50 protein-coding genes and 1 pseudogene (2 of these 51 cut by a window edge) are annotated in these 57,671 nt (G+C 48.7%); 27 read left to right on the top strand and 24 right to left on the bottom strand.

The window, feature by feature from the left end; genetic code table 11:
• Positions 1-315: the 5' portion of a DUF2288 domain-containing protein gene (locus P6910_RS18850; RefSeq protein ID WP_317142792.1), read on the bottom strand. 48 nt of this gene lie to the left of the window's left edge; the window shows 315 of its 363 coding nt (coding positions 1-315); it begins with the start codon at positions 313-315; the stop codon falls past the left edge of the window.
• A 174-nt stretch (positions 316-489) separates the two neighbouring features.
• On the opposite strand from P6910_RS18850, the gene P6910_RS18855 reads away from it, so the two are divergent.
• The 3 genes from P6910_RS18855 to P6910_RS18865 all read left to right on the top strand — a co-directional run bounded on the left by P6910_RS18855 (position 490) and on the right by P6910_RS18865 (position 7,216).
• The gene (locus P6910_RS18855; protein ID WP_317142793.1) at positions 490-3,627 is read left to right on the top strand and encodes a hypothetical protein; all 3,138 of its coding nucleotides are present in this window, start codon (positions 490-492) and stop codon (positions 3,625-3,627) included.
• 60 nt (positions 3,628-3,687) lie between these two features.
• Entirely contained in the window at positions 3,688-3,930 is a 243-nt protein-coding gene (locus tag P6910_RS18860) for a hypothetical protein (RefSeq protein WP_317142794.1), read from the top strand.
• Between the two features lie 133 nt (positions 3,931-4,063).
• The gene (locus P6910_RS18865) at positions 4,064-7,216 is read left to right on the top strand and encodes a hypothetical protein (protein WP_317142795.1); all 3,153 of its coding nucleotides are present in this window, start codon (positions 4,064-4,066) and stop codon (positions 7,214-7,216) included.
• Between the two features lie 60 nt (positions 7,217-7,276).
• On the opposite strand, the gene P6910_RS18870 is transcribed toward P6910_RS18865, so the two are convergent.
• Positions 7,277-7,999: an SDR family oxidoreductase gene (locus P6910_RS18870; RefSeq protein ID WP_317142796.1), complete on the bottom strand. Its 723-nt coding sequence runs from the start codon at positions 7,997-7,999 to the stop codon at positions 7,277-7,279.
• Positions 8,000-8,329: 330 nt separating this feature from the next.
• Between P6910_RS18870 and P6910_RS18875 the strand changes: the two genes are divergently transcribed.
• Positions 8,330-8,959: a glutathione S-transferase gene (locus P6910_RS18875; RefSeq protein ID WP_317142797.1), complete on the top strand. Its 630-nt coding sequence runs from the start codon at positions 8,330-8,332 to the stop codon at positions 8,957-8,959.
• Between the two features lie 23 nt (positions 8,960-8,982).
• Here P6910_RS18875 and P6910_RS18880 read toward each other — a convergent pair whose 3' ends face one another.
• From P6910_RS18880 to P6910_RS18890, 3 genes are all read right to left on the bottom strand, one after another.
• On the bottom strand, positions 8,983-9,336 hold the full coding sequence (locus P6910_RS18880; RefSeq protein ID WP_317142798.1) for a hypothetical protein: 354 nt from the start codon (positions 9,334-9,336) through the stop codon (positions 8,983-8,985).
• 51 nt (positions 9,337-9,387) lie between these two features.
• Complete coding sequence (gene dnaK / locus P6910_RS18885) at positions 9,388-11,364, bottom strand: molecular chaperone DnaK (RefSeq protein ID WP_317142799.1); 1,977 nt, start codon at positions 11,362-11,364, stop codon at positions 9,388-9,390.
• Between the two features lie 450 nt (positions 11,365-11,814).
• Positions 11,815-12,006 carry a hypothetical protein gene (locus tag P6910_RS18890; protein WP_317142800.1) on the bottom strand — a complete coding sequence of 64 codons (192 nt, stop codon included), beginning with the start codon at positions 12,004-12,006 and terminating at the stop codon, positions 11,815-11,817.
• Between the two features lie 198 nt (positions 12,007-12,204).
• On the opposite strand from P6910_RS18890, the gene rsxA reads away from it, so the two are divergent.
• The 7 genes from rsxA to nth are packed head-to-tail and all read left to right on the top strand — an operon-like array spanning position 12,205 to position 19,204.
• On the top strand, positions 12,205-12,789 hold the full coding sequence (gene rsxA / locus P6910_RS18895) for an electron transport complex subunit RsxA (RefSeq protein WP_317146569.1): 585 nt from the start codon (positions 12,205-12,207) through the stop codon (positions 12,787-12,789).
• A gap of 19 nt (positions 12,790-12,808) precedes the next feature.
• The gene (gene rsxB / locus P6910_RS18900; protein ID WP_317142801.1) at positions 12,809-13,393 is read left to right on the top strand and encodes an electron transport complex subunit RsxB; all 585 of its coding nucleotides are present in this window, start codon (positions 12,809-12,811) and stop codon (positions 13,391-13,393) included.
• Positions 13,390-15,909, top strand: a complete 2,520-nt coding sequence (rsxC, locus tag P6910_RS18905) for an electron transport complex subunit RsxC (protein ID WP_317142802.1) — start codon at positions 13,390-13,392, stop codon at positions 15,907-15,909. The genes rsxB and rsxC overlap by 4 nt, the downstream gene beginning before the upstream one ends.
• A 30-nt stretch (positions 15,910-15,939) precedes the next feature.
• On the top strand, positions 15,940-17,013 hold the full coding sequence (rsxD, locus tag P6910_RS18910) for an electron transport complex subunit RsxD (RefSeq protein ID WP_317142803.1): 1,074 nt from the start codon (positions 15,940-15,942) through the stop codon (positions 17,011-17,013).
• A gap of 15 nt (positions 17,014-17,028) precedes the next feature.
• Entirely contained in the window at positions 17,029-17,817 is a 789-nt protein-coding gene (gene rsxG / locus P6910_RS18915; protein WP_317142804.1) for an electron transport complex subunit RsxG, read from the top strand.
• On the top strand, positions 17,814-18,572 hold the full coding sequence (locus tag P6910_RS18920; RefSeq protein WP_317142805.1) for an electron transport complex subunit E: 759 nt from the start codon (positions 17,814-17,816) through the stop codon (positions 18,570-18,572). Before rsxG ends, P6910_RS18920 begins: the two co-directional genes overlap by 4 nt.
• A complete protein-coding gene (nth, locus tag P6910_RS18925; protein WP_317142806.1) occupies positions 18,572-19,204 on the top strand; it encodes an endonuclease III in 633 nt (210 codons plus the stop codon). The genes P6910_RS18920 and nth overlap by 1 nt, the downstream gene beginning before the upstream one ends.
• A gap of 109 nt (positions 19,205-19,313) precedes the next feature.
• On the opposite strand, the gene P6910_RS18930 is transcribed toward nth, so the two are convergent.
• Positions 19,314-20,393, bottom strand: a complete 1,080-nt coding sequence (locus P6910_RS18930) for a substrate-binding domain-containing protein (RefSeq protein ID WP_317142807.1) — start codon at positions 20,391-20,393, stop codon at positions 19,314-19,316.
• Between the two features lie 80 nt (positions 20,394-20,473).
• Positions 20,474-21,859, bottom strand: coding sequence for a hypothetical protein (locus P6910_RS18935; protein WP_317142808.1), 1,386 nt, complete (start codon positions 21,857-21,859; stop codon positions 20,474-20,476).
• A 343-nt stretch (positions 21,860-22,202) separates the two neighbouring features.
• On the opposite strand from P6910_RS18935, the gene P6910_RS18940 reads away from it, so the two are divergent.
• The 4 genes from P6910_RS18940 to plsB all read left to right on the top strand — a co-directional run bounded on the left by P6910_RS18940 (position 22,203) and on the right by plsB (position 28,062).
• On the top strand, positions 22,203-23,660 hold the full coding sequence (locus tag P6910_RS18940; RefSeq protein WP_317142809.1) for a hypothetical protein: 1,458 nt from the start codon (positions 22,203-22,205) through the stop codon (positions 23,658-23,660).
• A gap of 170 nt (positions 23,661-23,830) precedes the next feature.
• Positions 23,831-24,961, top strand: a complete 1,131-nt coding sequence (dapE, locus tag P6910_RS18945; protein WP_317142810.1) for a succinyl-diaminopimelate desuccinylase — start codon at positions 23,831-23,833, stop codon at positions 24,959-24,961.
• 33 nt (positions 24,962-24,994) lie between these two features.
• Positions 24,995-25,381 carry a hypothetical protein gene (locus P6910_RS18950; protein ID WP_317142811.1) on the top strand — a complete coding sequence of 129 codons (387 nt, stop codon included), beginning with the start codon at positions 24,995-24,997 and terminating at the stop codon, positions 25,379-25,381.
• Between the two features lie 200 nt (positions 25,382-25,581).
• A complete protein-coding gene (plsB, locus tag P6910_RS18955; RefSeq protein ID WP_317142812.1) occupies positions 25,582-28,062 on the top strand; it encodes a glycerol-3-phosphate 1-O-acyltransferase PlsB in 2,481 nt (826 codons plus the stop codon).
• Between the two features lie 77 nt (positions 28,063-28,139).
• Here the strand turns inward: plsB and P6910_RS18960 are convergent, their stop codons facing one another.
• The 5 genes from P6910_RS18960 to adk all read right to left on the bottom strand — a co-directional run bounded on the left by P6910_RS18960 (position 28,140) and on the right by adk (position 32,400).
• A complete protein-coding gene (locus tag P6910_RS18960) occupies positions 28,140-28,928 on the bottom strand; it encodes a class I SAM-dependent methyltransferase (protein ID WP_317142813.1) in 789 nt (262 codons plus the stop codon).
• 142 nt (positions 28,929-29,070) lie between these two features.
• Positions 29,071-29,730 carry a peroxiredoxin gene (locus P6910_RS18965; protein ID WP_317142814.1) on the bottom strand — a complete coding sequence of 220 codons (660 nt, stop codon included), beginning with the start codon at positions 29,728-29,730 and terminating at the stop codon, positions 29,071-29,073.
• Between the two features lie 282 nt (positions 29,731-30,012).
• Positions 30,013-30,816 (bottom strand): undecaprenyl-diphosphate phosphatase, encoded by an 804-nt coding sequence (locus P6910_RS18970; protein ID WP_317142815.1) that lies wholly within the window; start codon positions 30,814-30,816, stop codon positions 30,013-30,015.
• A 110-nt stretch (positions 30,817-30,926) separates the two neighbouring features.
• Entirely contained in the window at positions 30,927-31,598 is a 672-nt protein-coding gene (tsaB, locus tag P6910_RS18975) for a tRNA (adenosine(37)-N6)-threonylcarbamoyltransferase complex dimerization subunit type 1 TsaB (RefSeq protein ID WP_317142816.1), read from the bottom strand.
• A 151-nt stretch (positions 31,599-31,749) separates the two neighbouring features.
• On the bottom strand, positions 31,750-32,400 hold the full coding sequence (gene adk, locus P6910_RS18980; RefSeq protein ID WP_317142817.1) for an adenylate kinase: 651 nt from the start codon (positions 32,398-32,400) through the stop codon (positions 31,750-31,752).
• A gap of 224 nt (positions 32,401-32,624) precedes the next feature.
• Here adk and P6910_RS18985 point away from each other — a divergent pair, with 224 nt between their 5' ends.
• A complete protein-coding gene (locus tag P6910_RS18985) occupies positions 32,625-33,125 on the top strand; it encodes a hypothetical protein (RefSeq protein WP_317142818.1) in 501 nt (166 codons plus the stop codon).
• A gap of 368 nt (positions 33,126-33,493) precedes the next feature.
• Here the strand turns inward: P6910_RS18985 and P6910_RS18990 are convergent, their stop codons facing one another.
• Positions 33,494-33,877 (bottom strand): DUF971 domain-containing protein, encoded by a 384-nt coding sequence (locus P6910_RS18990; protein ID WP_317142819.1) that lies wholly within the window; start codon positions 33,875-33,877, stop codon positions 33,494-33,496.
• Positions 33,878-34,087: 210 nt separating this feature from the next.
• On the opposite strand from P6910_RS18990, the gene P6910_RS18995 reads away from it, so the two are divergent.
• From P6910_RS18995 to P6910_RS19005, 3 genes are all read left to right on the top strand, one after another.
• Positions 34,088-34,417: a hypothetical protein gene (locus tag P6910_RS18995; RefSeq protein ID WP_317142820.1), complete on the top strand. Its 330-nt coding sequence runs from the start codon at positions 34,088-34,090 to the stop codon at positions 34,415-34,417.
• A gap of 505 nt (positions 34,418-34,922) precedes the next feature.
• Positions 34,923-36,458, top strand: a complete 1,536-nt coding sequence (locus tag P6910_RS19000) for a TatD family hydrolase (RefSeq protein ID WP_317142821.1) — start codon at positions 34,923-34,925, stop codon at positions 36,456-36,458.
• A 57-nt stretch (positions 36,459-36,515) separates the two neighbouring features.
• Positions 36,516-36,764: a hypothetical protein gene (locus P6910_RS19005; RefSeq protein WP_317142822.1), complete on the top strand. Its 249-nt coding sequence runs from the start codon at positions 36,516-36,518 to the stop codon at positions 36,762-36,764.
• Positions 36,765-36,843: 79 nt separating this feature from the next.
• Here the strand turns inward: P6910_RS19005 and P6910_RS19010 are convergent, their stop codons facing one another.
• Complete coding sequence (locus tag P6910_RS19010; RefSeq protein WP_317142823.1) at positions 36,844-37,068, bottom strand: hypothetical protein; 225 nt, start codon at positions 37,066-37,068, stop codon at positions 36,844-36,846.
• Between the two features lie 486 nt (positions 37,069-37,554).
• Here P6910_RS19010 and P6910_RS19015 point away from each other — a divergent pair, with 486 nt between their 5' ends.
• Positions 37,555-37,998 carry a hypothetical protein gene (locus P6910_RS19015; protein ID WP_317142824.1) on the top strand — a complete coding sequence of 148 codons (444 nt, stop codon included), beginning with the start codon at positions 37,555-37,557 and terminating at the stop codon, positions 37,996-37,998.
• A gap of 283 nt (positions 37,999-38,281) precedes the next feature.
• The gene (locus P6910_RS19020) at positions 38,282-39,454 is read left to right on the top strand and encodes an LPS O-antigen chain length determinant protein WzzB (protein ID WP_317142825.1); all 1,173 of its coding nucleotides are present in this window, start codon (positions 38,282-38,284) and stop codon (positions 39,452-39,454) included.
• A gap of 43 nt (positions 39,455-39,497) precedes the next feature.
• Here P6910_RS19020 and hslU read toward each other — a convergent pair whose 3' ends face one another.
• From hslU to P6910_RS19045, 5 genes are all read right to left on the bottom strand, one after another.
• On the bottom strand, positions 39,498-40,838 hold the full coding sequence (gene hslU, locus P6910_RS19025; RefSeq protein ID WP_317142826.1) for an HslU--HslV peptidase ATPase subunit: 1,341 nt from the start codon (positions 40,836-40,838) through the stop codon (positions 39,498-39,500).
• A gap of 93 nt (positions 40,839-40,931) precedes the next feature.
• On the bottom strand, positions 40,932-41,480 hold the full coding sequence (gene hslV, locus P6910_RS19030) for an ATP-dependent protease subunit HslV (protein ID WP_257255452.1): 549 nt from the start codon (positions 41,478-41,480) through the stop codon (positions 40,932-40,934).
• 204 nt (positions 41,481-41,684) lie between these two features.
• The gene (locus tag P6910_RS19035; RefSeq protein ID WP_317142827.1) at positions 41,685-43,787 is read right to left on the bottom strand and encodes a S9 family peptidase; all 2,103 of its coding nucleotides are present in this window, start codon (positions 43,785-43,787) and stop codon (positions 41,685-41,687) included.
• Between the two features lie 71 nt (positions 43,788-43,858).
• Positions 43,859-44,458, bottom strand: a complete 600-nt coding sequence (locus P6910_RS19040; protein WP_317142828.1) for an SPOR domain-containing protein — start codon at positions 44,456-44,458, stop codon at positions 43,859-43,861.
• Positions 44,459-44,941: 483 nt separating this feature from the next.
• Positions 44,942-45,082, bottom strand: coding sequence for a hypothetical protein (locus P6910_RS19045; RefSeq protein WP_317142829.1), 141 nt, complete (start codon positions 45,080-45,082; stop codon positions 44,942-44,944).
• On the opposite strand from P6910_RS19045, the pseudogene P6910_RS26905 reads away from it, so the two are divergent.
• A pseudogene (locus P6910_RS26905) lies at positions 45,039-45,455 on the top strand (trypsin-like serine protease); the annotation flags it as partial. The gene P6910_RS19045 and the pseudogene P6910_RS26905 overlap by 44 nt on opposite strands.
• A gap of 200 nt (positions 45,456-45,655) precedes the next feature.
• On the opposite strand, the gene P6910_RS19050 reads toward P6910_RS26905, so the two are convergent.
• Positions 45,656-45,943, bottom strand: coding sequence for a hypothetical protein (locus tag P6910_RS19050; protein ID WP_317142830.1), 288 nt, complete (start codon positions 45,941-45,943; stop codon positions 45,656-45,658).
• A 103-nt stretch (positions 45,944-46,046) separates the two neighbouring features.
• Between P6910_RS19050 and leuS the strand changes: the two genes are divergently transcribed.
• Positions 46,047-48,644, top strand: coding sequence for a leucine--tRNA ligase (gene leuS / locus P6910_RS19055; protein ID WP_317146570.1), 2,598 nt, complete (start codon positions 46,047-46,049; stop codon positions 48,642-48,644).
• A 68-nt stretch (positions 48,645-48,712) separates the two neighbouring features.
• On the opposite strand, the gene P6910_RS19060 is transcribed toward leuS, so the two are convergent.
• Positions 48,713-49,129: a response regulator gene (locus tag P6910_RS19060; protein ID WP_317142831.1), complete on the bottom strand. Its 417-nt coding sequence runs from the start codon at positions 49,127-49,129 to the stop codon at positions 48,713-48,715.
• A gap of 148 nt (positions 49,130-49,277) precedes the next feature.
• Here P6910_RS19060 and trxC point away from each other — a divergent pair, with 148 nt between their 5' ends.
• Positions 49,278-49,718 (top strand): thioredoxin TrxC, encoded by a 441-nt coding sequence (trxC, locus tag P6910_RS19065; RefSeq protein WP_317142832.1) that lies wholly within the window; start codon positions 49,278-49,280, stop codon positions 49,716-49,718.
• Between the two features lie 84 nt (positions 49,719-49,802).
• Entirely contained in the window at positions 49,803-51,644 is a 1,842-nt protein-coding gene (locus P6910_RS19070; RefSeq protein ID WP_317142833.1) for a hypothetical protein, read from the top strand.
• Between the two features lie 270 nt (positions 51,645-51,914).
• On the opposite strand, the gene P6910_RS19075 is transcribed toward P6910_RS19070, so the two are convergent.
• Both P6910_RS19075 and P6910_RS19080 read right to left on the bottom strand, forming a co-directional pair.
• Entirely contained in the window at positions 51,915-52,526 is a 612-nt protein-coding gene (locus tag P6910_RS19075; RefSeq protein ID WP_317142834.1) for a YceI family protein, read from the bottom strand.
• A 167-nt stretch (positions 52,527-52,693) separates the two neighbouring features.
• Complete coding sequence (locus P6910_RS19080) at positions 52,694-54,967, bottom strand: hypothetical protein (protein WP_317142835.1); 2,274 nt, start codon at positions 54,965-54,967, stop codon at positions 52,694-52,696.
• A gap of 208 nt (positions 54,968-55,175) precedes the next feature.
• On the opposite strand from P6910_RS19080, the gene P6910_RS19085 reads away from it, so the two are divergent.
• Positions 55,176-55,370 carry a hypothetical protein gene (locus tag P6910_RS19085; RefSeq protein WP_317142836.1) on the top strand — a complete coding sequence of 65 codons (195 nt, stop codon included), beginning with the start codon at positions 55,176-55,178 and terminating at the stop codon, positions 55,368-55,370.
• Here P6910_RS19085 and P6910_RS19090 read toward each other — a convergent pair.
• Positions 55,357-57,009 carry an ankyrin repeat domain-containing protein gene (locus P6910_RS19090; protein ID WP_317142837.1) on the bottom strand — a complete coding sequence of 551 codons (1,653 nt, stop codon included), beginning with the start codon at positions 57,007-57,009 and terminating at the stop codon, positions 55,357-55,359. The genes P6910_RS19085 and P6910_RS19090 overlap by 14 nt on opposite strands.
• Before the next feature lie 276 nt (positions 57,010-57,285).
• Here P6910_RS19090 and P6910_RS19095 point away from each other — a divergent pair, with 276 nt between their 5' ends.
• A protein-coding gene (locus tag P6910_RS19095; RefSeq protein WP_317142838.1) for a hypothetical protein crosses the window boundary here: on the top strand, positions 57,286-57,671 show its start. Its footprint extends 481 nt past the window's final position; the window shows 386 of its 867 coding nt (coding positions 1-386); the start codon lies at positions 57,286-57,288; its stop codon lies off the right edge, out of view.

The following is a 57,671-nucleotide window of genomic DNA, read 5'->3' on the forward strand; positions in this document are numbered from 1 at the left end:
TAAATCGGCTTTTTGCTCATGCCAGTTTCTGGCCTGATCATCACTGACCGGTCCCAGTTTCCTGTCATTCAACCAGGTTTCTACCGTCGCTTTATCATCAATGGAGATACTATGAGCGACGGCAACGATATCCAGATCGGGAGCCACCGCCAGAAGGTGGCCGGAAGCAAAGTAGCGCTGGAGATCTTCCCAGGCAATTCTTGCGGTTTCCAGGTTAAGTTTGGCTTTGTTCAGCTCATTGGGGTCTAGAGAATCACTCATTAACAACCTGTCTGTCTGATAAAGATTAATAAAGGCAAAGACTACCACATCCATGTTTTTTTCAGCCAGTCAGGTCTCAAGCGCTCTCAAGCTTCATCAGGCCAGAATGTCTAACCATGCAGAGTCTCCCGGACCGGGGATAATTTTCCATTTTTTGAACCAAATCAACCTTTGCAGGTCTAAAAATCAAGACGTTACAAAAAATTCAAGTTATCGATGGAGTAAATCATGTTGTCATGGATGAACAATACTACCGCCTCAAACTTGTCCGGTTGGACCGCTCCGGAAACAAATTTTTCCAGCCCTGTTTCCACTCCAGATTTGAGCAAAAGTACAGCAGGGTCTAACGGACCCTCAAGTCGCTCTTTGCACCTGCGACAGATCACTACTACTGCTGACCAGCATCGTGAATGGATATCCCATGTTCAAAGTGCAATAGGCAAAATAGATATTCCAATTGGTAATAAATTATTGCGAGAAAAGGTAGAAGATGCCCGGCATGATCTTGAAACGATGAGTCCGATTCATCCCGGGGAGGATGAAAAGCTCTATCCGCAGTCATTACAAAAACTGATCAACTGCCTTACCGGGGAACCTGAATTTCCTGAAAATATTTCCGTTCTGAAAACGCTGGCAGATTTGGGGCTGGGTCTTGAAGGCATCTCGATGTATTTTAAAATAAACATCCCCCCCCGATTATTAGAACAACTCCTGAATAACACAGACCATGATGCAGTACTGAAAATTCTTGACAAAGATGGCAAAAATATAATCTTTATGCCAGATCCGGGCTATATGGAAATATTGGAAAAATACCTGACCCGGACGCAGATAAAGAAGGCTGCCAGAGAGCTTATGCTTACGCCGAGAATGTTCTGCCCAGTAGTCACAAAAATTAATCCATCTCTACAGTTTTCCGATCTTTCAGCAAGCTATCTGATAACAGCTATTTTCGAATCGCTGGGCATCAGGCATGGCAACCCCGGAGCATCAGAGGATTTCTGCCAGAGTATCACCACTGCAATGAATTCAGAGTACTTTATATCTCAGCTTTCTATGCTGGAAGTGAATGTACAAAGGCATGAAAAACTGATCCTGGAAGAACTGAAAAAGCTGGATGATAAAGAACGGGAACAGCTTCTGGTATCAACCTTTATATTAGGCCAGTGGGAACTGTTCAGGCGATTGCTGGCAGTCTCCTCTCCGACAATTCTTAATCGGGAGTTTAATAATGGCGGGAATATTCTTCACCTTATGGTGACAGCACTGCAGAGCGTGGGCTCTTTCGATCAGGTATGCAGCTATTCCTGTCTGAGAGCTTATACCCCCCGCTATGACCAGTTGTTTCAATATCTGCCCGCTGAGACTCTGGCCAATCAACGGGACAACAGCGGCGCAACTCCGCTGTTGCTTTTATACCGACATCACCGCGAGCAGTTAGCATCAGTGTCCATTTCCAAAGCGGAAGACAGTCAACTGGCCAGAGCCCAGCGCAGCGCTCTGATCAAGATAACCGCCTCTGCTCACCTCATTGGTTGTATGCAGGATCATTTAGACGGAAAATTCCCGTTGAATGTCAACTGGTTTTTTGAGTTTCTGCAACTCTTTAAATCTCTGCCGTCATCTACTTTTAAGGCCGTCCGCTTACGTTCTGCTGAGTATTCACACAAAAAACAGTTGTTACATAAACCCTTGCCCGGTGCAACCAGGTTACTACAGCCTGTTATCAATTATTTTCAGCATCACCCAGACGTTTTAAGGGATGAGCAGCAGACACTGGAATTAATGAGGCTAATACATCAGAACGGGTTGCCGGTTGAATTTTCTGCGCAGGTGCTCCGGGCTGCCACTGTGGGCATGCAAAAAAAACTACTTGAGCACCTGTCAGCAACACCTGATGATCGCGATTCACTCTTTATTGAACGAAACTACGACTTCATCCATTTGAGGACACGTTTCTATCCATGGCATTTGATTGGCCTTGGGATTGGTGGCGGGTGTGCACCTGATCCTGACAGATATTATTGTCAGGCTTTTCGCCATGCGGTTGCTGAATTTGACAGCAAACACCCAAAAGAGACGGTTCCGCGAATTCCCGGGCTTTGGGAAGCAGAGTTTGTCAACTGCAGGTGTATTGAAACTTACGGTCGCAGCCTGGCTTTTCCATCCAAAGACGTACCTCAGGGGTATCGCCGTTTCAAGTTCCTGAAACAGCAACATTGCTCCACAGAAGACTGGCATGATTTTGTCCGCGAGCAGCCACAGCTGGATTTTTTTCGAACCCATAAAGATAAGCTGGGCCTTGAAAGCGCTCTGCTGAAACCAAGAGGCATCTATCGTCTGTCCGATGCCCTGAATAAGTTCAAAGCCTGTGGATTACGTGAAGAAACCCTGGCAACCATTGCCCTGGAGCCCGATGGTTCGGCACTGCTGCAAGTCTTTGATGATGAAAAAAATACCCACCTTTATCATCACTATCCTTATGAAACCGGAGGCGAGGCCGGTCTCTCGGTGCAGGCATCCTTTGATGGCCTCAGACTGTTTGCCAGAGACGCGGGTCGTCTCTGGCATCACAATTTTCAGGCACCGGATACACTAACTTCATTCCATAATTCTGCTGATGGCAGATGCTGGGTACCAACAGCCTTTTTTGGAGCTCAGGGTGTTCCCGGCACGATGGGAGAGTGGAATGCCCAGCATTACCCAAACGTAGCACCTGCTCCGGTAGGGATGAGAGACTGGGCTGATATCCGCTCATTTGCTGAACATACCTCCTACAGCTTTGGTTTGCCAAAGCTCTACTTTATAACTGATCGTGAGAGACAGGGCGAATTGCGGATCACTGAGCTTGGGAAAGCTTTTTACGGGCTGGTGATTAACTGGCTCAGGGTGCGCCATGACACCGACAGTCTGGATTGCAAAAACACCGTGCAAATGAACCAGTTGCAGGATGAGCTGGTGACAATTGCCGCTGACCTGTTTGCCAGTGCCTACAAAATGAACACGGAGGCCATGAAAGCAAGGATATGCCAGGCATTCCCGGCAGAGTCGCTGAGCCGGGCTGCACTTGAGTGTGGTTACTGGTGTGACCCGAAACTCCGCTATGTAGAGGATATCAAATCAGGCCGTTTTCCTGTTGAGGTTTATCCGGATCATCCGAATCAGAGCTTTAACCCTGACCAATTAGGTCCAAAAACAGAGAACCTGACCGATCTGGGAATCAGGCGCTCATCCAGAGCCAAAGGGCCAAATCTGGGTATTAACAGCGGCACCCTGCCAATGCCCCATCTCGACAGTTTGTTCTGGTTTGCACTTTATACGGGTTGGCAACAGCAGGAGCCATCCCGGCAGAGTGTTTCAAGATAGTCATCCTGTTAATGGCCTTTTTATTGTGGGCGCAGATCAATACTCCAATCCTCTGAGAGGGTGTCGCAAAACTCTCTCCAGTGTGGGAACGAGTTGACTCCCGTCATTCTCGTCATTCCCGCGAAGGCGGGAATCCACACTGACTCACCACCAGAACCCTACTGCCCGGTGCTCCCCTGGCCTTGTCATCCCCGAGAAGGCAGAGATCCACCGTTGGCGCTGGATTCCCGCCTTCGCGGGAATGACGACCTCAGAGCATGGGAACGAGCTGTTGGAGTTTTGCGACACCCTCCTGAGCCTTGAGGTTTCCAGTGTGTCTGACCATCCAGAAGTCTCCCGGACCGGAGATAACTTTCCATGTTTTGAACCAAATCAACCTTTGCTGGTCAGATAATTAAGACGTTACAAACAAATCAAGTTTTTGATGGAGTAAATCATGTTGCCATGGGCGACCAATACGACCAATACGACCAGCTCAAACTTGTCCAGCTGGACCGTTCCGGGAACAAATACTTCCCCCCCTGTTTTCACTACAGGTTTGAGCAAAAAAACAGCCGGGGCTGACGGGACCTCTTCTGGTCGCTCTATACACTTACGACAGATCACTTCTACTCCTGGCCAGCGTCATGAATGGGTAACCCATGTTCACAATGCATTAAGAAATATTGATATTCCACTTGGTAACCGGCTTTTACGAGAACTGGTGAAAAAGGCCCAACAGGATTTTGACAGGATGAGTCAGAACAACCGCACAGACGATGAAAGATTCTATTCGCCGCCCTTGCTAAAACTGATCAACTACCTTGTTTGCTGTCCAACCCTCCCTGAAAATATTTCCGTTCTGCAGACGCTGGCTGATTTGGGGCTGGGACTTCCGGAGGTGTCGGTGAATGATAAAATACCGATACCACCGCAATTGTTGAAGCAACTCTTGGATAACACAGATCATGAAGCAGTAGAGGGCATTCTTGGCGAGCATGCCAAAACAATGATGTTTAACGCTGATCCGGGCTTTATGGAAATATTGGAGCACTACCTGAGCCCGGGACAACTTCGGTGGGCTGCCCGGGAGTTTCTGAATTATCTGGCAAGAGACTGCCATTTTCTAGTGGAAATCAATCAACTTCTACGACTTTCCGATGGTTCGGCACCGTATCTGATAAAAGCTATTTTCAAATCGCCGGGCATCAGGCATGGCAACCCTCAAGCGTCACAGGATTTCTACCAGACAATCACCACTGTAATGGCTTCAGAGGCTTTTATTTTCCAGCTTTGTTTGCTGGAAGTTAATGCCCAGAGGCATGAAAAACTGATCCTGGAAGGACTGGAAGAGCTGGATGAGGGGGAGCGGGAGCGCATGCTGGCATGTGCTTTTATATTAGGCCAGTGGGAACTGTTTAAGCGGTTGCTGTCGGGCTCATTAGCCGCAATTCTTAACCAGACGTTTGCTAACGGCAGTAATATTCTACACCTTATGGCGACAGCAATTCCGAGCTTAAAATCTGGCCGCAGCATATGCGGCTATCGCTGTCTGAATGCTTATACCCCCCGCTATGACAAGTTGTTTCAATATCTGCCCGCAGAGACTCTGGCCAACCAACGGGACAACAAGGGCGCAACTCCGCTGTTGCTTTTGTACCATCATCAATGCGCGCAATTAGCGTCGGCGGCCATGTCCGGAGCGGAAGATCGTCAGCTGGCCAGAGCCCGCCGCAGCGCTCTGATCAAGCTAACCGCTTCCGGCCATCTCATTGATTGTATGCAGGATCATTTAGACGGAAAATTCCCTTTGAATATCAACTGGTTTTTCGAGTTCCTTCAACTATACAGATCCCCGCCACCATCCACTTATAGAGCAGTCAGCTTACGCTCTACTGAGTATTCATTGTACGAACAACTAATACACAAACCCCTGCCCCGTGCAAGAGAGTTACTTCAGCCAATTATCAACTATTTTGAGCTTCACCCTGACACTTTAAGGAATGAGCAGCAAACACTGGAACTGATAAAGTTAATGCGCCAGAACGGATTGCCGGTTGAATATTCTGCGCAGGTGCTCCGGTTTACCACTGCGGACATGCAAAAAAAACTCCTTGGGCACCTGTCGGCAACAGCTGATGATCGCAACTCACTGTTTATCGAACGGCGCTACGATGTATCTTATGACGGGAAACCTTATTACTATCCATGGCATCTGATTGGCCTTGGTGTGGGTGGTAGGTGTGCACCTGATCCAGACAGGTTTTATTGCCAGGGTTTCCGTCATGCGGTTGCTGAATTTGACAGGAAACACCCAAAAGAGACGGTTCCGCAAATTTCCAGGCTTTGGGAAGCAGAGTTGGTCAACTGCAGGCGCATTAAAACTTACGGTCGCAGTCTGGCTTTTCCTTCTTCGGAGGTACCTCAGGGGTATCGCCGTTTCAAGTTCCTGAAACAACAATCTGGCTCCACAGAAAACTGGCATGATTTTGTCCGCGAGCAGCCACAGCTGGATTTTTTCCGAACCCATAAGGAAAAGCTGGGCCTCGAAAGCGCACTGCTGAAACCACGGGGTATTTATCGTCTGACCGATGCCCTGGACAAGCTCAAAGCCTGTCGATTAACTGAAGAAACCCTGGCAGCCATTGCCCTGGAGCCTGATGGTTCGGCACTGCTACAGGTCTTTGATGATGAAAAAGATACCCACCTGTATCACCACTATCCTTATGAAGCTGGAAGAGTGGACGGCCTCTCAGTGCAGGCATCCTTTGATGGTCTCAGGCTGTTTGCCAGAGACGCGGGCCGTCTCTGGCAACACAATTTTCAGGCACCGGATACATTAAGCTCATTTCATAGTGCTGCTAATGAAAGAGGCTGGGTCCCCACCCCCTTTTTTGGAAGCCAGTGTGTTCCAGGCACTATGGGAGAATGGAATGTCCAGGATTACCCAAACATAGCACCGGCCCCGGTGGGGATGAGAGACTGGGCTGATATCCGTTCATTTTCGGAGCAAACCTTCTCCAGCTTTGGTATGAGAAAACTCTATTGTGTAACTGATTGTGAGAGACAGGGCGAATTGCGGATTACTGAGCTTGGGAAAGCGTTTTATGGGCTGGTAATCAACTGGCTGAGAGTTCGCCATGACACCGACAACCTGGATTACAAAAACAGCGTGCAGACGAACCAGTTGCAGGAAGAACTGGTGACAATTGCCGCCGATCTGTTTGGTAGTGCATACAAAATGAGCACCGGGACCATGAAAGCAAGGATATCTCAGGAATTCCCGGCAGAATCGCTGCGCCGGGCTGCACTTGAGTGTGGTTACTGGTGTGACTCGGAAATCCGCTATGTTCAGGATATCAAATCAGGTCGTTTTCCTGTTGAGCTATACCCGGATCATCCGAATCAGAGTTTTGACCGTGAACGTTTGAACCCGGACAATGAGAACTTTACCGACCGGGGATTTATTCGCTCATCCAGGGCCAAAGGACCAAACCTGGGTGTTAACAGCGGCACCCTGCCACTGCCCCATCTGGACAGTTTGTTCTGGTTTGCCCTATATACAGGGTGGCGACTGCAGGAGCCGTCCCGGCGGAGTGCTTCAAAATAGTCATCCTGATAATGGCCTTTTTTATTGCCGGCGCAGATCAATACTCCAACTCTATGAGGCTTAGGGCTGCTGACGTGTAGCAGAAACCACAATTTCACGCACACAAACATTTTGAGGCTGGCTGTAAACAAAGTTCACACAGCTGGCGATGTCCTCTGGATGAATAACCCCACCCATGCTGTCTTTCCAACTTTCATAACCTTCCCTGATATCGCTGGACGTGGTGTGACTCAGCAGCTCGGTCTCTACTGCACCGGGAGCAACGGTAATCACTCTGACATTGTCGTCCGCAACTTCTTCACGCAGAGTTTCTGACAAGCCATGAACCGCAAACTTGGTACCACAGTAAGCCATATGATTAGGGAAGCCTTTGATACCAGCAATGGAACTCAGGTTAATAATGGTGCCACCCTTGCGCTTTTTCATTTTGCCAATAACAGCACCAATACCATTAAGAACACCATTCACGTTAACGCGGATCATTCGATCCCACTCGGCTGGATCTTGTTCATTCGCATTACCCAGCAACATCAAACCCGCATTATTGACCAGACAGTCGGTCTCACCGTAAACGGACTCCGCTTCATCCACTGCGGCATAAAAAGCTTCGCGATCAGTCACATCGACTTTTCTGCACAGCGTGTTGGACAGACCCAGAGCTTCCAGCTTTTCAATTCTTCTTGCCAGCAGTAACAGTGCATGGCCCTGGGCACTGAATTGACGGGCGATGGCTTCACCAATACCGGAACTGGCACCTGTAATCACTACCAATGGTTTTGTCATGGGGAGAATTCCTGTAAACCTTTGAGTATTCATCCGCCAGAACTTAAATCGTGCCTGGCATGAGTTGGTAACCAATGAGAGTTGAGCGATACTCTACCTTCAGACTCACCTCTTGCAGAAATACCTTTTGGTTTGGACATCAATGAGTTTTTATTATCTACAGGGCTGCCCGGATGCTCTGCAGCAAATACCAATGCATGAAAAATGTTATGTGAGATCAAAACTTGTGCAAAGAGTTTCAATTACTGGCAAGAACTACTGTATTATTTTTGTGCCTTGTCCACTGTCTGAATATTAGTTTCAGATGACTTAACCTGCCCGGGAACCTCCGTGAACCATAGCAATACACCCATCCTTTATTCTTTTCGTCGATGCCCTTACGCTATGCGTGCCAGACTGGCCCTGACCTACTCAGGTATTAGCCTTGAGCACAGAGAGATATTACTGAAAAACAAACCTCAGGCGATGCTCTGTGTCTCACCTAAAGGCACTGTTCCTGTTTTGGTACTTCCTGAAGGCAGAGTCATTGATGAAAGTCTGGATATCATGCTCTGGGCACTGGCTATCAATGATCCTGAAAACTGGTTACCCGGGAATCCTGGTGACAGAGCTGAAATCATGGCACTGATCCGAAAAAGTGATGTCGAGTTTAAGCCCCGGCTGGATCGCTACAAGTATGCTGACCGACACCCTGAGCATCCCATGGAGTTTTACCGTACTCAGGGTGAAGAGTTTATAGCGCTACTGGACAGCAAACTCAGCAATCAGAACGGATTAATGGGAGATAGAGTCACTCTGGCGGACATGGCAATTGCTCCTTTTATACGACAGTTTGCCCATGTAGACAGAAACTGGTTCTATTCAACGCCTTACTGGAGAGTGCATCAATGGCTGAAGCGCTTTCTTGAATCCGGGCTGTTTTTGCAAATCATGGGCAAACACCCTTTATGGGAAGATTAACATTCAGGAATCTCCCTTCGAAATCAGAGGCCATCGCAAAACTCTGCTTCCCATACCTTTGGGCCCCGGCGTGGGGAACAGGGTTTACAACTCGTTCCCACGCTCTGAGGGTGTCGCAAAACTCCAACAACTCGTTCCCATGCTCTGAGGTCGTCATTCCCGCGAAGGCGGGAATCCAGCGCCAACGGTGGATCTCTGCCTTCTCGGGGATGACAAGGCCAGGGGGGCACCGGGCAGTATGGTTCTGGTGGTGAGTCAGTGTGGATTCCCGCCTTCGCGGGAATGACGAGAATGAAGCCGGGAATGACGGGAGTCAACTCGTTCCCACGCTGGGACCCAAAGGGCCTGAAAGCGTGGGAACCAGAGTTTTGCGACACCCTCGATTGGCGGTGGTTTACACTGGATTTGCCAATTATCTGGTTAGTGACTTACAACTCATCTTTATCCTCGGAAGTATCAGTTTTATCCTCGGAAGTATCAGTCGCCCGGGCAGCCATAGACTGAAAGTTGTCGCTGACCTCCTGATGTTTTTCCTCTAACTCTTCAGTACTGGCCTCAGGATTGTCATCAAGCCAGGAAATTGCCTCCTGAACGGTTTTATCAAAAAGCGTCTTGTCTTCCGTAGAGAGTTTGCTTACCCAGCCGCTACTATCATCCTGTAGTTGAGCGCGTTGCGAATAAACAAGTGATTCAAACTTGTTACGGGCCTCGACTCTTTTTTGTGTCTGTTGATCCTGCTCCGCGAATTTCTCGGCATCCTGAACCATTTTTTCAATTTCCTCTTCGCTCAGTCGGCCAGTATCTTTGTTAATAACGATATTGTTGCTGCCACTGGATTTTTCCTCGGCTTTCACCGTCAATATGCTGTTCTCGTCTACAGAGAAAGTCACATCTATCTGAGGAGTGCCCCTGGGAGCAGGTGGAATACCAGTAAGATCAAACTTACCCAACAGGTGATTGTCCACAGTCATGGGGCGCTCCCCCTCGTAGACCTTGATAGTGACTGTGGTCTGGCTATCACTGGCAGTGCTGAATATCTGGTGTTTTTTGGTGGGGATTACCGTGTTGCGGGCCAGAACTTTTGCGAAAACCCCGCCTACTGTCTCAATCCCCAGGGAAAGAGGGATGACGTCAAGCAGAAGTATGTCGCTGGTTGACTTATCGCCACTGAGCACCGCTCCCTGAACAGCAGCACCATAGGCGACGGCCTCATCCGGGTTGATACTGTGATTTAAAGCTTTGCCATCGAAGAAATTGCTTAGCAGCTCCCGAACTTTAGGGATTCGGGTGGAGCCTCCAACCAGAATAATCTCATGGATATCCCCACGCTCAAGTCCGGCATCTTCCAGAGCCTTCTTTACGGATTTCAGTGTTTTTCGGAACAGGTCAATATTGATCTCTTCGAATTTCGCTCTGGACAGTGACTCGCTGAAGTCCTTTTCATCAGCCAATGACTCAACTTCAATCCGGGCCTGATGGGTCGCTGACAAAGAGCGCTTGGCCTTCTCCACCTCCCGGCGTAATTTTTGCTGGGCGCGTTTGTTATGGGTCAGATCAAGACCGTATTTACGTTTGGCAATTTTACTGAAGTGGTTAACCAGTCGCTGGTCAAAGTCCTCCCCCCCAAGGTGAGTGTCGCCAGCAGTGGCCAGTACCTCAAACACACCGGCATCAATCGTCAGTATTGATACATCAAAAGTGCCACCACCAAGGTCAAATACCAGTATGTTTTCTTCACCCTTGAGCCTTGCATCCAAACCATAAGCCAGTGCCGCTGCCGTCGGTTCATTGATGATTCGCTCCACAGTCAAACCTGCTATTCTGCCAGCATCCTTGGTAGCTTGGCGCTGGGCGTCATTGAAGTACGCAGGCACAGTGACAACGGCATGGGTGACCTTCTGCCCAAGATATTCTTCCGCAGTTGTTTTCATTTTGCTCAGGACCATCGCACTTAACTCTTCCGGAGTAAATGAAAAATGTTCCTGCTCGGTTGTCATTTCCACCTTGGGCTGACCACTGACATTCACAACACTAAAAGGGAAGTGCTTAATATCTGCCTGCAATTGCGGGTCGTCATAACCACGACCAATAATGCGCTTGACATCAAACACCGTAAGCTCCGGATTTCTGGAAGCCTGATTCTTCGCTGCATCTCCCACAAGTCGCTCACCTTCGGGTGTCCATGCGATAAAGGATGGCGTTATTCTGTTTCCCTGATCATTGGCGATGATTTCCGTTCGCCCATTTCGGCGAATACCCACACAGGAGTAAGTGGTCCCCAGATCAATACCGATAATGACTCCTTTATCCTCGCTAGCCTCTGATTGGGCAGAGGCAAAGATTATCAGAACGCGAAATAACATAGCCTTAATTAATGACTTTTGAATTAAACCCCACTCCAGCATGATCAGCACCTTTATTAATGGATTTCAAGTTAACAGTTATCCCAGGCAATCAATGGCAGAGCGCTTGCTAATACAAACGCACATCTAAAAACGCTAACCTGAACTCTATGCCTCCCTCAGAAGAGCAAGGATTGGCAAGCGCAGGCCCCTTCAGCCTCTCATAGTTTCCAGGAGTCTGAACGGGAATTACGCTTGAGCATAAAATTCAGTTCAGACTTCACACTCAACATCTTTCAGTCAACTTGCGCTAACAAATGACCTGTTTTATCGAATTGACCGGAAAGCTAGGCCATTATTTCTGGATTTTCAACCAATCCATTTACTTTCCAAACAGTCTCTCGAACTGGATGACTTGAGAAATTTCCACGATGCATCAATGTTCCAATCCCGCTATAATCCCGCAGCTTTCAACATGAAATGTGGGTGTCGCATAACTTCAACAGCTCGTTCTCACGCTCTGAAGTCGTCATTCCCGCGAAGGCGGGAATCCAGCACCAACGGTGGATCTCTGACTTCTCGGGGATGACAAGGCCAGGGGGACACCGGGCAGTATGGTTCTGGTGGTGAGTCAGTGTGGATTCCCGCCTTCGCGGGAATGACGGGAATCAACTCGTTCCCACGCCGGAGAGAGTTTTGCGACACCCTCGAAATGTGGTCAGGCGGTGGTGTGAACCGTTTTATATTTATTTCTTTTAGATCTTTAAATGGCATTTAACTGCGTTTTTTGGACATATATAATGAGCGGCCACATTCGGGTATTGACGCTGCTGACATCTGGATAAGGCACCCCATAGGCAGCCTGCCCTCGAACACACTCTCGGTAGAGTCAAAATGGAACAGATGAGCGAACTGGTACTGATTATGATCAGTGCCATCCTGGTCAACAACTTCGTACTGGTTCAGTTTCTGGGCCTCTGTCCGTTTATGGGTGTCTCCAACAAACTGGAGTCAGCCATGGGCATGTCTCTGGCCACCACGTTTGTTCTCACTCTGGCCTCCATCTGCAGCTATCTCACTTATCAGTACCTACTGATTCCCCTGGGTCTGGAATTTCTCAAAACCATTGCCTTCATTCTTGTCATCGCAGTAGTGGTTCAGTTTACGGAGATGGTGGTCAGAAAAGTCAGCCCTCTGCTACACCGTGTGCTTGGCGTGTTCCTGCCTCTGATCACCAGTAACTGTGCTGTTTTGGGTGTGGCTCTGCTGAACAGCAATCGATTAAACAGCTCACTGGTTGATTCTGCGACCTATGGCTTCGGTGCTGCCGCCGGTTTCTCGCTGGTGCTGGTTTTGTTCTCTACCCTGCGGGAACGAATTGCTGCGGCCGATGTCCCAACTCCTTTCAGGGGAGCAGCCATCGGAATGATCAGTGCTGGCCTGATGTCACTGGCCTTTATGGGCTTCACCGGCCTGATCAAACTGTAAGGGAGCGCTGTCAAGGTTTATGGAAATCGTCATTTTCGCCATTATCGCCCTTCTTGCCCTGGCGCTTGTTTTTGGCGCCATACTGGGTTTTGCCAGCGTTCGCTTCAAGGTGGAAGGCAACCCTATTATCGACCAGGTGAATGAACTGCTGCCCCAGACCCAATGCGGTCAATGTGGTTTTCCGGGCTGTCGTCCCTACGCAGAAGCAATTGTCAGCGGTGAATCCATTAATCGTTGCCCTCCCGGTGGCCAGTCCACTATCAATGCACTGGCTGACCTTCTGGATTTAGAGCCAGAGCCACTGGACAAAGAGCACGGCGCCGAAAAGCCACCCATGGTCGCCTACATCCGGGAAGATGAATGTATTGGTTGCACCAAATGTCTACAGGCTTGCCCGGTTGACGCGATTCTCGGCGCTGCCAGGCAGATGCACACGGTTATGAAAGATGAGTGCACCGGCTGTGATCTCTGTGTTGAACCCTGTCCTGTTGATTGCATAGACATGGTAACCATCGAAACAACCACCCGTACCTGGAGCTGGCACCTGCCCTCCAGAGCAGAACCCGACCTGATAGCTACTGACATGAGAGGGCAAGCCCTATGAATCTGCCTCTCAGGGACATTACTGAATCCGGGCACTTGTCCAAAGCCAAAGTCAGAGTTTGGCCTCTGACGGGTGGTGTTCATCCTGAAGAAAACAAGTCCCCGTCCAACCGCACGCCAATCAGGCTGGCACCCGTGCCGGAGAAGTTGATTCTCCCGTTGTCACAGCATGCGGGATCTCCTGCACAACCCATTGTTTCTGTTGGCGACACCGTGTTGAAGGGACAGATGATTGCCAAAGCGACCGGCTTTGTCAGTGTGCCCGTTCACGCACCTACCTCAGGCACTGTAGCTGCCATAAGTTCTCAAGCCATTCCCCATCCCTCCGGTATGCACGACGAGTGCATTACATTGATCCCGGATGGAAAAGATCAATGGTGTGAGCTAAAGCCTGTCAGCGATTATACTTCTGTTGAGCCAGCCACCCTGGTTGAACTCATCCGCCAGTCAGGTATTGCTGGTATGGGCGGAGCCGGCTTCCCGACGGCGGTCAAGCTGTCGCCAAGAAGCCCGGTAAACACCCTGATCCTCAATGGCACGGAATGTGAGCCGTATATCACAGCTGATGACATGCTCATGAGGGAACGTGCCGACGGCATTGTCGCCGGTGCAAATATTTTGCAATACATTCTCAATGCAGAACGCTGCCTGATCGGCATTGAAGACAACAAGCCAGAAGCGATTGATGCCGTCAAAAAAGCCGTCGCTCAGTGCGACAACGGCCATAGGATGAAAGTGGTTGTCTTCCCAACCAAATACCCTTCCGGTGGTGAAAAGCAGCTGATTCAAATACTGACAGGTCTTGAGGTACCCTCAGGCAAACTGCCTTCTGATCTGGGTATTGCTGTTCAGAACGTCGGCACGGCAGTGGCCGTCTATGAGGCTGTCCATCATGGAAAGCCCCTGATTTCCAGAATCACCACCCTGACCGGCGAAGCTCTCTCAAGCCCGGGTAATCTCGAAGTGCTTCTGGGCACACCCGCCAGACACCTTCTCTCCTGTGCAGGTATCAATGATCAGGAGCTGGAAACATTGATTATGGGTGGCCCTATGATGGGTTTCACGCTCAATGAGCAGGATGTCCCTGTCACCAAAACCAGCAACTGCCTGATTGCCGGAACCCGGGAAGAATTCCCTCCGGCTATGCCTGCTCAGGCCTGTATTCGCTGTGGTATGTGCGCAGAAGCCTGTCCTTCCTCTTTGCTGCCTCAGCAGCTTTACTGGCATGCGAAATCAGAAAATCACGAGCAGTTGAAGCATCATAACCTCTTTGATTGCATCGAATGCGGCGCCTGTTCCTATGTTTGCCCGAGCAGTATTCCACTGGTTCAATACTACCGCGCCTCAAAAGGTGAAATTCGGACTCAGGAAGCCAGACATGCCAAAGCAGAGCGCTCCAAAGTTCGTTATGAAAATCGCCAGGCCCGTCTGGAAAGAGAGCAGGCTGAAAAAGAAGCCAGGCGCAAGGCTAATGCTGAACGCGCTGCCAGGTTGAAAGCGGAGAAGGCTGCGTCAGGCAATAAAGATTCATCAGCAGCCCCGGACCCTGTGCAGGCCGCCATCGAAAGGGCCAGGGCTAAAAAAGCAGCCACTGGCTCAGCTACCAGCAAAGCAGCAAAAGCGACACTGTCTGCCGATCAGAAAGAGCTCAGGATCCAATTGTCACTGGCCAACGCCCAGCTGAAGAAAACCCGCAGAGCCCTGATTCAGGCTCAAGAGAAAGGAGAAGGCGACGTTGACAAGCTAAGTGCTGACGTCAGCATGCTGGAGAACCAGGTGGCAAAACTGCAGAAAGATTTCGAAGCTGCAGCCGTTTCAGAGCCTTCAGCTATTATAAAGCAGCCCTCAGCTATAAAGCAGCCTTCAGCTATAAAACAGTCGGCGAAACCTGAAAAAGCCCTTGATGAAGAAGTCACCAAAAAGCTGAAAATAGAATCCGCTATGGCTAAAGCGGCCCTGAAAAAAGCGGAAAGGGCTTTGGCCACAGCACTCGGAGAAGGCAGCTCTGAGACGGAAGCACTCAGGGAAACTGTTGAAGAGTGCCGCCAGAAAGCAAACCGCCTGGCCAAAGAATTAACTAACGCCCACATAGAAAAGCCTGCAAAACCCGCAGTGGATGACAAAAAACTGAAAGTTGAGCGTGCAATGGCCAACGCGGCTTTGAAGAAGGCGGAGCGCGAAATGGCAAAAGCCCGGGAATCGGGGTCCAGTGACACAGTGCCCCTTCAGGAAAAAATAGACGAATGTCGTCAAAAGCTTGAACAGCTGGAATCTGGAAGACCATCCGTTGCTGATACCGAATCCGAAGCGGACAGACCGTCATCCCCGGCAAAAGTAGAAACCAGCGACAACCTTAAGAAATTGAAAATTGAGAACGCTATGGCCAAAGCCGCAGTCAAGAAAGCCCAGAGGGCACTGGATAACGCCGAGGGCGATACTCATGCCCTGGAAGCCGCACTGATGGAAGCACAAACCAAAGCAGCTGAAGCTGAAAATGCTCTGACCGCAGCAGGTTAAATCTCATTTAATAAACAGTCGGAATTTACGATGACCCTGGTAAGGCAGACATCCCCCCATGCTCGCAGCCCGAACAGCACGCAGCAGGTAATGAAATGGGTCCTACTGGCAGCAATGCCGGGTCTGGCCATGCAGACAGTCTTTTTTGGCTGGGGAACGCTGATCAATCTCGTCTGGTGCGTATTCATTGCGCTGGGTTCGGAAGCATTGGTGCTGAAAATACGACAACGCCCTATCGGCTTTTATCTTTCTGATGGTTCAGCCATTGTCACTGCCGTGTTGCTGGCTCTGGCACTGCCATCTCTCTCTCCATGGTGGCTAACCCTGATCGGGACCTCTTTCGCTATTATCATTGGCAAGCAGCTCTATGGGGGGTTGGGCAACAATCCATTTAACCCGGCCATGTTAGGCTATGTGCTGCTACTGATATCTTTCCCTCAGGAAATGACACAGTGGTTACCTCCACTGGGCTCTGAAACAGGTGCAGAGGGTCAGGCTGCAGTGAAAAGTTTCAGTGATGCGCTTTTCACCATTTTTCCATTGTTCGGCCAACCCGTTAATGTTGATGCCATCAGTATGGCAACGCCTCTGGATATTGTTCGGGAGAATACATCTCTGACCATGAATGAACTCTGGTCAGAGAATACAGCCTTACACTATTTTGCTGGCAGAGGTTGGCTCTGGATCAACCTTGCTTATCTTTCGGGTGGACTTTTCCTGCTCTACAAAAAGGTTTTCACCTGGCACGCACCAATAGGAATGCTGGCAGCCCTGCTGGTGATGTCTACCCTGTTCTGGGGCGGAACCGGATCTGGCAGCCACGGCTCACCGCTGTTCCATTTATTCAGTGGTGGCACCATGCTGGGCGCCTTTTTCATCATTACCGACCCCGTCAGCAGTGCTACCAGTAACAAAGGCAGGCTGATCTTTGGCGCTGGCATCGGGATTCTTGTTTACGTTATCCGGGTCTGGGGCGGTTATCCGGACGGTGTTGCCTTTGCCACACTGTTAATGAATATGACTGCACCCATGATTGATTACTACACCCAGCCCAGAACCTACGGTCATAAGAAGCCCAACAAGGGTTTGCCCAAGCAGCCCTGAGTGAATGAATGCGAAATGAGTGACTCACGAATACCTACAGATAAAGAAAGTCAAAATGAGCCAGAGGCGACCTCTCAGCAGAAGACACTTTCTGGCACTCTGACCGGTAGCATCGTCCGCAACAGTCTGACATTGGGTCTGTTTGCCATTCTGACCGTTGGCCTTATAGCTCTGACTTTTGTTTTGACAGAAAAGAAGATTCATGCTCAGGTTCGTGCCTTTGAAGCCAGGGCCCTGAAAGAAATTCTTCCGGATAAAACACACGACAACAACATTCTGGATGCCCGAATTACCATCCCGGCCAATGATTTACTGGCAACCTCTACCGAAAAGTATGGCTACGTAGCTTTCAAAAATGACAAGCCTGTGGCAGTTATTCTCCCCGCCATAGCCCCCGACGGCTATGCTGGAAAAATCGATCTACTGGTGGGTATTTATGCCGACGGAACCCTGGCTGGTGTTAGAGCTACCCAACATAAGGAAACACCCGGACTCGGTGATAAAATAGACACCAAAGTGTCTGACTGGATTTTGCAGTTCCAGGGTAAATCGCTGCTGGACCCCGCCCCTGAAGATTGGGGCGTCAAGAAAGATGGCGGCCAGTTTGATCAGTTCACCGGAGCTACTATAACCCCCAGGGCTGTTGTCGGTTCCGTTTATCGAACCCTGAACTATTTTGACGCTCACAGAGAAGCACTCTTTAAAGAGGGCGAGGCAGCCATGAACGGAGAAACTGCTCTAAGCCGAGAGACTGACTTGAAAGGAGAGACAGTCTTACGCAAAGAAAGAGGTGCAAAAAAATGACCAATGACGTTGCTACTGATTCTGAGCTGCAGAAAAAATCATTATTTGCCGATCAATCTGCCGTCAGGATTGCCTGGGACGGACTCTGGAAAAATAACCCGGCCCTGGTCCAACTGCTGGGTCTTTGCCCCTTGCTGGGTGTATCCAACAGTGTGGTTAACGCTCTGGGACTTGGAGTTGCGACCATGCTCGTTGTCATGGGCTCAAACATCGTTGTTTCCCTGATTCGACATCAGGTGACTGACGCGATTCGCCTCCCCGTTTTTGTTATGGTCATCGCCTCCTTTACCACCTGCATAGAGCTTTTGATGCAGGCCTACACCTATGAACTTTACAGGATTCTGGGTATCTTCATTCCGCTGATTGTCACCAACTGCATTATTTTGGGTCGTGCAGATGCCTACGCCTCCAGGCAACCCGTGATTCCCGCCGCTTTTGATGGGTTTATGATGGGAGCAGGCTTTGCTGCCATTCTGGTTCTGCTGGGAGCACTTCGGGAACTGATCGGTCAGGGAACACTGTTCTCGAGCATGGACCTGCTGCTGGGCCCTGTCGCACAAAACTGGACAATTGTCGTTTTTCAGGATTACAAACAGTTTCTGTTCGCCATTCTCCCTCCCGGGGCCTTCGTGTTCATGGGCTTTCTCATTGCCATCAAGAATGTCATCGACAAAAAACAGGAAGAAGCCAGAAAGGCTCAGGAACCGTTATCAGAGTTGGGCAGTAAACGTGTTCGAGTGACTGGAAATATCTAATGAATAAGGAAAAAAGAACCCAAATTTTTACCCGGTTACGGGACCAGAACCCTAACCCGACGACAGAGCTCAATTACTCCTCCTCCTTTGAGCTTTTGATCGCCGTGATTCTTTCAGCTCAGGCAACGGATGTTGGCGTTAACAAAGCAACGGATAAATTATTCCCGGTGGCCAATACACCCCGGGGCATTTTGGATCTGGGCCTTGAAGGTCTGAAGGAGTTCATCAAAACCATTGGCCTGTTCAATGCCAAAGCCGAGAATGTCATCAAGACCTGCAGAATGCTGCTCGAACACCATGGCGGCGAAGTCCCTGATACCCGCGAAGCCCTCGAAGCGCTACCCGGTGTGGGCAGAAAAACTGCAAACGTTGTGCTGAACACCGCTTTCAAGCAACCTGCTATGGCTGTAGACACTCATATATTCAGGGTTTCCAACCGGACCGGAATTGCTCCGGGCAAGAATGTTCTGGAAGTGGAAAAAAAACTGGTCAAACTGATTCCCAAAGAGTTTCTTCTGGACGCTCACCACTGGCTGATTCTTCATGGTCGCTACGTTTGCAAGGCCAGAAAACCTCAGTGTGGCAGCTGCATTATTGAAGATTTGTGTGAATTCAGGAAAAAGACTTCCTGACCTATTAGTACCTGACCAGGCACTCAGAATCCGTCCGTCCTGAGCTTGTCGAAGAATGATGGCAGCACATTTCGACAAGCTCCGGACGAACCGTATGGGGTATGGTGCTTCAGAAACGGCAGTATCCTCTGTTAATCCAGGCGGCAACAGCTGCGGAAGCAACAGCAGACAGAATACCAGCATAAGGAATCGCTGAAAAATAACTGACTGCGGACGAAGTGTTAGCCGGATCGCAAACCTCTGAGTAACTCGCAGGGTAGTAACCATGATCTCCAATATAGGCTTGAGTGGTAGGTGATAGCATAAACCTTGCAAAGGTTTCAGCAGCTTTGGTGCTGGCAGAACCTTCCAGTATTACCATCTCCTGCCTGAGACGGTGAAAATCATTGTCTTTTAACAGCGACACCTCGTCATCTTTGGGATAATTGTGCTTTACGTGATGCGAATCCCTGGAGTGATCATCGTCTTCATGAAACACTAATGAGGCCGGGAGCAGGGCAAATAACTCTGTTTTGTTCATATTGTTGTTCCAGACATCATGGGCACTGTCTTCGATCTTGATATTTCCCGCTGCATTCAGGGGATAGTACAGCCCTGCAGCCTCAAGCAGGTCCTCCGCCCTCTTGCCATAGGGAGAATCCTGAGGATCCGGAATATAGACTGTCTGATTGCGATGCTTGGCGATAAAGTCACCCAACTCCTTCACCGTTATGGTCTCTTTTCCATGGCCGTGACCATGATCTTCGGTCTGGTTACCCATCTTGTGCAAGAACGCAAGCCGACCAAACGCATAGGTTTTCCGTGACGTCGGCTTGGCTTTTTTCAGCTTCACCAGCGTAGCCGTGTGGGTTTCATCTGCACTGAGAAAGACGTCGAAGGACGCACCACCCACAATACTGTCAAACAAGTCGTCACTTGCGCCTTTTACAAGCGTAAGCTCAATGTCCGAATGGAGTTTGTTAAAGGCTTTTCGCAACTCAACAGCCGTCGGGTAAAAGTTGGATGCAACCGCTATTCTCAGCGTGTCTGATAAAACAACGGGACTGAGAAAGATCAGCGCCAGAGCAAAACATGTGGAGCGATAGATTTTTTTAAAGAAACCATGTCCTGCATTAGACCTGAGAGACTGCCAATACTCTTTGAAAATCCATTTCGGGCAGCTGAATAAAGTCGGCATTAACGTAGTCATAACAACTCTATGTTTACTGGTAGATAGGGCAAGAAAGTATAGACGGTATTTATGCGATGTATTTTTTTATCGGTTTATTCTCACTCGTCATTTGGGCATTGGTAAGGTCCGCACATGCTGATGAACATGAAATTAAAGGTATCAATCACCTGTTGTATAGTCATTTCAATGATGCCGGTCCTGGCAGGGCTTCTCTCTGCTGTAGGCTTCGATCTTGCAATATTTGAAGGAATGACGCCCTGCCCTGCAGCCAATGCCTTCGGAAAAGTTTGATTAAGAACAACGGTAATTAGAGACTCTGTCAGGCCTAAAGCGAAACCATAGTCAGGGGAACTGGGATTGCTCGCCATGTATTCATATATTACTTTATTTTCTGAAGAAGTAGGTTGAATATGTCTATTAATGGTAAGGAGATTTTCAACCGCACCAGAATGACCATGAGGGTCACGAATATAAACAATCTCTTTTTCTTTGTCATAACCGATCAGACTATAGGCGTGCAGGGGTTCGATTCCCTCGAATGGCCTTAGCTTCAAGGGGGCTGACAACGCTGAGGTAATAAAAAAAGTTGCTGCTTTTTCATCATCCACAAAAAAGTTGAGTAGTATCTTTAACCGAGCCCGAGTTTCAAACTGCGGGTTGATGTGCCCGGAAGGTGAATTCATGAGTACCTTATTGGCTATTGATGGGAGCACTTTGACCAGCTCGGAATATTGATGATACTCGAATCGCGCCCGATCATTTCGTCCCCGTACGTTATAATATTTTTTCGATAGATGAGCATAAGCGGCTTCCAGCATCGCCAGCCAGATACCGCCATCCCGTGTTTCGGCAAAGTGTGAGTAACGCTCAACTTCTCTGAATTGAATCACTTCGCCTTTAGCAATCCCGGGAAAAACAATTTCAAACGTCTGTTCATCGAAGGGATAAAAGTAATTGAATGCGAGCCTTTTTCCCGTTTCTGAGCTGACTATTGAGGCCAGCCAAGCGATCAGAACACAATCTGGAAAATATCCCTGCAGGAGATTATCCGGAGTAATACTCGTCAGACCCTGGGGAAAAAGTCGTCTATAGCCGTCGGCAAACGCTTGCCGCTCAGGTTTTGCAAGCCAGGCTTCCCAGAAGGTGTTGTCCTGCTCGTGGTGATACTTTGCGACTCGCCCCGACAGTTCAGCCAGCTCAATGCTTTCTCTGCTTAATGAGGCAGTGATAGGGTTTTGCCATGACTCGAAATTAACGAGATAGAGTCTGATGGTTTGGTAAAGGTCTTTGTTCAGATAAGGGGCATGGTAGCCCTCAATCAGCTCATCGTAGGAGAGCAGGCCATCAAAGTCTTTATCAAGGGCGCCTGCCAGCTCTGGGAAGTAGCGGTAGGCCGATGGATAGCCGGGTGAAAATACCCCGCCTAAAACCTGGACAGAAAAAAATAGCAAACTCGTCAGTAATAAAGGGTGTAAGCGGTCCATAGTACTTCGACTCCTCAAAAAAGCACCTTAATCAGCTCGTGGTATTGCGATACAACCCGCTATTAATTAGATGACAGATGGCTCCGAAGAGTTCCCGTACGGGTTAGTGAAATAGACACTTTTGTTAGCAGAATCGCCGTGGGTCTGCTCAGAATCAGCTTGTTTATTCTGCACTAAAGCGCAGCGGGTCTGAATTTAAGGCCATAAGGTCCCTGCAACAATTGAAAGAGAAAACAGTGCTGACTCTTCTTTTTTGACTCTTCTTTTTTGACTGTCTGGAACCAGTTGCACTTTCTGTTGTCCAAATAGATACCGACAATTAAATTCAGAGAGGTAACTAATTATGCAACCAGTACATCCCACATCATCACTGCCACTGGACAGCTCAATCAGGCAGGAGCAATCTGTCCAGTCAACAGAAACCTCAGGAAGGGCTGAAAACGGAAGGGCAGTAAACAGCTGGTTTGGCGCTATCTATAGCGGTTTCTTCCGCGCTATTGGCTACGGAGAAACCGGTACAGTCACTGCTTCAGCACTTTCCGACAGGACAATCGCTGCTTCTGTCTCCGGCAGTTCTGCACACTCAGGTTCCATTCAGGCAGCCGATCCACAACCAGCAAGTCCGATGGAACTCACAGAGGTTTTACCTGCTCTGGCAGAGGCCGTAGGTGCAAAAGATGCCGCCCGGGTAAAATCACTGCTGACATCACTGAAACTGACATCCCCGAATCAAGCTGCGCGAGTAGCCGAGGATAACCTTAAAACCATTTTGCAGGATAATTTTCCATCTACTCGTAAAATACCCGAAAATGAATACGTAAAGCTGAAAAAGCTTATCGACTGTTTGCTGGCCTACTGTGGCAATGGTGGTAATGCACTGGCGAATTCGGCTCTGAACCTTTTTGTCGTCCGGGGAGATTTTCCACATGCCCTGTCTGTTAAAGATAAACATCAGGCAATTCTGGAAGCAGATCATCTTCAGGTAGCCCTCGATAAGGTGGTCCAGAAATACGCGCCATACGTTAAACATGACGACGACTCTTACCCGCGCTTCCTTCATGGCCACAGCAAAGCGATACTGGCCCTGGCGAATCGGCAAGATCATCAAACCATGGAGATTGCCAGGAAAACGCTCGCTGACGGGCTGGAAAAATGTTTGAGAGACACCCAATGGGTGCGAGATTTGCCTCCAAAAGATTTTACTGAGATACAGAGGTGTTTTCAGGAATTTTTCAATTTCGGCATCAAGGATGCGGAGCTGGCCTACTCCTTCCTGAATCTCTTCGTTGCCAGGGGTGATTACACGCGGGCGGGGACAATTGCATCGGCCAGTATCCGCATTACCGACGAGGACCTTTGCAAAGCCCTCAGGGATCGATTTCACCGAGGTTCTGTCAAGGAACTGGTAGGGCTGGCAAATCCCGGGGCTGCTGCCCAAAAGATAACCAAAGACACTGTTCTGGATATTTTGCAACAAACTCTGGTCGATGTTGATCGCATGCAACCTCACGAAATTGGAAATTTCGAGAGTTTTATCCGGTCTTATATCTGCCAGCTTTCCGGACCGGTCGAAGACAAACTGTTCCTGCTCAACCCGCTCATTGATTTTTGTGTTCGTGGAGAAAAAATTGGACTGGCACAGAGGCTGAAAACAATTTTTAAGGGGTGTTACCTTGAGCCAAAGGCTTTCGAGAATGCCTGTGAAAAACTGAAGCAGTCTGCAACCGATGAATTACAGAAATCAATGACGCTAAAAGCGTTATCGGATCTGACCGAGCCTGCCAAGATCAAGACCGATTAAGCCTTTGGTCTTGATCCTGGGCTGAGTGAATTTATCATTGACAGTCAAGCCAACAAGACAGAAAACTCTCGTATTCTGAAGACTTTGTTGGCTCGGCTGGCAAGTACATCACGTGGTACAATCACTTTTCAAAGTGAAAAACTGTAAACCATAGAACAGATAAACTGCACATGACCCCTACGATTGAACTTGCCATAGATCTGATTCAGCGTCCCTCAGTCACTCCTGAAGATGAGGGCTGCCAGGATCTGATGATCAGCCGTCTGGAACCCCTGGGCTTCAAAGTAGAGAGACTGCGGTTTGGTGAAGTGGAAAACATCTGGCTTCGCAGGGGAGACTCTGCACCGGTTCTGGCATTTGCCGGTCATACCGACGTTGTACCCACAGGTCCCGTAGAAAAGTGGGATAACCCTCCTTTTTCTCCTTTTGTCGATGAGAATGGTATGTTACAGGGCCGCGGTGCGGCGGATATGAAAGGCAGTCTGGCTGCCATGGTGACGGCTTGCGAAACCTTTCTGGCCGCGAACCCTGACCATAAAGGCTCCATTGCTTTCCTGATCACCAGCGATGAAGAAGGTCCGGCCCAGCATGGAACCGTTAAAGTCATTGAGCACCTGGAAGCCCGTCACGAAAAGATAGACTGGTGCATCGTAGGGGAGCCATCCAGTACTCACCGAGTGGGCGATGTCATCAAGAATGGACGCCGGGGCTCTATGCACGGTCACTTGCTGATTCATGGGATTCAAGGGCACGTCGCCTATCCGCATCTGGCCAGAAATCCGGTTCATGAAGTGGCACTGGCCTTATCAGAGTTGACCGGCGAAGAATGGGATCAGGGCAATGACTTCTTCCCACCCACCAGCTTCCAGATCTGGCATATTCATGCCGGAGAAGGTGCCAGCAATGTCATTCCAGGAAAGTGCGAAGTCAACTTTAACTTCCGTTTCTCCCCTGAAGTCACTGACAAGGCACTGCAGGAGAGAGTGCTGGCCATTCTGGATCGACATAACCTCGAATACGATATTGAATGGCATGTCAGCGGCCAGCCATTCCTTACCCGCCCCGGTGCGCTGGTTAATGCTGCCAAGGCATCCATCAAGGCTGAAACCGGCATAGATTCAGAGCTGTCGACCTCTGGTGGCACCTCCGACGGCCGGTTTATAGCGCCAACCGGCGCCCAGGTGCTTGAGCTGGGCCCGGTCAATAAAACCATCCATAAAGTGAATGAATGCATCAAAGCCAGCGACCTGGATGATCTGGGCCGGATATATCAGGGCGTCCTGAAGCGACTGTTGACTTGAATTCATCCTTTATTTTCAGATGATACAGACCCTATGAATAAGGTTGAAGATCTAGAAATTTATGTCAAAGACCTGAGCCTGGAGATGATCCAGAAATGGCTCACGGCTCATTTTGACAGCGTTGAAGTTCTTAGTAGCGGCAAGAAAGTTCACGACTTTCTGCTGCACAGCGAGGAAGACTCAGCCCCGGTGATGATTGTTGAGGGTGCGGTTGGCAAAGCCTGGACCAGCATTTGGTTCAAAGCCAATAAAACCCCCTGGAGTGATGATATGGCCTGTGCCAAAAGCCTGAACCAGTTTGCCAGATGCCGGGTGAGAGCCAATGCAGCTCCCTGGTCAGACGGTGAAGATATGGATGAATGGTGGCAGATGACGGAAACAGGCGAAGAAAGCACGGTCTCCTGGCCTAATGCTCTTTGAAAACTTATTGCTGCCAGAGAAGCTATTGAGCGCTTCTGGCTTTTCCCCATTACTTTTGCTCGCCAGGAAAGAACAAAACCCTTACTGGCGTGCTTTCAATCCGGGAAATAGTCACTTTCCTCTTTGCGCCATGGCATCTATTCAAGCTAGAATCCACCGATAGCCATTCACCCTCTTGATTTCAGGCCGCGGCCAATTCCATGCACAGACCCAATACTCTCAGTCGCTTTTTGTTTCATAGCTTGAGAAAGCTTTTATTCACCTGGGTTAGAACAACGGTTCATAACAACACTGCACAAAGCCTTGGGATTCAGCCAGACAAGCCTGTCTGCTACGTACTTCGTAACCGTTCCCTGTCCGATCTGATGGTGGTTGAGCATGAGTGTCGAAAAGCGGGTCTGCCAAGACCCTATGCGTTTATTCACAGTGGTCGCAAGAATGGTGATCAGGCCTATTTTTATCTGACTCAGCAGCGAGGCGTTCTGCTTCAAAGAGAGCATCCGGAAACGGCAGATACACTGGCAAACCTTCTCAGGGAAACCGAGGAGCATCCTGACCGCGACGTTCAGCTGGTTCCTGTCAGTATTTTCTGGGGACGGGCCCCGGATAAAGAGCAGTCCGCCCTGAAGCTCCTTTTTGACTGGAACTTCAGCCTGGGAGGACGATTCAGGAAATTTATGGCCATTCTGCTTCATGGCAGACAGACAATGGTTCACTTTAATCCAGCCATGTCCCTGAGAGAAGTGGTGGATGAAGGCCAGGAACACTGCCGCACTCTCCGAAAGGTGGGTCGTATTCTCAGGGTGCACTTTCGTCAGCTCAGAGAGTCTGTCATTGGCCCGGATCTCTCTCACCGAAGAATACTGGTCAATGGCCTGATCCATACACCACAGATTCGCAAAGCCATAGAAGCTGAAGCCGCTGCCCGTGAAATCACCCTGATCGAGGCCGAGAACAAGGCTCGACAGTACGCCAATGAAATCGCCTCTGACTACTCTTATCCGGTCCTCAGGTTTCTGGACATTGTCTTGACCTGGTTCTGGAACAAGCTCTACGACGGCCTGTCGATCAATAACATAGAACCGATCAAAGCACTTTCCCAGAAGTACAGCGTTGTTTACGTGCCCTGTCACCGCAGCCATATTGACTATCTCTTGCTTTCCTATGCCCTGTACTATGAAGGGCTGACACCTCCCCATATTGCTGCCGGTATCAACCTGAATATGCCTGTCGTTGGCACCATTCTCCGTAAAGGCGGCGCTTTCTTTATGAGAAGAACCTTCAGAGGCAACCCTCTTTATAGTGCAGTCTTTCATGAATACATGCATACCCTGTCCAGTCGTGGATTCCCCATTGAATATTTTGTTGAGGGCGGCCGTTCCAGAACCGGTCGAACCCTGAACCCGAAAACCGGCATGCTCTCTATCAGCCTTAAAAGCTATCTGAGAGATAGCCGACGACCCATACTGTTTGTGCCGGTTTATATCGGTTATGAGAAGTTACTGGAAGTCAGCACTTACATGAGTGAGCTGCGAGGCAAGAGCAAGAAAAAAGAGTCCCCTCTTGACGTTGTGCGCACACTGGCAGCCCTGAGGGATCAGTTTGGCAAAGCCTGGATTAACTTTGGTAACCCGGTCCGCATGGGTGAATTCCTGGATAAGGAAGTACCTCAATGGCAGCAAGATCAGTCTGAAGGCTATAAACAAGAGTGGCTAAAGAAAGCAACCAATACACTTGCTTTCAAAATTGCCAGTGGGATTAACTCAGCGGCGGTCATCAACCCGATTAACCTGATTGCCATGGCCCTGCTTTCATCGCCACGTCATGCTTTGGGTGAACAGGAGCTGGTATTACTGATAGAGATTTATCAGCGACTGCTCAGAAAATCTCCCTACAGCAACAAAACAGTTATTACTGACATGGATGGCCACAGCATCATCCGCTATGCAAAGAAGCTGGATTTACTCAATAAATTCAGTGATTCTCTGGGTGAGGTCTACAGTCTGGACGAAAAGACAGCGGTAATGATGACCTATTACCGGAATAACGTACTGCATATGTTTGCCGTACCTTCCCTGCTCAGCTGTCTGTTTATTAACAACAATGCCATGACACAGAGAGAAATTTTCCGGGTCTGTTCCATTTTATACCCTTATCTTCAATCCGAGCTCTTTCTCAGATGGAGTAAAAGAGGATTTCTGAAAGTGGTCACCCAGTGGCTGGAAACATTGGCTAGTGAAGGGCTTATCATCAGTGACCATGATGGCTATTATCGCCGACCTGATTACAGCTCAGTACAGTTTGTCACTCTGACGGTGCTTTCCCGTGCCATTGCCCAGACCCTTGAGCGCTTCTTTATGGTCATCAGTCTGCTGATCAGTAATCACAGCGGTAACATTAAACAGGAAACTCTGGAAAACCAGAGTCGTGTACTGGCTCAAAGACTGTCCATTATCCACGGGTTGAATGCCCCCGAGTTCTTTGACAAGGCGCTGTTCAAAAACTTTATCGAGCAGTTAAGACTCAATAACGTCGTGGAGATTACCCAGACCAACAAGCTCAATTACGGCGATGAAGTCAAAATGGTCGCGGACGAAGCCTTTAAGGTCCTGACCAGCGAAGTCCGTCACAGCATACTGCAAACCACCAAAACTCAACCCGCTCCGATCGAAGAGCATTAATTCGCTTTCGGTTCGGGAACCCTCTTTCATCATCAGATTATTGGATGATGAAAGAGGGTCCGTTAGCCCTCAACCTTTCACTCAAACGCTTGAAGAGCGTGGATATCATACCTGCATGCCTTTCCTTTCAGTTTGTAGGTAGGTGAGGTATTGCCCAACTCCGGGGATAACCGGGGTCTTTTAATCACCACCCGGTATTGGGCCAGTTTCAGGGCAGGCTCAAGCAACTCATCGGCATCGGGATCACCTGATAATAGTGCCTGAAAGATTTTCATTTCCTTTTTGACCTCTGCAGACTTCTCTTTTTGGGGAAACATGGGATCGAGATAAACGACATCGAACTGTTTTCCAAGGGACAGACTCGACTCCATAGCACGACGACTGTCTTCTTTAATCAGCTGCATACGTCCGGCAATCTCTGAGACCTCCGGATCTGCTATCGCTCTTCTGATGCCGTCTTCCAGCAAAGCGGCGATGACGGGAGAGCGCTCAATGACTGTCACCTTGCAGCCAAGAGAGGCCAGCACGAAGGCATCTCGACCAAGTCCACCCGTGGCATCCAGAACATGAGGTTTGACACCTTTATTCAAACCCACGGCTTTGGCTATGTCCTGACCTTTGCCGCCACCGAACTTTCTTCTGTGGCCTGCCTTGCCTCCCACAAAATCAACACTGATGGGATTTTCTTTTCCACAAGCCCGTGTCAGGGAAAGACGATCATCTTCAAAACCCAGAATAAGTTGATTTTCCCGGCAGCCAGCCGGATTCTCAATGTAAGTGGCTCCATCCATGGAACTCAGCAGCGTATCAAGATAGGCTTGCTTATCAGGATCCGGATGAATTTGAATTACGACAGAACTGATCATTCAGCTATTGCTCACAACATATTTCGTTAGATCGGATTTTATCACTGGGGGGCTGTTTGGAACCTCAAACCATAAAAGAAACAGCAGACGTTTGGCCTGCTGTTTCTGTCAATGGGAGAAGTTTTAGCTATCAGTTCGAGCATTAATCAGGCTGAGCGACCATCCTAAGGTAAGGCTTCAGAGTCTTCCAACCCTGCGGGAATTTCTTTTTAGCTTCTTCTTCTGAAACCGCAGGTGGAATAATCACATCCTCACCAGGCTGCCAGTTCACCGGAGTTGCCACCGTGCATCGGCTGGTCAGCTGAATAGAGTCCAGAGAACGAAGGATCTCGTCAAAATTCCTGCCGGTGGTCATTGGATAGGTCATCATCAATTTGACCTGTTTGTCAGGGCCGATGATAAACACGGTTCTGACCGTAGCATTGGTGGCAGCGGTTCTCCCTTCTGAGCTATCACCCGCGTCGGCAGGCAGCATGTTATACAGCTTCGCTACGTTGAGGTCCGTATCACCAATCATGGGGTACAGGGGCAGGTGCCCCTGGGTCTCCTCAATGTCTCTGGCCCAGCGTTCATGATCATCTACAGGGTCCACACTCAAACCAATGAGCTTACAGTTGCGTTGTTCAAACTCTGGTTGCAGCCGGGCCATATAGCCAAGCTCTGTCGTACAGACGGGTGTAAAGTCTTTCGGGTGGGAGAATAAAATAGCCCAGGAATCACCTATCCAGTCATGAAACTGAATAGAACCTTGGGTGGTTTGAGCCGTGAAATCAGGGGCAACGTCATTAATTCTCAGAGTCATGTCAATTCCTCAGGGGTCAATCTCGGGTCAAAAGCCAATATCTCAGCACAGTCTATGAAAAAGTGTTCTCATTACGATCAGTCTGAAACAGATAAAGTCTTGCCCGATCAGTCCCGAATTACAACCTATGAGAAGTAAAGCCTGTTTATGCAAATGATCAACAGGAATTTACAGGCTGAGAATGAGGTCACATTTTTAATAATAAAAATGTGAGTATTTATAAGATAAAGTCACCCATCCAAGGATAGGTGGCGATGCTTTAAGCGCACAACATGCTGATGGTTAGAACACCATCACGGCAATCAATACTGCGCCGAGAATAAAGCGATAGATCACAAAGGGCATCAATCCGATTCGATTGATAAACGACAGGAAGAAGTATATACAAACCCAAGCACTGACGCCTGCCAACAGGGCACCAGAGAAGAGTACGCTCCAATCCACCGGCTCTGTTGCCTTAACAAGGTCCAGTGCCAGAAGCAGCCCTGCCCCCAATATGACCGGAATAGAAAGCAAAAACGAAAAGCGGGCTGCTGCCTCCCGGGTCAAACCGAGCATTAGGCCAGCGGTCATGGTTATGCCTGAGCGAGAGGTTCCCGGAATCAGGGCGATAGCCTGGGCAAAGCCAATCAACATGGCCTGACGGAAGTTTAACTTTTCGATAGGCTGTATTTTTTTCCCCTTGTAATCAGCCCAACCGAGAAGCGCACCAAATATCATGGTTGTCCCGGCAATGACGGCAATACTGCGCATAGCTTCATCCAGGCCCATGGACTTCAGAACAAAACCAAACACAACCGCTGGTAAGGTAGCAAAAATCAGGTACCAACCCAGACGACTGTTGACCGATGCGCCTTTCCCCATCAGGGAGCCCAGCCAGTCCTGAGTAATTCTGATCAAGTCCTTACGAAAATACCCCACAACCGCGATCAATGTGCCAATATGAACCGCCACATCAAATGCCAGCCCCTGATCCTTCCAGCCCAACAACTGCGCAGGCAATATCAAATGAGCAGAACTGGAAATCGGCAGAAACTCTGTCAAGCCCTGAAGCAGAGCGAGAATGATTACCTGAAGGCTATCCATGATAGCTTCCCTCCCCTGACGGGTATATCACCCATGCCGATTTCAATGACATCTCACAAAGTAAGAAATCACTTCACATCAGGCCATTATTGTTAAAGGAAAAACGAGTATTATCGTTCACTTTTCTTGAGAGCCACCTTATCCCTCAGATAGACAGGTCTGGCTTGTTCAGCAGGTACACTGAGTCCTTCGTTGAAATCAGCCGCAGCCAGAATAGCGATATCTGCCGCCCTGGGATAAGCTTCGGGGAAACATTTCACCACTTTTGCTGCCAGCTGTTCCCGGAACTGCCAACCCGTCCCGATTCCCAGCCAGTTCTCTTTGCCGTCGGGCAGGACAACTTTTTCGGGGGTGATAACACTTTCTTCAATCACCGGTTGCATCAGTCCATTCTCTTCCTTGAAAGCACCCCAATAAACCTCACCCATACGGGCATCAATAGCAGCCAGTACAGCGTTTGACTGATGCACTCTGAAGCCTTCCTGCGCCAGTGCTCTCAGAGTTGACACGGCAACAACCGGCTTATCGATGGCAAACGCCAGCCCCTGCACCATGGCAGCCGCTATTCTGAGACCTGTGAAAGCACCTGGCCCGCAACCAAAAGCCAAAGCGTCCAGATCAGACAGGCTGACTGCCTGTTTTTTCAGTAGCTTGTCGACCATTCCCAAAAGCTCACGGCTGTGCCTTCTGGGTAACAACTCAAAATGCTCAACAATCTCACCATCCAGATTCAATGCCACTGAACAGGCTTCTGTAGCGCTATCTAGAGCCAGAATTTTCATCGGCGTATCTCTAATAGGGATAACTCATGCACGTAACGGCGTATTATATCGTTGCCAGCTCATGAGAAAGTCTCCTGAAAACGTAAAAAAGGACGAACAGTCGTCCTTTTTTCTACGATCAGCATCATGAGATGCCAGACAGCAGAGCTTATCAGGCAGCCGCAGGCTTCAGGGCACAGATCACTTTGGCCTTGATATCATCAACACTGCCTACGCCCTCTACACGGCTGTAGCGGGTCTGACCTTCAATAGTCTTATAGAAGCTGACCAGAGGGGCCGTCTGGTCATGGTAAACGCCCAGACGCTTGCGTACGGTCTCTTCCGTATCGTCATCACGCTGAATCAGGTCTTCACCCGTAACATCATCTTTACCTTCAACCTTCGGTGGGTTATAGACAACGTGATAGGTTCGGCCGCTGTCAGGGTGAACACGTCTTCCTGCCATGCGTTGAACAATCTCTTCGTCTTCAACGGCAATTTCGATCACATGATCAATATCGACACCGGCATCACGAAGTGCTTCAGCCTGGGGAATGGTTCTGGGAAAGCCATCAAACAGGAATCCTCTGGCACAGTCATCCCTGGCAATACGCTCTTTAACCAGCTCAATGATGATTTCATCTGAAACCAGGGCGCCGGAATCCATAACCGCTTTTACTTTAAGGCCCAGCTCGGTACCGTCCTTGATCGCTGCGCGCAGCATATCGCCGGTAGAGATCTGGGGGATACCAAACTCTTCCATGATGAACTGGGCTTGCGTACCTTTACCGGCACCCGGGGCACCCAACAGAATCACTCTCATGAACAGGCTCCTGTCTGACAAGACCCAGTGTTTGAGCATTGCCACGACGATTTTAAAAGGCACAAAGGATATACACAGAGCCACCGGGTTACAAGTTGATACAGGAAAATTCTAACCCTCCCTGTGCCCATCACCCGGGTAATCAGAATTAACTCACACCTGTGAAATTTCTTAATCCCTTGGCCGATAAAGTCTCCAGAATGCCATTGTGAAGAGAAGCAGACATGAAAAGGTCATATAGAGCAAAGATACTGTCCATAATAACTATGACCCTAATGGCTATGGCCCTGCCAGTGACGACTCTGGCACTCCCTAATGCTAAAATCACGGGGCATCGCTGGCTACTCTCCGCCATAAAAAGTAACCGCCCCCCTTCTGGCTATCTCGATCTCAACAACTGCAGTATCAGCAAGAACATTGGCGACCTGCCTGCTGACAAGCGCACTTACAGAGTTTCATTTGCCGAAAATTTTTCCTACGATCCCGAAGATGGCAGCATCTCAACCATCATGAGCAGGCTTTACCAACAGACCCTTAACCTGGGTGAAACACCAGTTCTTATCAGTAGACCTGCCACCGTTATCCTGACCAGCAGGCCTCAGAGAGAATCGGTCACTTACCAGATCGTCGTCTCTCACAATGAGAGAACCCTGATGCAGCTCTACGAATGCCCCTGGAGTACAGCGGTCTATTTGTGGAAACCCAAGGGGACACTGTTCGACTAGGAGCCTGACCGAGAATAGCGCCCGTAGCGAGGACGGCAGAAAATTCGGTTTTGTAAGGAGAGTAGCGAGCTATTTGACGAACAAAAGCGGATTTTCAGACCAATTTGCTGCCGCCGCACGACTGCATGGATGCAGGAGCTAGAGCAACGCAGGAGCAGTTGCCGCGTAGGGCAGTCTATTCTCGGTCAGGATCCTAGCAGCCTGTCGGACTTAAGCGTCCGTAGCGAGGATTGCAAGAAATTGAGGATAAAAATCTCTGTTTCTGAGGAGAATAGCGAGCTATTTGACGAAGAAACAGGGATTTTTAGACCAATTTATTGCAACCGCAGTAGGACAGTCTTAAGTCCGACAGGCTGCTAGTTAAGGATTTAACTGATCATCAGTTTGACGACATCAGCATCAGGCTCCCGGCTTTCACCCGCCCGGTGCAGCTTCTCCAGATAGGCCTCCCAGTACGCTTCCTGGTTGACACAAAGATCGTAGAGATAGCCCCAGTCGTAGATGCCGCTGTCATGACCATCATTAAAGTGAATTTTAATCGCATAGTGGCCCACCTTTTCTATATTGGTGACCTGAACCTGCTTTTTTCCGGTTTGCAGCACTGGATTACCATGTCCCCTGACCTCGGCAGAAGGACTGTGGACACGAAGCATCTCACTGCTGAGCTGATAAGTCTCATCGGCGCTGTATTTCAACTCCAGTCGTTGGGATTGCCTGTGAAAGTTCAAAGCTTCGGGGATTTTTTGCTGCATGCTGAAAGGTCTCTACTGCATCGTTAAATGACTGGCTCAATGCAGTTTACATCAGAGTCCTGTTTTCTTGTTAGTTATGCTTACGTCAATGTTCTGAACTTTCGATCTGAGAACCATTCTAATTTATTGAAGGACATCGCTGTTGAATGCCCTTCAAACCGATCTCCTTGTAATCAAGGATAATACTCATTTAATAGAAAGGAGCTTAATATGATTAACCCGGATCACACTATCGGCGCCGTTGGAGGTTCAAACCCAACTACGTCACAACCTGTTCAACCTCAACCGCAAGAAGCACAAGAAGGTGCTTGTTATGGTAGGACTGTCACGACTGCTGATTGCAGAGTTCCACCTCTAACAGAAACACAATCCGTTATTTGTGAAGGACCTCTTGGATCAGTCGGCTTCAGCCCTGATGGCAAAACAGCGTTATATGGTAATTTCGGACACGTGTCATTTCTCAGTGACAATAAAGTGCGAACCTTCATTCAGAATACCGATGGACAATGGGTAGAACGAGACACTTCTGCGAAGAAGTGATCAACTCCGCTACTTTCAGCACCAGGTGACTACCATCTGTTGATTGCAAGTAGCGATAAAACGTTGAAAATCTCTGCACTACGAAGGGATTGTTCAATGGCCTCCGACAGAGTCGGAGGCATCTAAACTCCAACAACTCGTTCCCACGCTGGGACCCACAGGACCTAAAAGCATGGGAGCCAGAGTTTTAACACCCTCTTCTGGTTATTTCCTTACGATCCCGCAGATAGCTGCATCTCAACTGGCATGAACAGTGGTTGAGATTGCTTCAAAGCTTCGGGGATTTTTTGCTGCATGCTTAAAGTCACTACTGCATCGTTAAATGACTGGCTCAACGCAGTTTACGTCAGAGTCCTGTTTTCTTGTTAGTTATGCTTACGTCAATGTCATGAACTTTCAATCTGAGAACCACTCTGATTTTATTGGAGGACATCGCTGTTGAATGCCCTTCAGCCCGATATCCTTGTAATCAGGGAGAAGACTCATTTAATTGAAGGAGCTTAATATGATTAACTCAAATAACACTACCGGTACTGTTGGAGGTTCAAACCCAAACACGTCACAACCTGTTCAACCTCAACTGCAAGAGGCTGGAGAAGGTGCTCGTTTTGGTAGGACTGTCAGTACTGGTGATAGCAACAATATACTTTCAGTAAGAACACCCGACTTTTCTCATTCTCAAACGGGCAGATCAACCACCTCCAGCCCTGATGGCAGATTTGTGAAAGTTGATGATGAAAAAGCGATACTTCCCAATATCACGTCACCCAGTTCAGTGTCCCCTCATGGCGTTAGCAGCAAAGGTACGCAATGGGCCGCAGACGAAGCGGATCTGAAAGTCTGGCAAGAAGGCCGCTCAAAGCCACGGAAAATGAAAAAAAAGAAGAGATCCTCAGGTTCTACTGACAAGCCTTCTTCAGGCGTTTGTCCCATTGCATTCCGATACTCTGGCAACACGAACTACCATGCCGTTCAGGGTCGGCAGGTCATGGATCAGGGCCTGGAGTCCCGATATTGCCAGCGCTCAACCGGGGCCACTGCATTACCTGATGCGCCTGCCAGGGATGATGAATCTTCTGGTTTCCAGCTAGCTACCCGGCCAGAGTCGGGCAAGGTAAATCTGACTCCCCCGAGATACAGGCCTCAATACATGACGCCACTGGTTGATATTGGAGCCAATCTCGTTAAAGACCGCTTTGACTTGCCCCAGGTTCTTGCAGAAGCTTCCCGGGCAGGGGTTGGTAGCATCATGATAACGGGCACTTCCATTTCTGCGTCGAAAGATGCTCAGAAACTGGTGGCTCAATGGTCGGAGCCATCGGCGAAAGCCACCGAAGCTTGTGGGTTTTCAGATTCCCCCCCATGCTCTTTGTACTATACAGTGGGATGCCATCCACACAATGCCAAGAATTTCCGCCGAGATGGTGGCATACGGGAACTGAGAAAAATACTTAAACAGGGGGATCGTCACTGCATTGCGGTGGGTGAGTGTGGATTGGATTACGATCGCGAATGGTCGTTTCCTGATGTGCAACGAACCGTGTTCAGGAAACAATTGGCGCTGGCTGCAGAGCTGAAAAAACCACTGTTTTTGCATGAGCGACTTGCCCATGATGACTTCATCGGCATTCTGAAAGACCACATAAATCAGTTGCCTTCACCAGCCATGGCTTGCGTTCACTGCTTCACGGGTAACAGTGAGCAACTGCAGGCCTATCTTGATCTGGGCTGTTCCATCGGAATTACCGGTTATATCGGCGACAAACGTAACAAAGATCTGGTTAAGGCACTGCGCTCTGTCGGTTGGGAGACTCTGCGTGAGCGCCTCATGGTTGAGACCGATGCACCGTTTTTAAAGCCTTATCTGGTTATGCCAGAACGGTTAGAACATCGTCGGCGTGGTAAAAGAGAAAATGATAATGAACCGGCTAATCTGCCCTATGTGATCCATGCGCTGAGCCAGGTGCTGGGTGTGGATGGCGAAGAGATTGCCGCTGCAACCACCGACAATGCCAGACGTATATTCTCCCTCGGTGACTGACGCAGTATTGGTATCCCGGTGAATCGGATTATTGACACCCTCCCCGCCGTAAAGAGGGTGTCGCAAAACACCAACAGCTCGTTCCCATCCTCTGAGGTCGTCATTCCCGCGAAGGCGGGAATCCAGCGCCAACGTTGGATCTCTGCCTTCTCAGGGATGACAGGGCCAGGGGGGGGTCGCGGGCAGTATGGTTCTGGTGGTGAGTCAGTGTGGATTCCCGCCTTCGCGAGAATGACGAGAATGAAGCCGGGAATGACGGGAGTCAACTCGTTCCCACGCTGGAGAGAGTTTTGCGACAGCCTCTAAAGAAGGTGTCGCAAAACTCCCTGAGGTCGTCATTCCCGCGAAGGCGGGAATCCAGCGCCAACGTTGGATCTCTGCCTTCTCAGGGATGACAAGGCCTGGGGGGGGGTAGCGGGCAGTATGGTTCAGGTGGTGAGTCAGTGTGGATTCCCGCCTTCGCGGGAATGACGAGAATGAAGCTGGGAATGACGGGAGTCAACTCGTTCCCACGCTGGGAGCCACAGGGCTTAAAAGCATGGGAACCAGAGGTTTTGCGACCCCCTCTACTGGTTATTTTCCTTGGAGGCTGACAGAGAATAGCGCCCATCTAGGCGACCCCGTAGTGAGGACGGCAGAAAATTGAGGATGAAAATTCGGTTTTGTGAGGAGAATAGCGAGCTATTTGACGAACAAAAGCGGATTTTCAGACCAATTTGCTGCCGCCGCACGACTGCATGGATGCAGGAGCTAGAGCAACGCAGGAGCAGTTGCCGCAGAGGGCAGACTATTCTCGGTCAGCCTCCTACGATCCCGCAGATGGCAGCATCTCAACCGGCATGAACGGTCGTTGAGATTGCTTCAGGGCCTCGGGAATTTTTTGCTGCCTGCTGGAAGTCTCTACTTCATAGTTATATCACTGGCTCAAAAAAGCTGACATCAGAGTCCTGTTTTCTTGTTAGTTATTCTTGCAGCAATGTTATGAACTTCCAGGCAGAAACCCGTTCTAACTAGCGTAGGACATCAATGTTGAATGCCCTGCAAACCGAAATCCTTGCAATCAAGGAAAATACTTATTTAATTCGAGGAACATAATATGAACGTAAATAATAGTAACATTACTGGCGCTGCTGGGTTTCCACCCGCTCCAGAAGCTCCGGAAAACGCCCCAACAGGTAATTCTTTTGGGAGGAGTGTCATCGTCGTTGATGCTAAGAGTTTTAATTACAGTGCGTCAATCTATGATGCTAGAGGTGAAATAAAAGCCACCATTCACACACCTGATCAGATCACTTCAGCCGAGTTAAGTGCCGATGGCACCCGAGCGATGATTAACACTCGCGATGGAGTGTCGCGTGCCTACTCCCTCTCTCATAAAACTGAGGGGCTCTGGATCTTAGAGGATTCGATTACTCCAGCCGACTTAAGTGCCGATGGCACCCAGGCGGTGATTACCACCAGTGATGGAGTGGCGAAAACCTACGCTAAGGATGCTCAAGGGTTATGGTCCTTACAAGAAGACACTTCTATGGAGAAGTGATCAACTACGCTTCTTCAGTGCGGTGACTGCCATCACTGAACTAAGAAGGGATTGTTCAATGGCCTCCGACTGAGTCGGAGGCGTATTGACTGACGACCTCAAAAGACTTTTGTTGCACTCAAAGGCGCGAGTCAAAACCAGGTTTCAGCTGATCTCGTTTTACCAACAATAGCCTCTGGAAGACCGGCATAAAATCACAGGAGACATTAACTCTTTTATTCTGGATAATGTTGCAGCACTAAATTTACAACGAATAAGTACGCTTAAGGATTTTATCCCAGGTATGAATAATCTACAGACCCCAAATCAGTTGTACCATAATCCTTATCCTGACGATGAAATTGACCTTTTTGAACTTGCAGAGAAACTGTTTGACCAGAAATGGCTGATTATAGCGATTACCACTCTGGCAACAGCTATTGCTGTGATTGCTGCCTTCAAACTTCCTGTAAGCTATACAACCGAGGCAGTCTTAAATGATTCTTCCCCAGCAAATATTGCCGCCTGGAACAGCAACGTTTTCTTGATTGCCGCAAATGGTGAAAGCAAGGACTCCAAGCATCTGACCACTGAAGAAGCCTATCAGCTGTATCTGAAGTATTTAACCAGCCCTGCCGCAAGGCGTTATGCATTCCAGAAGTCGTCTTTTGCAAACACTGCTTCCGATCATAGCTCAACGCCTGATCAAAAAATGCTCGCAGCACAATACAAAGCATTTTCTGATAACTTAGCTATCACAACGGGCAAGAATGATAATCGGACGAACATTCGATACAGCTCTTCAAACCCTGAAGAATCAGCATCGATCATCAATGAAGTTCTTTTGCCCTACGCCCAGGAACGGTTCGTAAAGAATATGCATGAGAACTTTCATGCACAGGTTGAAATAACAAAAAAGCAGATAACAAGCCATATTGACCGTCTGGAATCAAACTTCATATCTTATAACAGACTGCGCCTGACAGAATTGAAGGAAGCCTTGGCCCAGGCTCAAGCCGCCGGAATTACGGAACTCCAGACCAGTCAAGTGAATGCAACCATTATTGATGGAGCTACTTACTTACTGGGTGAAAAGCTTCTGAAGTCAAGGGTTGATGCGGTCAGTAGCAGAATTGAGAAATATCGCTTTTACAGTAGGCCCAATGCAGAAGATAGCGCAGAAAAACCCTACATCAGAGGTGTATCCAGTCGTGTTTACCAACTCGAACAATTGGAAAAACTGGACCCGGACTTTTCTACCATGATTCCTGCCAACTTAGAACAACCTGCAGCCGTGCCAGTTTCGCCCTCCAAACCCAACAAAAAGCTTATCGTCGTTTTGGGAGCTATGTTAGGGCTGATGGCTGCCGTCTTTCTTGCCCTGATCAGGATAGCGCTGAAAAACAGAGAAGAGAAAAAGCGAGCTGCCGACCACAACTCTCTGAGTATGGTCAGCCAGGAGCCTGACCGAGAATAGACTGCCCCAGACGGGCGCTATTCTCGGTCAGGCTCCCAGAAGATCAGAGAATATAGCGACTCAGATCTTCGTCCTGAACCAACTCGCCCAGATGCTCGTTAACATAGGCAGCATCGATCAACAGCGGTGATTCGCTGTGCTTAAGGGAGAGGTCTGCTGCACTGAAGGAGATCTCTTCCAACAAACGCTCAATCACAGTGTGCAGACGACGGGCCCCGATATTTTCAGTGTTCTCGTTGACTGTCCAGGCCACTTCAGCGATACGGGCAATACCGTCTTCAGCAAAAGAAATATCGAGTTCTTCTGTCTTCATCAGAGCCTGATATTGCTTTGTCAGGGAAGCATTAGGCTCAGTCAGAATACGAACAAAGTCTTTTGTAGTAAGTGCCTTCAACTCAACACGAATAGGCAGACGACCCTGCAGCTCTGGAATGAGATCAGATGGCTTGGCGAGGTGAAATGCACCTGAAGCCATGAACAGAATGTGATCCGTTTTGATCATGCCGTACTTGGTGGAAACGGTGCAGCCTTCGATCAGTGGCAACAAGTCTCGTTGAACACCTTCGCGGGAAACATCCGCGTTAGAGCCGGAAGAACGCTTGGCCACCTTATCAATTTCATCGATGAAGACAATGCCATTCTGTTCAACAGACTCAATCGCTCTGGTTTTCAATTCGTCTTCATTGACCAGTTTCGCAGCTTCTTCGTCCTGAACCAGTTTCAAAGCGTCTTTGACTTTCAGCTTGCGCTTTTTCTGCTTACCGGAATTCAGATTCGAGAACATGTTCTGCAGTTGGCTGGTCATTTCCTCCATGCCGGGAGGAGCCATAATTTCCACCCCCATCGCCGCTTCGCGAACATCGATCTCGATCTCTTTCTCATCCAGCTGGCCTTCACGCAGCTTCTTGCGAAACACCTGACGGGTTGAATTATCCTGAGGCTTTTCGGACTCTTCCGAGAAGGAACGGGGAGGCGGCAACAAGGCATCCAGTATCCGCTCTTCTGTGGCATCAAGAGCACGATCTTTTACTCTCTCAACTTCCTGCTCACGCAGCATTTTTGTAGCTGCATCCACCAGATCTCTGATAATGGATTCTACATCACGGCCAACATAACCCACTTCTGTAAATTTGGTTGCCTCAACCTTGATAAAAGGTGCATTAGCCAGTTTGGCCAGACGACGAGCCACTTCAGTCTTACCGACACCGGTAGGACCAATCATAAGAATATTCTTGGGGGTGATTTCATTTCGCAGCTCTTCATCCAACTGCATGCGGCGCCAGCGATTGCGAAGAGCAATGGCTACGGCACGCTTGGCATCATCCTGGCCAATAATATGTTTATTCAGTTCGTGAACGATTTCACGAGGGGTCATATTTGACATGTCACAGACTCTGTTAACGAAAGATCAGTCTACTCACAAACGCTGTCAGCGAGAAGCCGGATTGTGACCGGCTTCTGTTTTTCGGCCTCTTGGTCAGGACTGCTCAATCTTGATTTCTTCGATAACCCGGTTCTGGTTGGTATAGACACAGACATCTGCAGCTATTTCCAGACTTTTCTCAACGATATCTTTCGCACCCAGGTCAGTATTCTGATAGAGCGCTTTGGCAGCAGACTGAGCAAAGAATCCACCCGAGCCAATGGCCAGAATGCCATCATCAGTGACCATTACGTCACCATTGCCGGTAATGACCAGAGATGCTTTGGCATCTGCTACAATCAACATGGCCTCCAGACGCTGTAAGGTTCTGTCGGTACGCCATTCTTTCGCCAGTTCAACGGCTGCTTTTTCCAGACGCCCATGATGCTTTTCCAACTGGGCTTCAAAACGTTCGAAAAGAGTAAATGCGTCTGCTGTACCACCAGCAAAGCCTGCTATAACTTTGCCTTTGAACAGGCGACGCACCTTATGGGCATTGCCCTTGATGACGGCATTACCCAGTGAAACCTGACCATCACCCCCTACGACCACACTGTCGTTTCGACGAACGGACAGAATGGTGGTGCCACGATACTGTTCCAAGGTGGGCTCCTTTTGGCATTTTGCTTGATTCGTCACTTAATATTGGGGATGGGAGAGAATTATCAAGGGGGCGGCGGGGAAAAACTTTCCATACCGCATTACGAGTTCCTAACCAGCTGGTTATCCGCCTGATTTTTTGCATTAGAAAATTTCGAAGTTAGCACTAATGTAACACTTAACAGCGTTTTCACACCTGACAGTCCGTTACACCCTATCGAAGCATTTCAGGATAAAGGAGTAATCAAATGCAATTTCCTCTATCCATTCGTAACGCTTGCTGGCACCGGCATGACCTGCATGCATTTTCATATTGAGGATCAGGGGGTTGTCATCGGTTTTCAACGCTCTGAGTTTGGCCACCATTTTGGTCGGTTCCCAATAAGTGACCTGCTCATCGGATATCCCCGAGTTGTAGAGCGTAGGAGGATAGTCCTTTGCTTCTATGTTGTCATAGGGCGAATAAGCTGAGATGTAATCAAAGTCTTCTTTACTGGTGATCGGGTTGCCCCACTCTTCCCATTCTGGCGCAGTCAGGGGCAAAGACGCATCGCTGATGGTATTGATCACATCGACAAAAGCCACATCGGCAACAACACAACCAAACAGGTCGGGTCTCATATTGGTCACGGCACCCATCAGCAGACCGCCCGCACTGCCACCATTAATAGCGATTTGACCCTGGGCCGTATAGCCACGACGAACCAGGTACTCACAGCAATCAATGAAATCGTTAAAGGTATTCATTTTGTGCTGCATTTTGCCATTGAGATACCAGCTATACCCCTTGTCATCCCCGCCCCTGACATGTGCAATGGCATAGACAAAACCGCGATCAATCAGACTGAATTTAGGCGAAGAAAAACCTGCCGACATGCCATAGCCGTACGAACCATAGGCATACACCATGGCCTTGTTGCTTCCATCCAGCCTCGTTCCTTTCTTATGGATAATGGTCAGTGGCACCTGCTCACCATCTCGAGCCATGGCGAACTCTCTCTTCACTTCATAAAGCGAGGCATTAAAGTTGGGAACATCTTTGCGATAAACCTCTGTCAAAGCACCCTTTTCCAGATCCAGCTCAAACACCGTGTTTGGCGATACGGGTGAATCGTAGTCTAGCCTGACAACGGTTGCCTGATGATTCCAGTCACCATAAAAATCCAGACAATAAGCCTCATCCGGCATTGAGATAGTTGAGAAGGTTCCGGAATCCATATCCATCACAGCCACTTCATCCAGTACTTTCTGGTTATTCTTGCGCTCAACAATCAGAAAGCGGCTGTAGAAATGGATGCTACTCAGGCACAGGTCCTTCTGCTCAGGGATAAACTCCTGCCAGTTTTCCTGGGGCCACTTTTCCTGGGCAATCGTCATTTCAGAAGCGGCCGGACACATCATAACTTTGAAGTCGTTGGCTCCATCCTGATTGGTCAGAATGTAGAAGTCGCCCCTGTAATGTTCCAGAGAGAACGAGACATCGTTCTCGCCCACAGCAAACTTTTCAAACTGATCTGAATCCCGTCCGGCCAAATACACGACATGAGTCGAACCACTATCCAGATGAATCATGAAATACTCACGATCATTGGTTCGTGATAATGACAAAAACATGCTGTCGTATTCCTCAGGCTTGGAAAAGATTAACTCTTTTTCAGCAACACCTTTATGGATATGGACCTTGTAGACATCACGACCACGACCTGACTCATCCCGCTCAACAATGTAGAGGTGCTCATTGCCGTGCCAGAGAAAAGACCCGGTACTGTTTGCAAACTCCCAATCCAGATCCTGCCCAGTCGCCAGATCTCGAACCCGGATAGTCCTCTCCATTGAACCGGTCAGATTAAAGCTGTAGGCAAAATGAGTCTGCCTAAGGTTGGTGCCTGAAGCACCGAAAATATAAAGCTCTTTACCTTCTGCTTCACTGTTTATGTCAAAGTAGACTTCTTCAGGCGCTTCTCTTGAGCCTTGCTTGCGACAGAGAATCGAATAATCTTTGCCTTTTTCTTCTCTTGAGTAATAGAAAAAACCACCTTCTTTGACCGGCCAGGATTCATCGTCTTCCCTGATACGGGAAAGAACTTCACCGTAGAGAGTTTCTTGAACACCCTTGTAGCCTTTCATAAACTCATCTCTGTAGGCATTTTCAGACTGAATGTATTCAAGAACTGCCGGATTATCAAAATCCAGATCACCGGCAATAAACTTCTGCCAATTTTTATCTCTCAGCCAGTGATAGTCATCAACCCTGCTAGTACCATGTTGAACGATCTTGTGGGCTATTTTTTGGGCTATCGGTGCTTTCATATCTATCACCTGATTCATTTTTCTTCGCTTATGGCACTTTATTATTCGAGAATATAACTAGAAGAATCCAATTATTTCATTCTCAACAACAAACCATCAATCTTGAAATCAGCCAGCACCTGCTTAGCCTGATCAATACTTTCCGATGTATCAAAAGGCCCCAGCTGAACCCTGTGCCACGATTCCCCTGCACCCACGGTTACCTTGACGACCCTGGGTTCCTGACCTGCCAGGAGCAACTGCGCCTTCAGACGCTCGGCATCTTTGGCACTTCGAAATGAACCAGCCTGTAACAAATATTTCACACCGGGCTTAGTGGCTGTTTTCGCTTCAGGCACGGATTTCGGGCCCGTTTTTTCACTGACTGTTACTGTAGGTGGCGACTGACGTTCAACAGGTTCAGGCAGAATCACTTCCTGCTCAGGCAGCACGGTATAAAAATCGAAGACCGGCTCCGGGCTTTTCTTACTAGACTGAGCCGTTTCAGCTGTCTCCTTAGAAGCATTAACGGAAACAGGAGCCGGTGTCAGCTTGATCAGGAAAGCCACAAAAAAGCCAGCCGCAAAACCTGTCACCAGCCACATCCAGCCTGGCAGTTTCGACTGTTGATTGGATTTCTTTTTCGAAGCGGCCTTGCTGGCGCCTCTTCTTGTTGGAGTACGGGTGCTCATATGCCTGATGCAAAATCTGTTTCAAGAGAAAAAACAAGAGACTCATCGTCACTCATGAACCGGATTTTTGCACAATATCCTTTTTAACAAGACGACTTTAACGAACAGGATCATATTACCACGGATACCCTTAGTTACCACGGAGTACACGACACCTTGTGACTTTACATCTGGTCATGGTGGCCAATCCCGAGCTGAAAAAGGATCATCTCAAACCGGTGGTTAGAAGGTCATTTCAAGGGGGGTCAACACAACAGAATTCAAGCCCGTAAGTTCATACCCACGCCGGGTGAACCAGATGCTTTCAGTTCTTTCCCGGGCTTCGCCTTCCAGCCAACGCTGCCATCGCTGGTGAGGCTGAAGCAGGCCTTATTTGGTAAGTGCAGAACAACCAAAATATGCTAATTTCGTAAGCAACTTTCATAGACTCAGGAGAGCTGAATCCGTGCATGCAAACAAAAAAGCAATCTTAACTCTGTTTTTTTATACCTTTATGTCCAGAGGTGTTTTTGCCGCATCATTGGATAGAGTTGAACGGTATGTGCCATCATCAGTAGTACCCATTGGCACATATCCATGGATTGCCTTTTCCTCCTCCTCCTCATTATGTACAGCAGTACTCATATCTGACATTCATCTGTTGACTGCAGCCCATTGTGTAAGTTCGTTAAGCGAAAATGATCGTCTACGACTTTTTTTCTTTAATGAAGCTCATGCTCCAGTCAGAGAGGCTGTTAGATATATCAAGCACCCTGATTACAGACATCCAAACACAATACACGACATTGCAATCATTGAACTGGAGGATTCAGTGAACATAGAACCTCCAAAAATGCAATTAAATGCAACATGCCCTGATCTCCGGGAAGTTGCGCCCCATCCAATGGCTGCTGGTTATGCAGCTGGAAAAATATTACGATCAGCTTCTTTAAATTGGCTCTCTACATGTCGAACTGACGTGTATAAACTTTGGTATGCAGGTATATCGCAAGGAGGCGACTCAGGAGGACCTTTGTTTTATTTTCAGAATAACGAAACTTATATATTAGGAATACATAAATCTTTCTACATCTCGTTTTCAGCGAGTGCACTCATTCAGAATAAAGTATCTTTATCTTTCAATCGCGAATTCATCGGTGACTCAATTGCTTTAGAAGAAGTGTATCAGGAACATTCTGGCACTTGGTTTATTTCTGGTCATTCACTTAATAAAAAAAACTGGAATAAGTTAGCTACATCCGGTACACCCACTTCATCCAATACATCAACTTTACTCAATACGTCTACTTCACCCAATACATCCAGTTCATCCAATACATCGACCAGGTCCACCTCAAATACTTCATCCAGTACATCATCAAACTCACATTTTGTTGCCCTGCCTGCTCTGTTGTACATTGTTCTACAAGCCCCATAACAAAAAATTCCAGAAGCGCTACCCCCACTGCCCTCACTCATGTATGCTTCGCAGGTTATAGTGAACACCCGTGTTCTCCTCCGCTCTGCAATTAAAAATTTGTACATCTGTGCAAATTTTTAATTGCAGAGTTCGAAACCCTTTAAATCCAGATTCTCGCAAAGAGCCATGATGGAAGAGCATTACCAGCCGCACAAGATTGAGACAGAAGCCCAGAAATACTGGGAAGAGAACGACAGTTTTGCTGTCAGTGAAGAGGCCGGCAAGGAAAAGTACTACTGCCTGTCCATGTTCCCTTACCCCAGCGGCCGACTGCATATGGGCCACGTTCGCAACTACACCATTGGCGACGTGGTATCCCGTTATCAACGTATGCTGGGTAAAAACGTCCTGCAACCCATGGGTTGGGATGCCTTCGGTCTACCGGCAGAAAACGCCGCTATCAAAAACAAAACCGCTCCAGCCCCATGGACTTACGAAAACATTGACTACATGAAAGGTCAGCTCAAGCGTCTTGGCTTCGGTTATGACTGGAACCGTGAGCTGGCCACCTGCAAACCGGACTACTACAAGTGGGAACAGTGGTTCTTCACCAAACTTTACGACAAGGGTCTGGTCTACAAGAAGATGTCTTCTGTGAACTGGTGCCCCAACGACGCCACTGTGCTGGCCAACGAGCAGGTAGAAGATGGCCGTTGCTGGCGTTGCGACACTCTGGTGGAGCGTAAAGAGCTGCCCCAGTGGTTTGTGAAAATCACGGCTTACGCAGACGAATTGCTGGCTGACCTGGATCAGCTGGAAGACTGGCCTGAGCAGGTCAAAGCCATGCAGCGCAACTGGATTGGCCGCTCCGAAGGTGTTCAGATGACCTTCAAAGTGGCTAACCCGGTTGCAGGCTCACCAGAAGCATTCCAGATCTACACTACACGCCCGGACACGCTGATGGGTGTGACTTACGTGGCCGTTGCTGCAGAGCACCCTATCGCCAAAGCAGCGGCTGCCAATAATCCGAAACTGGCCGCTTTCATTGAAGAATGCAAGTCCAACGGTGTCACTGAGGCAGAAATGGCCACCATGGAAAAAGTGGGTGTTGATACCGGTATTCGAGCCATTCACCCAATGACGGGCAAAGAAGTACCTGTCTGGGCTGCCAACTTCGTATTGATGGATTACGGCACCGGCGCTGTTATGGCGGTACCCGGTCATGATCAGCGTGACTACGAATTTGCTACCCGCTTTGAACTGGCTATCGAACAAGTCATCGAGCCTGCAAACGGCGAAGCGTGTGACCTGTCCAAAGAAGCGTTCACTGAAAAAGGCAAGCTGATCAACTCCGGGGAATTTGACGGCCTGAGTTCTCAGGAAGCATTCAATGCAATTGCCGACAAGCTGATTTCTCTGGGCAAAGGTGAAAAGCAGGTTAACTACCGTCTGCGTGACTGGGGAGTCAGTCGTCAGCGTTACTGGGGAGCTCCGATTCCCATGCGTTATCTGGAAGACGGTACTGAAGTCACAGTCCCTCTGGAAGATCTTCCGGTGCTGCTGCCTGAAAATGTTGAGATGGATGGTGTTCACTCACCCATCAAGGCCGATCCTGAGTGGGCTAAAACCACCCATAACGGCCAGACAGCAACCCGTGAAACCGATACCTTCGATACGTTCATGGAATCCAGCTGGTACTACGCTCGCTATTGCTCTCCTCAGACTGACGAGCAAATGCTGGACCCGGCGGCTGCCAACTACTGGCTGCCCGTCGATCAATACATTGGTGGTATTGAACATGCCGTTATGCACCTGCTTTACTCCCGCTTTTTCCACAAACTGCTTCGTGATGCCGACCTGGTTGACAGCGACGAACCCTTCAAAAAACTGCTCTGTCAGGGCATGGTTCTGGCTGATACCTTCTACAAGCTGGACGATAAAGGCTTGAAGCACTGGATTGCACCAAACGATGTAGACTTTGAACTGGACGACAAAGGTCGATTGATCAAAGCCACCCTGAAGGAAACCGGTGAATCCGTTGAGCATGCGGGCATGAGCAAAATGTCCAAATCCAAAAACAACGGTATTGATCCACAGGAACTGATCGATAAGTATGGTGCCGACACCATTCGTCTGTACACCATGTTTGCTGCACCTCCCGAGCAGACCCTGGAGTGGTCCGAAAGCGCTGTTGAAGGCGCTCACCGCTTCCTGCGTCGTTTCTGGAAACAGGTTTCTGAACATCTGGCTTCCGGAGATGTACCGGCTCTGGACAGCAAGGCTTTGAGCAAGGAACAGAAAGACCTGCGTCGTAAAACTCACGAAACCATCAAAAAGGTTTCCGATGATTGCGAACGTCGTCTGACTTTTAACACCGCTATTGCTGCCATCATGGAATTGAACAACGCGATTGCCCGGTTCAGGGACAACAGTGATCAGGCTCGTGCCGTGCTTCGTGAAGCTCTGGAAGCCTCCACTCTGATGCTGGCACCTATTGCTCCTCACGCTATGCACAGCGTCTGGAATGCCCTGGGTCATGCAGAGCCCGTGGTTCAGGCTGGCTGGCCTGCGGTGGATGAGTCCGCCCTGGAGAAAGACGCCATCACCATGGTGGTTCAGGTCAATGGCAAAGTTCGTGCAAAGTTGGAAGTTCCAGCCGACATGGATAGAAGTGCGATTGAAAAGCTGGCGCTTGAGCAGGAAAATGTAACCAGGTTCACTGAAGGAAAGACCGTTCGCAAGGTGATCGTAGTGCCCGGAAAACTGGTCAATATCGTTGCCAACTGATGGGTTAACGTCGGCCCCTTGTCAAAAAGGCCAGCATTTTTGCTGGCCTTTTTCCTGGGAGACATCATTCAGCCGAGATAATCGACCAGGGTTTGAAATAAATAATCACGTTCAATAGGCTTGGTTAAGTAGTCGTCCATGCCTCTGGATAAGGCTTTGTTTTTCAACTCGTCAATAGCATGAGCACTGAGACCGATAATGGTATGCTCTTCTATTCCGGCCTCCTGTTCAAACTGCCGGATTGCTTCGGTGGCAGTGTAACCATCCATGACGGGCATTTCACAGTCCATCAGAATCAGGTCCCAGCTCTCCGGATCACTCTTGCAGTACTCCAGGGCTTCCTGACCGTTTTCTGCAAAAACCGGCTCAATATTGACTTTCTTGAGTAACTTCTTCAGCACCAGTTGATTGGCAGGATTATCTTCAGCCACCAGCACTTTCTTGTTATCCAGCACACCGGACTCAACGATTTGGTAAACGTCCATGATTTAACCTTCTTGTAATATTTGCCCTACTTTCAGATTAGCGGTTAACCCAGAGATTGCATTAATGCATCTGGTCTTTTGTTCTATAAACAAGTCATAATCGCCCACATATATCAAGTACAGTTACTCATTTTCCTCAGGTAATGACATGTCTCAGCCCTTGCAAATCGTCTGCCCCAAATGCAGTACTCCCAACCGGGTCCCTAAAGAGCGCCTGGAAGACGGGGGCTCTTGCGGCAAATGCAGGAGCAAACTCTTTGACGGCAAACCCGCAGAACTCAATTCCGGTAATTTCAAACGTTTTCTGGCCCAGACCGATATACCGGTTGTGGTGGATTTCTGGGCTCCCTGGTGCGGTCCCTGTAATGCCATGGCTCCAGCCTTTTCCAAAGCAGCAGGTGAGCTCGAACCCAACATAAGACTGGCAAAACTGGATACCCAAAAGCACCAGCAGATTGCTGCCCAATTGAATATTCGCTCTATCCCAACCCTGATTGTGTTCAAAGGCGGGAAAGAAATCGACCGTATATCCGGTGCCCTGCCCGCCAATCAGCTGAAGAAGTGGATTAAAAATGCGGCCAAAAGCTAATAAAAACCAGAGGCAATAATAAATAGAACGACTAATGCTCTACTATTCTTAAGAAACGGATAGAAAACGGCATACAGGGACAGTATGAGCTTGATCGACAAAACCTCAGGTCAGGGTCCAAAATGGATACAGCCTGAGCAGGACAATCGGGTTTCCAAGGATGGCAAAGTTAAGGTGTTGCGTGATGTCATCAGTAAGATGCTCCCTCCTGGAGATCAGGTGACTCCTGAAAAAAAGTCCATCTATAAACGGGGCGTCCGGGTTATACCTCCAACGCCTAAAGAAATGTACAAGACATCGTCCCAGCCGCGCAGACAGGCACCGTCGGCGACCGATCTTAAGCCGCAGAAACAACCCTCTGTTGAGCAGAAGACCCCACTCAGACCCAGAAGCCAGGTGCTGACTGAAAGACCCCAGGAAGCTAAATCAGTTGCCAGTCGATCCATTAGCAAGCCTGCGACACCTCCAACGAACACATTGCTTCAGACGGCCGCTATGCAAAAAGCGACCAGCAATCTACTGGACCATCACCTGGCCAAAATATCATGGGCATCGGACAAGCAGGCAGAGTACCGGGAACTGATTGCAACCTTCAAACCCGGCTCCTGTGCTGAGGGAGATGATGCGTTCTCTGACGTACAGGAAGCCCTGAGGGGTGCAGCCCAAAAACTGGGAATCCCGGAACTCGCAGACGATCCCGCTGCGATAAAAGACTTGCAAAAGCATTTTTATCGGCGTCTGGAAACAAAGGGTAAAGAACTTCTGAAGCAAGCTCCCCCGGAAAGAACCGTTAAAAAAGTGCCTCCAAAACCACCAGTCCGCACCAGCTCACTGCCCGATAATGCAGCTGCGACTGCAAAAAGCAAAGAGCCTGCGAGTGTGCAGAAAACGCCTGTCACACCATCAGAGAAGGTTGAGGCAGAGTCGGCCACTCCTATCACTGAAATTTCTCTTCCGACCAGAAACCGTAGAAAAAGACAAGCGGCACTGGATGCACCGGCAAAATATATGTCCAAAAGTCTCGCTCAGCGCAAGGACACCCCCTGGAAAGAGCAGATGCCCAAATTTTTCACCCGATATCTGAGAGCCATGGCTCTGACGGGGGCTTCCGAAAAAGGGGGTATCGATAAAAAATGGTTCAAGCATGAAGTACCAGGCGCCTCAATCCTCAGTAACAAAAGCAGTGCTTCGGATACCCAGAAAGGACTCAGGAACAGACTGGAAGATATTGCTTTCCAGAAAGGTGAAAGTCTTACCGGCTTCTATCGTTTCTTTGATCAACATCAGCTCGGCAGAAACGTGAGAATGGCGGCAGTCAGTCAGATGATGTTACCCCTGTCCGAGCACGGCCATCTTGACCCCATGAGTCTGCAGGACCTTGAACCCAACTCAGGTAAAGAAGTATCCCAATGGCTGAATCAACAACTGGATGCGATATCCCAGCAGGAATATCAGAATTACACGACGCTGCTGGATGACCTCAAGAACAGAACAGAAGGTAAATACAAAGTACGCTTGGATGACACGCCTTTCGGTAAAGTGCCTCTGGAAAGCATTACCGAGAAAACCCATGGTACAGGTGTCTTCAAGGTAGCACGGGTAAACAGTTTTCAATACACCCTCGATCATTGCACACCCTGGCTAAAATCCGCTCACCCCGTCACCGAAAAATTTGCCGAATTGCGCCTGAAGGACACCAAAGGAGATAATGATCAAAATTTAACAGCCGGAGGAAATAAAGGTCAAAATTTAACAGCCGGTCAGCTCGAAGAGTTGAACAACCAGGCAAAAGGACTGTTAAGCGAAATGAGCCAGATAAACATGAACAAGGTCCCAAAGAGTGTTCAGGCCATCATGGATACAGAAAAGAAAAGTCTGGAAAGAATTGTCACCAAATATCAAGAGCTGGCCAAGCAAAATACCTAGGAGCCTGACCGAGAATAGCGCCCGTAGCGAGGACGGCAGAAAATTGAGGATGAAAATTCGGTTTTGTAAGGAGAATAGCGAGCTATTTGACGAACAAAAGCGGATTTTCAGACCAATTTGCTGCCGCCGCAGTAGGGCAGTCTATTCTCGGTCAGGCTCCTAGCAGCCAGGAGGTATATTCCATACCACTTGGCTGCACTGAATGGTTGGCCGCCATCAAGCAAGAACAGAGAACTGACCCCGCCATCCTGCTTTCCAGATGCATCTATTTTATTTGCTGAATACTAATGAAAAATTGACAGGAACGGTCTCAGAAATCGGGATCTGTCCCACAGTTTTTGCCAGTTCTGTCAGATTTTTAGCCGGAACACCAAATTGAGAAGCTCGAATGATAACCGGCTCTGTGCTGGCCACCGACAATAGATCTCCGCACTTTACCACATTGACTGGAAATTCCAGCTCTTGTGTTTGGCCATAGAGGGTTACTTTTGCCGGAACAGTTAGCTGTTTAACCACTGTACCAAGGGCTAATAATGATTTGGAAATTTGTGCAGAAACCTTTGCACTGGGAAATAAATCCGATTGAAAAAATAGCTTATTCAAGCGTTCATTTCTGATTCCGATTCCGGTGTCAATGCCAGAGATTGGAATATCCAGAGTTAACAGACCGGTTTCATTAATACTGCCCGTTAGAGAGGATATTGAAGCTGGCTCAATAACGTACTCTAACTTCACCGTAGCGAATGACACTCTTGATATATCCCGGTTTAGTTCGTATTGCGCCGCATTACTGAGTCCGCAAGCAGTTAACACTAGTAGAAATAAAAGAATTTTTTTCATCTTTTTTCCCTTGGAGTTAATCGGAGCAGGTTGAAACCTCATGGTTCCACTCCTCCAATGTACAGGTATTTACTGGGCGTTTCTGCCAGTTAAGCACTCAATCCAATTAAAAATCAAACCAGACGCCAATGGCACACCGTCTGAAAATGGCGAAAAAATGGCAATAATTTTTGACCATAGGTGGCTATTCCAAGATAGTCACTAACCATTCACTTGCGAGCCTTTTTACGTGGAGGCGGCGACAATAACGATGACGCTGCAGCACGTTTACCTTTTGAGTGGGATGTTGGCGCTGCCTCCACCCCACAGAGGCGCCAGACTTTAATCCGCTTCCCCCTGCTGCTAATGGTCACGAGATGGCTGCCGTTGGCGCTGAATTCTGTTGATTTTAGTGAGTATGGATGACGGATGAGAGCTTTACGTGACCATTTGCCATCTTTGCCACAGCCAAGGATCTGGGCATCACCTGAAAAGTCGTTGATGACAAGATGGGTGCCATCGTGGTTGAACTGACCTGAACAGACCCCGCCCTCTGGCTCAATATTGGTGCCAGGCAGCCACTTCCCATCGGCGCAGAGAGAATGAATTAAGGCTTTACAATTGCTGTTGGGCTCTGATGTGTTGTTACTCGACAGTGTCAAAATATGGCGGCTATCAGCACTGAAGAGGGCAGAATTAATTTTATCTCCATGCTTAATGGCCATTTGCTCTGTCCAGCGCCTTTGATCTGTATCAAACCCGTAAATTTTCGCCGAGTGATCATCACTGCTGGTTATTATCAGCAGACTATTGGGGCTAAAGCTGGCAGAGCTGACCCTCCCTGTATGGTTAATGACCGCATTTTTCTGCCAGTTGTTGTCGGTATCAAAACTGAAGATGGTACCAGTGTGATCGCAACTGGCCGTCAGTGCATGGCAGCTGTCGGGGCTGAAGCTGGCTGAGCAGATCCTGTCGGAGTGGATAATGTCGGCTTTTTCTGTCCAGTAACCATCAGGGTTAAGGCTGTAAATCGTTGCTGTTTGTCCAAACTCATCAGTCTGACTAGCCCTGACAGTGATGATATGCTTGCTATCCGGGCTAAACTTGGCCGAGATGACTTTGTTGTTGTGTTGCAGAGTGGCTATTGGCAACCATTTGCCGTTAGCTGCGAGCCCATGAATTTTGGCGGTGTGGTCTTCACTGGCGGTCACTAGCAAGCAGCTATCAGGGCTGAAGTTTGCTGAACGAACATCCCCCTCATGGGCAATCCTCGCTGTTAATGCCCAGCGGCCATCCTGGCCTACTGAACTGATGTAGGCATTTTTATCGCCGCTGACCGTCACCGCATGCCGACTGTCGGGGCTGAAGCTGGCTGATCTGATCTTTTTTTTATGGACAATGCAAAGTTGCTCTGCCCAGCGGTTATCGTCAGAACGGCTGGTGATTTTTACCGTACATTGGGTACAGAAGCTCAGTATATGGCGGTTATCTGCGCTACAGATGACCTGCCTGACCCTGCCAACATGAGGAATGTGGATCTGCTGACAGTCACTGTTCTTCGCTGCCAGAGCATGAATTTTTGCTCTGCCATCGGCGCCATAACAATCGGTCACCAGGTAGCTGGCATCATGGCTGAGTATGGCTGTTTCGACTAAATAGGACTTGCACTGAATCTCTGCTACCAAATCCGGCTGCAAAACCGGACTGTCAATCATCAATTGACTCACCTGGTAAAACAGGAGTTGAGGGAACAATGGTATCTTTTCCGGGCTCCGGGCCTCGGAGTTGTCTGTCACCTCCCTGCCTGACTGCCGACAGAGATGGCTGACCAGCGTTTTATCCCGGGTAAACTGCATCAACCAGGCACTGAGTTGAGGTTCACTGAAATTCTTGGCGATCTGTATGAATATCTGCTGTTGTGATGGCGAGAACTGTTTGAACCATGGCCTGCTGCTGGCCATGTTTCTGGCACACAGAACCGAGGCAGCTATTTCCCTTAACCGCAGACAGCTTTCTTTTATTGCTATGACATCTCTGTGCGATAAATAATCCAGCATCCGGGATATAATCTCCTCTGGCAGAGCCAGTAATGGAAAGAAGTCCTGATCAGGAACAATGGCGGCACTGTTGTCGGTGACGTTTTCTGCCGGATCATTGGTCATGGCAACTGGAGTCATAGAGCCATGAGCCTGGCCAACAAGATGGGTGTCCGAGCTTAAAGTCTGAGCATCCGGCATAGGAGGATACAGAGACTTAATATCTGAGATAGGGCGTGCATGGAACCGGGAGATGCCGTCCTGCGTATGAATGTAACAGGTGTCAGCATTGGAAAAGAAGGCAGAAACCTTTCTGACAGCCTTAACGGATCTGCCGACAAAGAAGTAATAGCTGTCGTCTTCGCGGGCCTGTAACAAAATAACAGGCTTGCTGGGCTCATTGCCATAAAACCTCAATTCGAAAGCTGCACCGACAGTATTCTCCGACAGGTTGCGAATGCCCTGCATACTCTTATTCCTTTAAGCTGGTTATTTATCCAGTCGCCTGACCGAAAATTGCGCCCGTCTTGGCGACCCCGTCCAGGCGACCCCATAGCGAGGACAGGCACTATTACTGGTCAAGTTCATAAGGGCTTCGACAGACTTACAAAGAAAAAGTTCATGGGAACAAGTGAGATGGCGAAATTTCATAAGCTGGAGACAAAAACGGCAGGTCGTGAATGTTTCCAGAAAGCGCCTATCCGCTTTTGTGAACGAACGGATACCCTATACGACCAAGCGGTTGGCTATTGCTCTGGTTACATCTGTAGATCTGTGGCCTGAAATGCAAAATGCTGTGGATATTTTGGAAATGGAAAACAACAATGATGAGTGGTATCAGGCTTTAGGAAAACTGGCTACCGCTTCTTAAGCTCTGTCTCTATCAGCTCCCTGATTTCACCGCGACATGCCTCAGGGGCTAAGGCTACTGAAGATGTTTCAATATCAGCACCTTCTTCAAGAAGACGTTTAACGATTTCAATATGCCCGGCTTTGATCGCAATCTGTATCGGGGTTTCGCCCTCATTCGTTTTGTGATTTATTTGGACATCAGGTCTGACGAGTAACTTTTCCACTATTTCGGCGTGACCATAATGACAGGCACAGTGTAATGGTATTGCGCCATCTTGTCTGGGTAGATTGGTACGAATGCCCGGCTGATCTAACAACTTATCCACGACATTTGTATAATTCTGGAGTGCAGCCCAAGTCAGGGCAGTCTGGCCAAAATCATCTTGCTGATTGAAAAAGCCTGGTTCTATGTCTGCGACCACCGTGGCTTTAACCATCACTGTTTCAGCCACTTCACTGGTTCCACATCTAACAGCCAGTAGCAGCTGATTGAAATTATGAAGGTTACGATGATTTATGGGTAAAAGCCCGGATTCCGGAATTTCCGCTAACAGGGTTTCAAGACGTCTGTGCCCTGAGTTGCTGCTGGCTGATGAAACGTTTGTGAATTCCTTGATGGCAAATACGGTATCCTTTGACTCGTTTGGAATCGCTAAGCCGGATGACAAGATTTGACTGGTGTTTAAAGAATCGGCCAGGCAGCTAGCGGCGAAGAAGTCCCGTTCCTTTTTAAATAACCGCTTATAGTTACGAATATTTTGATCCCTGATTTCAAATCCTTCGGGAGTCACCTTCAGAGATAGGATATGTCTGCCGGTATTGAGGTGAAAAAGACGGCTGTCCTGGCCTTCCCGAGTCGTTTCTGCGATCTTGTTTAATAATAAGCACAACCCGGATTTGGTAAGCCCAATGGGGTACGAGGGAGTTGAATGTAAGACCGGAGTACTGCCACCAGCCGCTGAGACAATCCATTGTGCAGTCTTCTCTGTATTTTGCACAGGCACTTCTTCCTGCAACGTCGTGGTTGCCGGTGCATGAAAAGCCAGTAACGATTCACAAAAAGGCCGCAGTTTTAATAACAAGAGCGCCTGATGATCCTGCGTGGCAGGATCGGCTTTAAACATCTGCTGGGCATCCAGAATAGCATCCGCCAGATGATCATAGTGGTTATTCCAGAATACCCAGCCCAGTGCCGGATCCTGGCTTACAGTGCTCAAAAGTTCATCATATTCCTCTGTACATCCCATCTGCTCGTATAGTACGTAGCTTGAGGCAAGACCATAGCAACAGCCGTCACTGAAATCATAAAGTCTTGCCTTATCTTCACCATCAAACCGGGTTGATAGTGACATCAGATTCGTGACCAAAAACGGTAATCTTTGCTGCGGCTCTGATTTCGATTGCTCAATTTTCTGCACTCTGGTTGACAGAAGCTCTCCATGACCAATCAGGTGGAGCAAAGGCAATAATATAATTTGCGTTACCCGACTGAGCAAAGTTGTGGATTTAGTGATTGCTACAGACAGCGTATGCAGAAAAGTTTGAGCGACTGTACTTTTGACTAACCAGTGCTTAAAACGCCCTGAATCCAAGTCCTGTTGCCGGGGCACCTGATCAGATTGAACCTTATCATTCGGCAAGCGTGGTCCTGTTTTCATCCCTATTCCTGAGTCTGACAATAATGACCGATTTATCGGCTCTGGGCGAAGTAAATCGACAATTTACCCATTCATCAGTTGATTTTTCCGGGTTTATGGGCATACGGCGATGTATGTGCATTACACAGGAGTTAGAAAGCACGATGGGTATAAATCACCGAATCAACACAGGCATAAACCGACAAGCTGCTCTCAGATACCGGAAATATGGCCGATATAAGCCACATCGCCTGCAAAACAGAGTGTTTTTTAAGGTGTGACAGACCGGAAGGAACCATGAACAAAGCAGCTGAACCCATTGAAAACGTTATGCCAGAAGAGAGCAACAGCCCTTACCCGGGTCTATCAGAAAAAATGACTCGAGCCGAGCTCAGTCAGAAGCTCAAGGATGCCGTTGCTCAGAATCAGATCGAGCTGCTGGAATCTCTTTTCTGTTTCATGCTGGTCAATGAATACTCACCCGAACAAATTAATCAGGAGTTGGATTATATTCGCGCCAATAATCCGGCCATTCAGGACTCTCTCATTCGCTGGAGTGAGGAGCCCAAGGGGAAAAAGAAGCTAAAGATTGCTGGCAAAGCCGCTTTTATCGCGGTGATGATTCATTATGGTAACGGAAGTTTTGTTGCTGCTATTAAGGCCATAGAGCGTTTCAATGCCCT

Source organism: Endozoicomonas sp. 8E (assembly GCF_032883915.1).
In the GTDB taxonomy this organism is placed as follows: Bacteria; Pseudomonadota; Gammaproteobacteria; order Pseudomonadales; family Endozoicomonadaceae; genus Endozoicomonas_A.

Excerpts from the sequence above, each read along its gene's own strand:
- rsxG (WP_317142804.1), top strand. The coding sequence starts at position 17,029 with ATGAGTGACTCACGAATACCTACAGATAAAGAAAGTCAAAATGAGCCA.
- P6910_RS18870 (WP_317142796.1), bottom strand. The coding sequence starts at position 7,999 with ATGACAAAACCATTGGTAGTGATTACAGGTGCCAGTTCCGGTATTGGT.
- P6910_RS18950 (WP_317142811.1), top strand. The coding sequence starts at position 24,995 with ATGAATAAGGTTGAAGATCTAGAAATTTATGTCAAAGACCTGAGCCTG.
- P6910_RS19020 (WP_317142825.1), top strand. The coding sequence starts at position 38,282 with ATGAATAATCTACAGACCCCAAATCAGTTGTACCATAATCCTTATCCT.
- nth (WP_317142806.1), top strand. The coding sequence starts at position 18,572 with ATGAATAAGGAAAAAAGAACCCAAATTTTTACCCGGTTACGGGACCAG.
- P6910_RS19075 (WP_317142834.1), bottom strand. The coding sequence starts at position 52,526 with ATGAGGTTTCAACCTGCTCCGATTAACTCCAAGGGAAAAAAGATGAAA.
- leuS (WP_317146570.1), top strand. The coding sequence starts at position 46,047 with ATGGAAGAGCATTACCAGCCGCACAAGATTGAGACAGAAGCCCAGAAA.
- rsxA (WP_317146569.1), top strand. The coding sequence starts at position 12,205 with ATGAGCGAACTGGTACTGATTATGATCAGTGCCATCCTGGTCAACAAC.
- P6910_RS19045 (WP_317142829.1), bottom strand. The coding sequence starts at position 45,082 with ATGAGTACTGCTGTACATAATGAGGAGGAGGAGGAAAAGGCAATCCAT.
- P6910_RS18940 (WP_317142809.1), top strand. The coding sequence starts at position 22,203 with ATGCAACCAGTACATCCCACATCATCACTGCCACTGGACAGCTCAATC.
- P6910_RS18855 (WP_317142793.1), top strand. The coding sequence starts at position 490 with ATGTTGTCATGGATGAACAATACTACCGCCTCAAACTTGTCCGGTTGG.
- P6910_RS18985 (WP_317142818.1), top strand. The coding sequence starts at position 32,625 with ATGAAAAGGTCATATAGAGCAAAGATACTGTCCATAATAACTATGACC.
- P6910_RS18920 (WP_317142805.1), top strand. The coding sequence starts at position 17,814 with ATGACCAATGACGTTGCTACTGATTCTGAGCTGCAGAAAAAATCATTA.
- P6910_RS18995 (WP_317142820.1), top strand. The coding sequence starts at position 34,088 with ATGATTAACCCGGATCACACTATCGGCGCCGTTGGAGGTTCAAACCCA.
- P6910_RS19015 (WP_317142824.1), top strand. The coding sequence starts at position 37,555 with ATGAACGTAAATAATAGTAACATTACTGGCGCTGCTGGGTTTCCACCC.
- rsxC (WP_317142802.1), top strand. The coding sequence starts at position 13,390 with ATGAATCTGCCTCTCAGGGACATTACTGAATCCGGGCACTTGTCCAAA.
- P6910_RS19040 (WP_317142828.1), bottom strand. The coding sequence starts at position 44,458 with ATGAGCACCCGTACTCCAACAAGAAGAGGCGCCAGCAAGGCCGCTTCG.
- rsxD (WP_317142803.1), top strand. The coding sequence starts at position 15,940 with ATGACCCTGGTAAGGCAGACATCCCCCCATGCTCGCAGCCCGAACAGC.
- P6910_RS19070 (WP_317142833.1), top strand. The coding sequence starts at position 49,803 with ATGAGCTTGATCGACAAAACCTCAGGTCAGGGTCCAAAATGGATACAG.
- P6910_RS19010 (WP_317142823.1), bottom strand. The coding sequence starts at position 37,068 with ATGGGCGCTATTCTCTGTCAGCCTCCAAGGAAAATAACCAGTAGAGGG.
- P6910_RS18990 (WP_317142819.1), bottom strand. The coding sequence starts at position 33,877 with ATGCAGCAAAAAATCCCCGAAGCTTTGAACTTTCACAGGCAATCCCAA.
- P6910_RS19035 (WP_317142827.1), bottom strand. The coding sequence starts at position 43,787 with ATGAAAGCACCGATAGCCCAAAAAATAGCCCACAAGATCGTTCAACAT.
- rsxB (WP_317142801.1), top strand. The coding sequence starts at position 12,809 with ATGGAAATCGTCATTTTCGCCATTATCGCCCTTCTTGCCCTGGCGCTT.
- dnaK (WP_317142799.1), bottom strand. The coding sequence starts at position 11,364 with ATGCTGGAGTGGGGTTTAATTCAAAAGTCATTAATTAAGGCTATGTTA.
- P6910_RS19090 (WP_317142837.1), bottom strand. The coding sequence starts at position 57,009 with ATGAAAACAGGACCACGCTTGCCGAATGATAAGGTTCAATCTGATCAG.
- P6910_RS18960 (WP_317142813.1), bottom strand. The coding sequence starts at position 28,928 with ATGATCAGTTCTGTCGTAATTCAAATTCATCCGGATCCTGATAAGCAA.
- hslU (WP_317142826.1), bottom strand. The coding sequence starts at position 40,838 with ATGTCAAATATGACCCCTCGTGAAATCGTTCACGAACTGAATAAACAT.
- plsB (WP_317142812.1), top strand. The coding sequence starts at position 25,582 with ATGCACAGACCCAATACTCTCAGTCGCTTTTTGTTTCATAGCTTGAGA.
- tsaB (WP_317142816.1), bottom strand. The coding sequence starts at position 31,598 with ATGAAAATTCTGGCTCTAGATAGCGCTACAGAAGCCTGTTCAGTGGCA.
- P6910_RS18970 (WP_317142815.1), bottom strand. The coding sequence starts at position 30,816 with ATGGATAGCCTTCAGGTAATCATTCTCGCTCTGCTTCAGGGCTTGACA.
- adk (WP_317142817.1), bottom strand. The coding sequence starts at position 32,400 with ATGAGAGTGATTCTGTTGGGTGCCCCGGGTGCCGGTAAAGGTACGCAA.
- P6910_RS19080 (WP_317142835.1), bottom strand. The coding sequence starts at position 54,967 with ATGCAGGGCATTCGCAACCTGTCGGAGAATACTGTCGGTGCAGCTTTC.
- P6910_RS18930 (WP_317142807.1), bottom strand. The coding sequence starts at position 20,393 with ATGACTACGTTAATGCCGACTTTATTCAGCTGCCCGAAATGGATTTTC.
- P6910_RS19000 (WP_317142821.1), top strand. The coding sequence starts at position 34,923 with ATGATTAACTCAAATAACACTACCGGTACTGTTGGAGGTTCAAACCCA.
- P6910_RS18865 (WP_317142795.1), top strand. The coding sequence starts at position 4,064 with ATGTTGCCATGGGCGACCAATACGACCAATACGACCAGCTCAAACTTG.
- P6910_RS18935 (WP_317142808.1), bottom strand. The coding sequence starts at position 21,859 with ATGGACCGCTTACACCCTTTATTACTGACGAGTTTGCTATTTTTTTCT.
- dapE (WP_317142810.1), top strand. The coding sequence starts at position 23,831 with ATGACCCCTACGATTGAACTTGCCATAGATCTGATTCAGCGTCCCTCA.
- trxC (WP_317142832.1), top strand. The coding sequence starts at position 49,278 with ATGTCTCAGCCCTTGCAAATCGTCTGCCCCAAATGCAGTACTCCCAAC.
- P6910_RS18965 (WP_317142814.1), bottom strand. The coding sequence starts at position 29,730 with ATGACTCTGAGAATTAATGACGTTGCCCCTGATTTCACGGCTCAAACC.
- P6910_RS19060 (WP_317142831.1), bottom strand. The coding sequence starts at position 49,129 with ATGGACGTTTACCAAATCGTTGAGTCCGGTGTGCTGGATAACAAGAAA.